Here is a 57,671-nt window from a genome sequence, read left to right on the forward strand (position 1 = left end):
TGAGTGGTAAGGCGGGTTCTAACCCGCCTTACCACTCACGACAGCCGCGGCAGACTGCTCAGCCCGCGCAGCACACGTGTTCCGACCACTCCGGAACGTGCCACCAGTGCTGTTTCTCCGCCGATCGGGCCGCGGGCACCACTTCGGTGGCCGCCCGTGCGCCCGGTTTGTCCCGGTAGGGCGCCAGCAGCTCGCCGACCGTCCGCAGCACCCCGCCGACCAGCACGCTGCGGACGTTCGCGGCCGCCTTGATGTCCTGCAACGGGTTGCCGCCGACGAGCGAGAAATCGGCGTACGCGCCTGGCTTGAGCACCCCGATCCGGTCCTCGAGCCCGAGCCACCGGGCCGGGTTGCGGGTGGCGGTGGTGAGCGCCTCGTACGGCGTGAACCCGAACTCGACCATGGCCCGCAGGTTCTGGTGGGTGGAGACGGCCACGTTGTCCAGCGGGGAATCCGTGCCGGTGACCACGAACCCGCCCGCCCGGTGGATCCGCAGCACCATGTCGACGTTCCCGGCGAGGACCTGGCGGAGGTAGGCGTTCTCCGGGTTGCCCGCGGTGTCCGCTGTGGTCTTGAGCTGCTGGTATTCCCACGGCGGGAAGAGGACCTCGGTGCGCTCGTCGGTCACGAGTGACTTGTCGTCCGCGTACAGCGCCCTGGAGGTGAACAACGTCGGCGTGATCGACATCCCCGAGCGGACGAACAAGGAGACCGCGTCCTGGTACGACCGGCCGATCCGGCTGACGGTGTGCGAGTACCCGAGCCGGTTGGTGGCCCCGGTGTGCTCCATGGCGTCCATGCCGATGTTCGCCGCCGGGTACAGGTAGTGCGACGACAGCGGGATGCCCGCCCGGTGCGCGGCCCGGACCACGGCCTGCTGGTAAGCCACGGGGAGCCGGACGTACGTCTTGATCATGTCGTACTCCAGCTCGACCGCGCGGGACAGCTCCAGGTCCAGCTGCTCGGGCGAAAGCGTCGGCCGCATGAAGTTGTAGTAGATCCGGGAGCCGTCGATGGCTTCCCCGGTACCGAAGTACCTCGGCCCGACCCGGTTTCCGGATTCCAGCGCCTCGCGCGTCTCCAGCATCTGGTACACCGGGTCGCCGGGCGAGCGGGTCGTGGTGATGCCGTAGGACAGCCACAGCCTGCCCTGCCGGTCACCCCACTGCCGGCCGCGCAGGTGCCAGTGGTTGTGGATGTCGATGAGCCCGGGCATGGCGGTCAGGTCGTGCGCATCGACGGTCCCGGGTGCGTTCCGGTGCGGCCGGATGCCGGCGATCCGGCCGCCGTCGACGACGATGTCGACGTCCCGCCGCAGCGTCCGGGCGACGCCGTCCCAAGCCGCGCCGACGTGGATGACGGTCCGGTGCGGGGGCCGCGGCCGGGCCCACGTGAAGTCGAGCCGGATCGTGCGGGGCTCGCCGCCGGTGATCTTCTGCGCCTTGAGCCGTCCCTTGGACAGGTACACGAGCGTGTCGTTCCCTTGCCAGGCCAGTGAATCGGTGACGTCGTGGGTGACCTGCCTCGGCGCACCGACGAGCTGCCCGGAGCCGTCGACCGGGGCGATCCAGGCGACGCTCTCGACCGTGAACGCGAGGTACCGGCCGTCGGGTGACCACAGTGGACCGTCGTCGCCGCGGGTGGCGAGCGAACGGAACGGCATGGGCTCGGCGTAGCGGAGTTCGTGGGTCTTCAGGTCGACCGTGAGGATCTGGCTCGTGCCTTCGCGGTACCGCCGCGAGTACGGCTTGACCGCGGCCAGCGCGAGGACCGATCCGTCGGGTGACCAGGTCGGCCGGCCCGGCATGAACAGCGGCGGCGTCACCTGCTGGGCCGTGGCCGTGGCGACGTCGTGGATCCACGTGGCGCCGTCCTGGTCGGAGTAGGCCACCCGGCCGCCGTCCGGCGACCACCGCGGCGCGACCTGGGCGCCCGCCAGCTGGGTCAGGACGGTGTCCTCGCCGGTGCCGAGGTCACGCAGCCACAGGTCGGCGGTGCCGAGCCGGTCGCTCGTGTAGAGCAGCTTCGTCCCGTCCGGGTGGAAGTCCGGGTCGGAGTTGAAGTAGCCGTCGTCGATCAGCCGCTGCGGCCGGCCCCCGCCCGCCGCGACGACGTAGATCGCGTTGAGGGCCCGGAACGCGATCCGCTTGCCGTCGGAGGACACCACCGGACCGGCGATGCCCCGGACGGGCTTCGGCGCGGCCGAGTCCAGGTCGCGGACCCGCCTCCGGTAGCCGCGCGCGGCCGTGGCCACGCCGCCTTCGAACGGGATGTCCTTGACGGCGCCGGACCGCGCACGCCGCCGGATGTGCCCGTCGGCGGTGTAGAGCACGTCGGACCCGGACCAGTTCGCGGCGAAGCCGAAGACGTCCTCGCCCCGGGTCAGCTGCTCCTCGCCGAGCATGAGGTCCGCTTCGGCGCCGCGCAGCCGCAGGTAGCTGGGCTGCCCGCCGGGACCGAACGCGGGGCCGTAGACCTTGTCGGTGCCGGTCGCGGTGACCAGGCGCGTGCGGGCGCCGGTGGCCACGGTGACGACGTCGATGGCGGTGTCGTTCACGGTGAAGACGATCTTCGTGCCGTCGGCCGACCACCGCGGAGACGCCTCTTCGTCCGCGGTGGACACCACCGTGCCGATCGCTCCGGAGGCGACGTCCAGCAGGTGGATGCCGTAGCTGCCGTCCCGGTCGCTGCTGAAGGCGATCTTGGTGCCGTCCGGCGAAAACACGGGTTCCCGGTGGTCGAACTGCCCGCTGGTCAGCTTGCGGGGCGCACCGCCGGCGACATCGATGACGTACAGGTGGAAGTGGCCGTCGCGGTACGACTGGAACACGATCCGCCGTCCGTCCGGCGACCAGCTGGGGAGCGTGGCGTCCTGCAGGTCGTCGGTGAGCCGCCGGGCGCGGCCGCCACCGGCGGGCAGCACCCAGATCGCGGTGACCAGGTCGAGCGCGATCCACCGGCCGTCCGGGGACAGCGCGGCGGACATGTTCGTGCCCTCCCGCAGCACGACGTCGCCTTGTCCGGCGTCCGGTTCGGCCTCGGCTACCCCCGCCCCGGCCACGGCCAGCACGGCGGCGGCTGCACCACCTCGCACGAGAACTTCACGACGGGAGAGGCCTTCTGGCGCCATACGGCCAACTATGCCCACCCGCCGGATCGGCCGTCCAGCGGCCGAGCGGGTTTTTCACCGGATATCCGGTGAAGGCGGGAAGAGCTGCCGGGGGCGGCGCGCTCGCGCCGCCCCCGGAGTCCGTCAGCCGTGGTCTTCCAGCATCTCGGTGACCAGGGCGGCGATCGGCGACCGCTCCGAGCGCGTCAGCGTGACGTGCGCGAACAGCGGGTGGCCCTTGAGCTTCTCGATCACCGCCGAGACGCCGTCGTGCCGCCCGACGCGCAGGTTGTCCCGCTGGGCGACGTCGTGCGTGAGCACCACCCGGGACGCCGTGCCGAGCCGCGAAAGCACCGTGAGCAGGACGTTCCGCTCCAGTGACTGGGCCTCGTCGACGATCACGAACGTGTCGTGCAGCGACCGGCCGCGGATGTGCGTCAGCGGGAGCACCTCGAGCATGCCGCGGTCGAAGACCTCGTCGAGGACGTCCTGGCTGACCAGCGCGCCGAGCGTGTCGAACACCGCCTGCGCCCACGGCTGCATCTTCTCGCTCTCGGACCCGGGCAGGTAGCCGAGGTCCTGGCCGCCGACGGCGTAGACCGGCCGGAACACCACGACCTTGCGGTGCTGGCGGCGTTCCATCACGGCCTCGAGCCCCGCGCACAGCGCGAGCGCCGACTTGCCGGTGCCGGCCCGGCCGCCCAGCGACACGATGCCGACGTCGGAGTCGAGCAGCAGGTCGAGGGCGACGCGCTGCTCGGCGCTGCGGCCGTGCAGGCCGAACGCCTCGCGGTCGCCGCGGACCAGCCGGATCCGCTTGTCCGCCGTGATCCGCCCCAGCGCGCTGGAGCTGCCCGCGAGCAGCCGCAGCCCGGTGTGGCAGGGCAGCTCGGCGAGCTCGTCCATGCCGTACTCGACGGGGTCGACGGTGCCGCCGCCGAACAGCGTGTCGAGCACGTCCTGTTCGACGTCGACGTCCGCCATGCCCGTCCAGCCGGACGGCGTCACTTCCTGCGCGCGGTACTCGTCCGCCTCGAGACCGACGGCCCCGGCCTTGACCCGCAGCGGGATGTCCTTCGTCACCAGCGTGACCGCCGCGTTCTCCGCCGCCAGGTTGAGCGCGCAGGCGAGGATGCGGTGGTCGTTGGAGTCGGTCCGGAACCCGGACGGGAGCACCGACGGGTCCGAGTGGTTCAGCTCCACCTGCAGCGTGCCGCCGTGGTCCCCGATGGGGAGCGGCGCGTCGAGCCTGCCGTACTGCCGGCGCAGGTCGTCGAGCATGCGCAGGGATTCCCGGGCGAACCAGCCGAGCTCCGGGTGGTGGCGCTTCGCCTCCAGTTCACTGATGACGACCAGCGGAAGCACAACCGCGTGCTCGGCGAACCGAGTGACCGCCCACGGGTCCGAAAGGAGGACCGACGTGTCGAGCACGTACATGTGCTGCTGGGATTCAGGCGCTTTCTCCGGGCCAGGAACGGCACCGGTCGAAGAGTGGCCAGAGGCCTTGCGGGGCAAACGCTGCGCAGTCACGACGGCATCTCCCTCGAGGGCGTGTGCACCGCACGCCCGCACTCGCTGGGCCGGGCACCTCCCTGGCTGGACCACTCCTCCTGACCTCAGGTCAGGTGGCGCGGCCACGAGGGCCGGGTGCCGGCCCCCTCGAGCGTCTCGTGGGCGGCTGAGCCGCCCCCTCGATCACCGCCACGACCAGGGCCTCCCGTGAGGACCCGCACGGAACGCGCGCCCTCACCTCGGAAGGTACCCACGAATGCGGGATCGCGCAGGGAGCCAACACGGTGATTCGCCAGATCGTCATCTCACCGTCGGTCGCCCGAAATCAACTCTGAGTGCGCTTCAGGGCTCGTGACCAGCGGTTTTCCGGGGCGCTAGGAGCCGAACCGGCGGTGCCGCCAGGCGTAGTCGCGGATGGCACGCAGGAAGTCCACGCGGCGGAAGGCGGGCCAGTACGCCTCGGTGAACCAGAACTCCGAGTGCGCGGACTGCCACAGCAGGAACCCGGAAAGCCGTTGCTCGCCCGAGGTGCGGATGATGAGGTCCGGGTCCGGCTGGCCCGAGGTGTAGAGGTGCTCGGAGATGTGGTCGACGTCGAGGATCTTCGCCAGCTCGTGAATGGACGTTCCCTCGTCGGCGTGCTGGCGCAGCAGCTTCCGCACGGCGTCGGCGATTTCCTGCCGCCCGCCGTAGCCGACCGCGATGTTGACCTCCATCCCGGTCCGCCCCTCGGTCCGGATCGCGGCTTCGCTGAGTCGCTTTGCGACATCGGCGGGGAGCAGGTCGAGCGCGCCGACGATCCGCAGCCGCCACGGCGTCCCGGGGCCGGCGAGCTCGTCGGTGACGTCGGTGATGATCTTCAGCAGCGGCGTGAGCTCGTCCGGGTCCCGGTTGAGGTTGTCGGTGGACAGCAGCCACATGGTGACGACCTCGACATCGGCCTCCTGGCACCAGCTCAGGAAGTCCGCGATCTTCTTCGCCCCGGCCCGGTGACCGTCCGAAACGTCCGTGAAGCCCGCTTCACGAGCCCAGCGGCGGTTGCCGTCGAGCATGATGGCGATGTGCCGGGGATGCCGGCCCGCGGCCTGCTGGATGAGGCGCCTGCCGTAGGCGCTGTACACGACGTCGGACAAGAAGGAGCGAACACTCACGTCGAGTCAGCGTACGCACCCGTTGTGAGGCGTGTGACTTGAGCACTGCTGGAGAACCTACGCTGTCGTAGCCTGGATAGGTGAGCCTTACGACGGATCCCCCGCCCGCGGTGGACGCGCGCCCGCGCTTGCGCGGCCACATCCACTTCTGGACGTTCTTCGGCGCCGTCGCCGCAGTGGCGACGCTGATCAGCTTCGCCGCGTCCACAGTGTCCCCGTTAGCAGCTTTGGCGACGTCGGTGTACGGCCTGACGGTGCTGGGGCTGTTCGGCGTGAGTGCGTTGTACCACCGCCGGTTCTGGAGCCGGCGGGCGTACAAGTGGATGAAGCGCGCGGACCACTCGATGATCTTTTTGTTCATCGCGGGGACTTACACGCCGTTCACGCTCCTGGCGATGTCGAAGCCGACCGGCTACGTGATCTTGTCGATCGTGTGGGGCGGGGCGGTTGCCGGTGTGGCGCTGAAGATGCTTTGGCCGAATGCTCCGCGGTGGCTCGGGGTGCCGATCTACCTCGCTTTGGGCTGGGTCGCGGTGTTCGTGTTCCCCGAACTGGCGACGCACGCCGGTGTCGGGGCCCTCGTGCTGCTGTGCGTCGGTGGGTTGTTTTATACACTCGGGGCGGTTTTTTACGCCGTGAAGTGGCCCAATCACTGGCCTGAGACTTTTGGGTACCACGAGTTCTTTCACGCTTGTACTGTGCTGGCCGCTGTTTCGCATTATATTGCGATTTGGCTGGCCATGTACGCCTAGCTGCGTTTTGGGGGACCTGCAGCCCGAAGCCTGATTGTGACTACGGTCGGAGCCGGTCCCCCGCCTCACGGCAGGACAGCCGTCAGCCGAACATCCCCGGCTGGTACTCCCCCGCCGGGTTCCGGACGATCACGTTCAGGCGGTTCCACGCGTTGATCGTCGCCACCAGGGCGATCAGCGCCCCGATCTGCTCGTCGTCGTAGTGCTTGCGCACCGCGGCCCACGTCTCGTCGCTGACGCCGGTGTGCGTGTCCGCCAGCCGGGTGCCCTCCTCCGCCAGCGCCAGTGCCGCGCGCTCCGCTTCGGTGAACACCACCGCTTCGCGCCACGCCGCCACCATCGCCAGGCGGACCGCCGTCTCGCCGGCCGCCGCCGCGTCCTTCGTGTGCATGTCCAGGCACATCCCGCAGCCGTTGATCTGGCTGGCGCGGATCTTCACCAGCTCCTGCGCCGCCTTCGGGAGCGACGACTCCTCGACCGGGCGGGACGCCGCGATCAGGCGCTTGACGAACTTGCCGGTGATCTCGTTCTCGAACATGTTGAGCCGGGCTTCCATGGTGGTTCCCTTCCATCGTCTGCTTCACCCCCTTGACGAGGTGGGCGACGGCGTTGTGACAGCGCCGTGCGTGACGCCGGTCACGCCGATTTCAGTTCCACACCTTCGCGCCATCCCGGCGGGGCCGGTCACGCCCGGAACACGCGCTCCACCAGCGGCCGCCACCTGCGCTTGGCCAGCCGGAAGACGCTTCAAACCGCCACGTTCAGGGGTCACCCACGGGAACACCACGACGGTTGCCGTGCCCTCCGAGGAGGCCGACCGTGGGTTCACCAAGAGATCAACGCAGAGAGGAGCACGACCGCGATGGCCAAGACCATGCAGCCCGAGGAACTCATCGACAGCGCCGTGGTCGACTCGGACGGCAACAAGCTGGGGAAGGTCGGCAACGTCTACCTCGCCGACGCGACGCACCAGCCCGAGTGGATCACCGTCAAGACCGGCCTGTTCGGCACCAAGGAGAGCTTCGTCCCGCTCTCCGGCGCGCACACGGACAAGGACGGTGTCCACGTGCAGGTCGACAAGGACAGCGTCTCCGACGCGCCGCGCATCGACGCCGACGGGCACCTTTCGCCCGAAGAGAGCACGCAGCTCTACCAGCACTACGGCATGCCGGTGCCGCGCACCTCGCCCGACGGGCGGATGGACCGGGGCAAGGCCGCCATGAGCGGGCGCGGGAAGCGGGACGACCGCGCCATGACGCGCTCCGAGGAGCGGCTGAACGTCGGGACCGAGCAGGTCGAGACCGGGCACGTGCGGCTGCGCAAGTACGTCGTCACCGAAGAGCAGCAGGTCACCGTGCCCGTGCGGCACGAGGAGGTGCGCATCGAGCGGGAGCCGATCACCCGCGGCGACGGCACGGCGGAGATCGGCGAGGCCGAACAGGACGTCATCCTGCACGCCGAGAAACCCGTGGTGCGCAAGGAAACCGTGCCGGTCGAACGGGCGCGGCTGCGGACCGAGACGGTCAGCGACGAGCAGACCGTGTCCGGCAAGGTCCGCAAGGAGCAGTTCGAGGTCACCGACGACGACCGCAAGCACCGCCGGCCCTGACGGTCCTCACGGCCCCAAGGCTCCCGGACGGGTGGCCGGTCCCCGATACCGGCCACCCGTCTGGGCACCACCGCGGCCGGGTGGTCAGGACGTGAGCATCGGCGCCGCGAGGAACTGCTCCGGGATCGCGAACGCGTCGACCAGCGTGCGGGCGTGCGGACGCAGCTCCGAGCACAGCCGGTTCACCGCCGCCGTGACGGCCTTCCCGCGCGATGCCGTCAGGCGGCCGTGACCCAGGAACCACGCCAGGTCGTCTTCGATCGCCGACAGCGCGTACAGGTCGCAGACACGCTCGAGCAGCGTGCGGGCGTCCGGGTCTTCGCAGCGCTCGACGGCTGCCGAGAACGCCTCCAGCACCAGCCGTTCGACGTGGACGCGACCGGCGCGCAGCACGTGGTCCTGTGCGGAGTTGAAGACGCCGAACGGGTCGGCAGCCGCCTTGCGCAGGCGCCTCGCCACCCCTTCGACGACGTGGTCCTCGCGGTCCTCGAACAGCCGCAGCTGCCACTCGCGGCGGAAGAAGACCTCCGAGTCCGACCCCACGGTGAGCGACTCGACCGCTTTCCGCGCCGACGTCCGCTCCAGCACCGCGCTGACCACCTGCTCGGCGAAGAAGCGGGCCGTCGCCAGCGGCGAAAGGTCCTCGAAGTCCTGCTTGTAGCTGGTCAGCAGGCCCTTCGCGACCAGCTGCAGCAGGACCGTGTTGTCCCCCTCGAACGTCGTGAAGACGTCGGTGTCGGCCTTCAGGCCCGGCAGCACGTTCTCCGCCAGGTAGCCCGCCCCGCCGCACGCCTCGCGCGCCGTCTGGATCGCCGAGGTCGCGTGCCACGTCGCGAGCGCCTTCAGCCCGGCGGCGCGCGCCTCCAGCTCGCGCTGTTCCTCCTCGGGCGCCGACGAATCGATGTCGTTCAGCTTCGAGACCAGTTCTTCCTGCGCGAAGTGCAGCGCGTACGTCTTCGCCAGTGCCGGCAGCAGCTTCCGCTGGTGGGCCAGGTAGTCGAGGACGACGACCTCGTCGCCGTCCGGCTTCGCGAACTGGCGGCGGACCTCGCCGTAGCGGATCGCCAGCGCCAGCGCGCGTTTCGTGGCGCTGCCCGCGCTGCCCGCGACGCTCACCCGGCCGCGGATCAGCGTGCCCAGCATCGTGAAGAACCGGCGGCTGTCGCTTTCGATCGGGCTCGAGTACGTCCCGTCTTCGGCGACGTCACCGAAGCGGTTCAGCAACGCCTCGCGCGGGATCCGGACGTTGTCGAAACCCAGCCGTCCGTTGTCGACACCGTTGAGGCCCGCCTTCGGGCCGCAGTCCTCGATGGACACTCCCGGCATCGGCTTGCCGTCTTCGTCCCGGATCGGCACGAGGAACGCGTGCACCCCCCGCGACTCCGAACCCGTGATCAGCTGCGCGAAGACCACCGCCAGCCGGCCGTCGCGGGCCGCGTTGCCGATGTATTCCTTGCGCGCCATCGTGTCCGGCGTGTGCACCACGAACCCACCGTCCACGAAGGTCGCCGTGGTGCGCAGGTGCTGGACGTCGGAGCCGTGGCCGTGCTCGGTCATCGCGAAGCAGCCCAGCAGCTCGAGGTCCATGATCGCGCGCAGGTACCGCTCGTGGTGGCGCGCCGTGCCGAGCAGCTGGACGGCACCGCCGAACAGGCCCCACTGGACACCGGCCTTCACCATCAGCGACAGGTCGCCGTAGCCGAGCATCTCGAACGACGTCACCGAGCCGCCGACGTCACCACCGCCGCCGTACGCCGGGTCGAAGCCCAGGCCGGGCCGGTCGGTTTCGGCGAGCGCGCGCAGCTGGTCGAGCACCTGGGCGCGATGCGCCTCGATGCCGAGGTCCACCGGGTCCCGGAACTCCGCTTCGGCCATCTGCGCCCGCACCCCGCGGCGCAGCTCGGCCCAGCGACCGTCGAGGACGGCGGTCAGCGCGTCCGGATCCACCTTCGAGGGCACTTCGGGGACGTCCACGGCTACCTCCGGCAGGCTTCCTACTCGTTGGTAGTAAGCCTGCCGCAGCGCCACCGATCCCGCAGGGTCAGATCGGCTTGCCGTTGATCGTCACATTCGAAAACCGGGCGTTGTCCACGTACTTCAGCGTGTTCGAGGTGTCGGACACTCCCTCAAACGTGGAGTTCGCCACGCCGAACCCGTGCACGTGGGCGTCGGAAAGCCCGCTGACGTCGAACGCCTTGCCCGCGATCTTCGTGCTCGAACAGTGGCCGATCGCGAACGGTCCTAACGACGGGAGGTCACTGCCGGTCTGGCTGTTGTAGGTCGACGTCACGTACACGAAGTTGCGCGCGAACGTGCCGGAAACGCTGTCGAGGTTGATGTTCTCGGTGAATCCGCCACGCAGCGTGTTGGACTTCACGTAGAGCGCGAACTTCGTGTCACCCTGCACGGTGAGCCGGTGGGCGTAGACGTTGCGGATCCCGCCGGTCTGCTCGCTGCCGCAAGTGATCGCGCCCCAGTTGCCGTTCATCACGCAGTTCACCACGACGAGGTTCTGGCACGGCACGTTCACCCGGCGCCCGTCGGCGTCGCGACCGGACTTGATCGCGATGTTGTCGTCGTGCGCACCGAGGGTGCAGCTGGCGATGACGACGTGGTCGCACGACTCGGGGTCGCAGCCGTCGGTGTTGCTGTGGGCGGTGCTGGGGTCGGTGCTGACGCCGTCGACCGTGACGTTGCGGCACAGCGTCGGGTGCAGCTGCCAGAACATGGAGTTCTTCAAGGTGACGCCCTGGATCAGCACGTTCTCGCAGGCGTACGGCTCGACGAACGCCGACCGCGTGGTGTGCCCGGAGCCCGGCACCACCCGTTTCTCCGGCGCGATTCCGTCGGCCACCAGCGATTCCAGGTACGCGCGGTCGCTGCCCTTGTTCCACGACGACGTCGCCGCCGCGTCGAGCGTGCCGCGGCCGGTGAGGCCGATGTTCTTTTCCCCGTAGGCGTAGATCATCGGCGAGCGGTTGACGCACTCGATGCCTTCGTAGCGCGTCAAGACGTTCGGGAACTTCGAGGCGTCGCCGCTGAACTTGAGCACCGAGCCGGGTTCGAGGTGCAGGTCGACGTTGCTCCTGAGCCGGATGGCCCCGGTCAGGAAACTGCCGCCGCCCGGCACGACCACGTGGCCGCCACCGGCCGCGGCGCAGGCTTCGATCGCCTTCTTGATCGCCGCGGTGTTGTCGGTCTTGCCGTCGTTCTTCGCGCCGTAACCGGTGATCGGGAACCGGCGGTCCGGGAACACCGGGACCGTCGTGTTCGCGACGATGTCGTTCGCCGCCGGCCACGGGAGCGGGGGAACGTCGATGCGGGGTGCCGCCGAGGCAACCGCGGGCAGCAGCGGCACCGCCGCCACCGCGAGCCCGCCTTTGATCAGCTGCCGCCGGGTGAACCTGCCGTCCATGGACACTTCCTTCACGGGAAGACCTGGTGCGACGGCGGAACCGCGGCACGGACCGCGGGCACGACGAACTGTAGGCCGCCGATCGGGTCCGGGTCCAGGCTTGCGCGACCGGTGAAGATCGCAGCATGTCGATTCGAAAGGGCGTGCGCGCCCTCGCGCGTTGAGCGCCCCGCGGCGGCCAGGCCACGAAGCGGGCAACAACCCGCACACGCTGGTGGCGGACCGCGGAACGTGCCGCATGACCACGTGGCTCGACGACCCCGAACGGCTGGCGATCGCGGCCTTCGAGAACACGGCGCCGGTCTATTTTGATCCACCCGGAGCACGGGGGGACCGGGATCGCGCCGGGGGCTTGGTTCGGGCGGCGGCAGCGGGAGCCGGGAGCCGGGTTCCGGAAGCCGGCGCTGATCGCGGACTAAGGCGGTCGTGAGTGGTAAAGAGGGTTCTAACCCTCTTTACCACTCACGACCAGCCGCGGCAGAGCGTTCAGGCCAGGTCGGGGCCCTTGGAGCGCAGGTCGTCGACCTTGCTCATCGCTTCCCGCAGCTCGCCCAGCCAGCTGTCCGCGTGCTGGCCGACCAAGCGCACCGCCCAGGCCAGCGCGTCCGAGCGCGAACGCGCCACGCCCGCGTCGACCAGGGTGTCCAGCACCAGGCGTTCCGGCTGGCGCAGGCGCGTCATCACCGGGGCCGAGTGCGTCGTGAACAACGCCGTCGTGCCGCCCAGGCGTGCACCCCAGGCCACCTTGCGCTGGTAGCGGTGTTCGGCCTGGCGGGCGATCTCGATGCGCTCGTCGCGCGTCTCCTCGCGGTACCGGCTGATCCGGCCCTCTTCAGCCGCCGCGCGGGCCGCGTCGTCGGCGTACTCCTCCGTCAACGCCGGGAGCTCGCCGACCACGATGATCTCTTCGCGGTCGACCGTGACCTCCGGTGCGCCCGTGAACCAGCCGTCGGGCAGGCGGCCGCCGAACCAGGCCGCCGCGTCGTCCGCCGGCGGGACCTCGGCCTGCTGCCAGCCCCGGCCTCCGCGCCATCCCCGTCCCATGTCGCACTCCGATTACATGATTACATCGCTACCCAAGCTACGCCGAATACCGGGCAATCAACACGGCGTTCACCCAGGGCGATCAGAGCTGGGCGGTCAGCTCCTCGGCGGACGTGACCGGACGGTCGCAGACGTAGCCCCGGCACACGTACGCCGCCGGAGCGCCGCCGACCAGGGGACGGTCGGCCAGCAACGGCACACCCGGGGCGTCCGGCTCGCCCGCGAGCACGATGCCGCCCCCGTGCACCCCCCGCGCCGCGGCCAGGCGCAGCGATGCGTCCGCGCCCACCACCGCGACCTGCACCGGGCCGGCCTGCAGCGCCTCGGCGACCGACAGCCAGTGCCCGGCGAACCGCGGCACCCGTCCGGCGAGCACCCCCGCCCGGCGCAGCGCCTGCTCGGCCGCGTCCCGGTAGCGGGCCGAATCGGCGTGGCCCGCCAGCGCGGACGCCGTCAGCAACGCCCCGGCCAGCGCGGACGCCCCGGCCGGGCTCGCGTTGTCACCGGGGTCGGCCGGGCGCTGGACCAGCGTCTCGGCGTCGTCGGCCGTGTCGAAGTACGCGCCGGGGACGTCCGAGGACGCGAAGTGCGCCAGCGCCAGGTCGAGCAGCCGGGTCGCTTCGGTGAGCCACTTCGCCTCGCCCGTGGCCTGGTGCAGGGCCAGGAACCCGTCGGCGACACAGGCGTAGTCCTCCAGCACGCCGGCGGATTCGCCGACGACGCCGTCGCGCGAGCTGCGCCGCAGCCGTCCGTCCACCACGTGCACCCGCAACAGCAAACCGGCCGCGGCCGTGGCCCATTCGATCCACTGTGGACGATCCAGGGCGACGCCCGCCTCGGCCAGCGCCGTGATCGCCAAGCCGTTCCAGGACGCGATCACCTTGTCGTCCCGGCCCGGCTGGGGCCGCTTCGCGCGCGCGTCCAGGAGCTTGACGCGCATCGGCTCCGGCAGGTCGCCGAACAGGCGCAACGTCGAGGCGCCGTCCTCGAAGGTGCCTTCCTCGGTGACGCCGAACAGCTCGGCCGCGGCCGGAGCGTCGTCACCGAGCACTTCGCGCAGCTGCGCAGGCGTCCAGACGTACGTCAGGCCTTCGACGCCTTCGGTGTCCGCGTCCAGCGAAGACGCGAAGCCGCCTTCAGGCGTGCGCAGGCTCTCGAAGAGGAATTCCGCCGTTCCGGTGGCGACCCGCAACGCCGTGGCCGAGCCGGTGCGCCGCCAGAGGTGCGCGTAGAAGCGCAGGAGCAACGCGTTGTCGTACAGCATTTTCTCGAAGTGCGGCACGACCCACTCGGCGTCGACGGAGTAGCGTGCGAAGCCGCCGGCCAGCTGGTCGTAGAGGCCGCCACGGGCCATCGCCTCGGCCGTGGAGTCCACCAGGGACAGCGCCACCGCGGAACCCGTGCGCTCGTGGTGGCGCAGCAGGAACTCCAGGACCATCGACGGCGGGAACTTCGGCGCGCGGCCGAAGCCGCCGTTGACGCTGTCCGCTTCCTGCTCGAGCTTCCCGACCGCGCCGGCGAGCACGGCTTCGTCCACAACGGACTCCTCGAGCGGTCCGGTCTGCTCGGCCAGGTGCGCGACGATCTGCTTGGCGCCGTCGAGCAGCTCGTCCGGCCGTTCCTGCCACGCCTGGGTGACGGCGGCGAGCAGCTGCCGGAACGAGGGCATGCCCGGCCGCGGCGACGGCGGGTAGTACGTGCCGCAGTGGAACGGCTCGCCGTCCGGGGTGAGGAAGCAGGTCATCGGCCAGCCGCCCTGGCCGGTCATCGCCTGGGTGGCGGCCATGTAGACGGCGTCGATGTCGGGCCGCTCCTCGCGGTCGACCTTGATGTTGACGAAGTTGCCGTTCATCAGGGCGGCGGTCCCGGCGTCCTCGAACGACTCGTGCGCCATGACGTGGCACCAGTGGCAGGCGGCGTAACCCACGGACAGCAGGATGGGCACGTTCCGCCGCCGCGCCTCGGCGAGCGCATCCGGTCCCCACGGCCACCAGTCGACGGGGTTGTCGGCGTGCTGGAGCAGGTACGGGCTGGTCGCGCTGGCGAGGCGGTTCATGGTTCCAGGGTCGCACCCGGGAAAACCGGGCGCGCGGTCACCGGCTCCTCGGCCACACTGTGCCGGTGTTGCTGACCATCACCACGACCCGAAATCCGGCCACCGACCTGGGCTTTCTCCTGCACAAGCACCCGGAGAAGGCGCAGTCGGTCGCGCTGTCCGCCGGTACCGCGCACGTCTTCTACCCGGAAGCCGCGCCGGACCGGTGCACCGCCGCGCTGTTCGTCGAGATCGATCCCGTCGAGCTCGTCCGCGGGGGCGGGACGTCGCTGACCCAGTACGTCAACGACCGGCCGTACGCCGGGGGCTCGTACCTCGCGGTCGCGCTGCGGGCGGCGTTCACCACCGCGCTCGCCGGGCGCTGCGCCGCGCGTCCCGAACTGGTCGACGAGGCCTTTGACCTGGAGGTCCACGTGCCGTCGCTGTCCGCCCGCGGTGGCCCCGAGGTTGTGCACAAGCTGTTCGAGCCGCTCGGCTGGCGCGTTTCGGCGACGCCGATCGCGCTCGACCCGCAGTTCCCGCAGTGGGGCGACAGCCGCTATGTCGACTTGCGGCTCACCGGCACGCACCGCGTCGCCGACGCGCTGCGCCACCTGTACGTGCTGCTGCCGGCGCTCGACGGCGACAAGCACTACTGGGTCGGCCAGGACGAGGCCGACAAGCTGCTGCGCGCCGGCGACGGCTGGCTCGCCGCGCACCCCGAGCGGACGCTCATCACGAACCGCTACCTGGAGCGGCGCCGCCCGGTCGTCGCGTACGCGCTTTCGCGGCTGGCCGAGGCGGACGACGTCCCGGCGGAGGCCGAAGCGCTGGTCACGGAGGTGCCGGACAAGCCGGAGAGCCTCGCGTCGCAGCGCCACGGCAGTGTGCTCGCCGCGTTGCGGGCCGCGGGCGCCCGGCGCGTGCTGGACCTCGGCTGCGGCTCCGGCGCGCTGCTGCGCGTCCTCGAGAAGGAACGGTCGTTCACCGAGATCGTCGGCGTCGACGTGTCGAGCAGTGCCTTGACCATCGCGGAGAAGCGGCTGAAGGACAATTCCCGCGTCACGCTGCGCCAATCCGCGCTCACCTACGCCGACCCGGCGCTGGCCGGGTTCGACGCCGCCGTGCTGATGGAGGTCGTCGAGCACGTCGACGAGGAGCGGCTCCCGGCCCTGGAACACGCCGTGTTCGGGGTCGCGGCGCCGCGCACCGTGCTCGTCACGACGCCCAACGCGGAGTACAACCGGCTGTTCGAGTTCCTGCCGATGGGGCATTTCCGGCACGCCGACCACCGGTTCGAATGGACGCGAGCCGAGTTCCGCGCCTGGGCGGACGGCGTCGCGACCCGGCGTGGCTACGACGTCCGATACGTGCCGATCGGACCGGAAGACCAGGAATCGGGACCGCCGACCCAACTGGCGGTCTTCACCACCCAAAAGGAGGTGGCCGCGTGAAGCTGACCGTTCCCGACATGTCGCTCGTCGTGCTCGTCGGCGCTTCCGGCTCCGGCAAGTCGACGTTCGCACGCACGCACTTCGCGCCGACGCAGGTGCTCTCCAGTGACTTCTTCCGCGGGCTCGTCGCCGACGACGAGAACGACCAGTCGGCGTCGGCCGACGCCTTCGAGGCGCTGCACTACATCGCGGGCAAGCGGCTCGCGGCCGGGCGGACGACCGTCATCGACGCGACGAACGTCCAACGCGCTTCGCGGGCGAGCCTGGTGAAGCTCGCGAAGGAGCACGACGTCCTGCCGACGGCGATCGTGCTCGACCTGCCGTTGCCGGTCTGCGTCGCGCGCAACGCCGGGCGGCCGGACCGCGACTTCGGCGACCACGTCGTCCGACGGCAGCGCGGTGAGCTGCAGCGGTCGCTGAAGTCGTTGGAGCGCGAAGGTTTCCGGCGCGTGCACGTGCTGCGCAGCGAGGCCGAAGTGGCCGAAGCGGAGATCGTCGTCGAGCCGCTGCGCAACGACAAGCGCGAGCTGACCGGGCCGTTCGACGTGATCGGCGACGTCCACGGCTGCGCGGCCGAGCTCGAGGAGCTGCTGGCCGAGCTGGGGTACGTCGACGGCGTGCACCCGGCCGGGCGGACGGCGGTGTTCGTCGGCGACCTCGTCGACCGCGGCCCGGACACCCCGGGTGTGCTGCGGCGCGTCATGGCGATGGCTTCGGCCGGCAACGCACTGGTCGTGTGCGGGAACCACGAGCAGAAGCTGGTGCGCGCGCTGCACGGCCGGAAGGTCAACGCCGCCCACGGGCTCGCCGAGTCGCTGGAGCAGCTCGCCGCGGAAACCGAAGACTTCCGGCGGAAGGCGCACGAATTCTGCGACGGGCTGATCGCGCACTACGTCCTCGACGGCGGGAAGCTCGTCGTCGCGCACGCCGGGCTGCCCGAGCGCTACCACGGGCGCGCGTCCGGGCGGGTGCGCAGCATGGCGCTCTACGGCGACACGACCGGCGAGACCGACGAGTACGGCCTGCCGGTGCGGCTGCCGTGGGCGCGCGACTACCGCGGGTCGGCGATGGTGCTCTACGGGCACACGCCGACGCTCGAGCCGGAGTGGGTCAACAACACGATGTGCCTCGACACCGGCGCCGTGTTCGGCGGGAAGCTGACGGCGTTGCGCTACCCGGAGCGCGAAGTCGTCTCGGTGAAGGCGCACCGGGTCTGGTACGAGCCGGTACGCCCGCTGGATTCCGCTCGGCCGCTGGGCGGGCGCGAGCCGGCGGTGCTGGAACTGACCGACGTCACCGGGAAGCGGATCGTGCAGACCGCGTACCACGGCCGGGTCGGCGTCTCGGCGGAGCAGTCGGCGGCGGCGTTGGAGGTGATGAGCCGGTTCGCGGTCGACCCGCGGTGGCTCGCCTACCTGCCGCCGACGATGGCGCCGTGCTCGACGTCGTCGCGTCCCGACTACCTGGAGCACCCCGAAGAGGCGTTCGCCGAGTACCGGGCCGCGGGCGTGCAGTCGGTGCTGTGCGAGGAGAAGCACATGGGCTCGCGGGCCGTCGTGCTCGTCTGCCGGGACGACGAGGTGGCGTACCACCGCTTCGGGATCCGCGGCGGCGGCGCGGTGTACACGCGGACCGGGCGGCCGTTCTTCCCGGCGGCGCAGAACGACGAGCTGCTGGCGGACGTGCGGGCGGCGGCCGCCGGGCTGTTCGACGAGCTGGGTTCGGGTTGGTTGCTGCTCGACGCCGAGCTGCTGCCGTGGAGCGCGAAGGCCGGCTCGCTCATCGCGGATCAGTACGCTTCGGTGGGCGCGGCGGCCCAGGCGGTGCTGCCGGCGGCGGTTTCGGCGTTGACGACGGCGGCGGCCCGCGGCATCGACGTCTCGGACCTGTTGTCGCGGACGGCTTCGCGTTCGTCCACAGTGGATTCCTACCGGACGGCGTACCGGCGCTACTGCTGGCCGACGTCCGGGCTGGACGGCGTGCGGCTGGCGCCGTTCCAGCTGCTGGCGTCGGAGGGGAAGGCCTACCACGACCGGCCGCATTCGTGGCACCTGTCGCTGCTCGACGGCCTCGCCGGGCCCCGGTTCCAGCGCACCCGGACGCTCGAGGTGGACCTGCTGGACGAGGCGTCGGTCGCGCGGGGCGTCTCGTGGTGGGCGGAGCTGACGGCCGCCGGCGGCGAGGGCATGGTCGTCAAGCCGGCGGCGAACCTGACCCACGGGACGCGCGGGCTGGTCCAACCGGGGGTGAAGGTGCGCGGGCGCGAGTACCTGCGGATCATCTACGGGCCGGACTACACGCTGCCGGAGAACCTGGAGCGGCTGCGCAAGCGCGGGCTCAACCGCAAGCGCACGCTGGCGCTGCGCGAGTACGCCCTGGGCCTCGAGGCCCTGGAGCGCGTCGCGCGGAGCGAGCCGCTGTGGCGCGTGCACGAGTGCGTGTTCGCCGTGCTCGCGCTGGAGTCGGACCCGGTGGACCCGCGGCTCTAGCTAACCGTCGGCCTTGGTGGTCGAGGAGTCCTTCACGGGCTCCTCGGCCACCACCGGCTCCCCGGCTTTGGCCTCGGGCTGTTCCGGTGCGGCGGGCTCCGGCGCGGGCGGGTCGTCGAAGCTGGCCGGGACGCGCTTGAGGTGCTTGGTCATCGAGCGGACCAGGAAGGCCACCGCGACGAGGAACAGGATCAGCACCAGGAAGCCGACCGGGGACGACTTGCCGAAGTCCTCCCCCTGCCCGCCGTTGTCGCCGTTGCCCGGCTGCTGCGTCAAGACCAGGGCCGACGCGGTCACCGGAAGGGCCACGCCGGCCGGCAGCGTCAGACTCATGTGTTCACCTTCTCCTCGGCGCCGGCGATGCCGGCGAACAGGTCGTCCTCCGGCAACGTGCTGTCGACCAGCGACTTCACCAGCTCGTACTCCTCGGTCGGCCAGACCTCGCGCTGCATCTCCCGGGGCACGGCGAACCAGCGGCTGGTCGGGTCGATCTGCGTGGCGTGCGCCTTCAGCGCCTCGTCCCGCACCTCGAAGTATTCACTGCACTCGACGCGGGTCGTCACCCGCTCCATCACATCGCCCCGGTTCGGGTCCCAGTTCGCCAGCCACTCGGTGTACGGCGACTCCAGGCCGGCCTCCTTGAGCGCCTCGTCGAACAGCACCATGCGGGCGCGCGAGAAGCCGTGCATGTAGTACAGCTTCAGCGGCTGCCACGGCTCGCCGGCGTCGGGGAAGCGATCCGGGTCCGGCGCCGCGTCCCACGCCGCCATCGACACCTCGTGGGTGCGGATGTGGTCGGGGTGCGGGTAGCCGCCGTTTTCGTCGTAGGTGGTGATCACGTGCGGGCGGAATTCCCGGATCACGCGCACCAGCGCCTCGGTGGACTCCTCCAGCGGCACGACCGCGAACGACCCCTCGGGCACCGGCGGCAGCGGGTCGCCCTCCGGCAGGCCGGAGTCGACGAAGCCCAGCCAGTGCTGGCTCACGCCGAGGATCTTGGCCGCCCGGGCCATCTCCTCCCGGCGGATTTCGCTCATGTTGGCCAGCACCTCGGGCCGGTCCATGGCCGGGTTCAGGATGCTGCCTGCTTCGCCCCCGGTGCACGTGACGACCAGCACCTCGTGCCCTTCGGCGGCGTAGCGCGCCATCGTGGCGGCACCCTTGCTGGACTCGTCGTCCGGGTGCGCGTGCACGGCCATCAGGCGCAGGCGCGGGTTGGCGGTCTTGATCAGCTCGTCGGCGTCCACCATGCTCCGAACGACTCCCCTTCTGCCCTTATTCCGCGACCCACCTGCGGGCCGCCCACCCAGCGGGCGGATACTCGAGACGTACCCGCGTCACCATTGTCCCCACGGGTACGACAAGAACGAGCAGGAGGCCCGGGTTGGCAGGCGGACCGGCGGAAACGGCCGTCGGCGGCAGTGCGCCCGCGCTGCCCGAGGGCCGGTACGGCACCGGGCGCGCGAAGACGTCCCGGCGCTGGCGGCGCTGGCTCTTCCTGGCCATCGCCCTGCTGGTCAGCGGCGTGATCGCCTGGGTCGCGTACCTCAACCTCGGCTCCGCGCCCATCGACGCCGAACGCATCGCGTTCAGCGAACAACCGGGCAACGCGATGGAGATCACTGTCAACGTCACCCGCGACGACGACAACCGGCCGGGCGTGTGCGTCGTCCGCGTCCGCGACAAGACCGGCGCCGAGAGCGGCCGCAAAGAGCTCCTGATCCCCGCCGGCGCGAAGTACAGCAGGATGACCACGACGATCAAGAGCATCGGGGAACCGGTGACCGCCGATGTGTTCGGCTGCTCGTACGACATACCACGCTATCTGTCAACCCCATAGCGGCCAACGGGGTGAACCGCGCGCTCAACGCCCGGAGCGCGGGGAAATAACGGGCGTCGGCCTCTCGCGCCGTGATAGTCTGACCCATCAGCACGGCCCGCGACGGGCCGTGTTTTTCCTTTATTCCAGCCACGCGGGCACCTAGGCCCGCGTGGGCCGGCTTGAACACGCAAGCCTGGCAGGCCCGACGAGGAGATGGTGACCGTGAGCGACACCAAGGTGACCTGGCTCACCCAGGATGCCTACGACCGGCTCAAGCACGAGCTCGACGAAATGATCGAGAATCGGCCGGTCATCGCCGCGCGCATCAACGACAGCCGCGAAGAGGGTGACCTCAAGGAGAACGGCGGTTACCACGCCGCTCGCGAGGAACAGGGCCAGGCCGAGGCACGCATCCGGCACCTGCAGGAGCTGCTGCGCTCGGCGAAGGTCGGCGAGGCACCCGCGAACGACGGCACCGCCGGCCCCGGCAAGGTGCTCACCGTCCGGTACGAGGGTGACGACGAGGACGAGAAGTTCCTGCTCGCCACCCGCGAGGAGGGCGCCGAGGGCGAACTGGACGTGTACTCCCCGGAGTCGCCGCTGGGCAAGGCCCTGCTCGGCGCCAAGGAGGGCGAGTCCCGCGAGTACGAGCTGCCCAACGGCAAGGTCCAGAAGGTGACGCTCGTGAAAGCGGTTCCGTACACCGAAGCCAAATAGCCGCGGCTAGCGTGTCCTCCCAGGATCCACGTTCTGGGAGGACACCGCTGTGAGCACCGAACCGATGTGCCAGGCCTGCGGCATGCAGTACGCCGTGGCCCGTGACGACTGCCCGGTCTGCGAGGACGAGCGCCAATACGTCCCGCAGTCCGGGCAGCAGTGGACGAACCTTTCTTCGCTCCGCGAGAGCGGCACCTACACGCCGCGGATCGAGGAGCAGGGTCTCGGCATCGTCGGTGTCGGTTCGAACCCGGGGTTCGCGATCGGCCAGCGCGCGCTGCTGGTCCGGGCCCGCTCGGGAAACTTCCTCTGGGACTGCGCCGCCTACCTCGACGACGCGCTGGTGGCCCAGGTGCGCGACCTGGGCGGGATCACCGGCATCGCGATCAGCCACCCGCACTACTACACGACGATGGTGGAGTGGGCGCGCGCCTTCGACGTGCCGGTCTACCTGCACGAAGCCGACCAGCGGTGGATCGGCAGGCCCGACCCGGCGGTGAAGCTGTGGTCCGGCACCACCCTGGACGTCGCTGCGGACCTGCGGCTGATCAACCTCGGCGTGCACTTCGACGGCGGCACGGTGCTGCACTGGCCGGACGGCGAGGAGGGCCGCGGCGCGCTGCTGTCCGGTGACATCGTGCAGGTCATCCCCGACCGCACCCACGTCGGTTTCATGTACAGCTACCCGAACCTGATCCCCGAACGCCCGAGCGTCGTCCGCCGGGCGGCCGAGCTTCTCGCGGGTTACCGCTTCGAGGCGATCTACGGCGCCTGGTGGGACGCGATCGTGCGGTCCGACGGCTTCGACGTCGTCCAGCGCTCCGCCGAGCGGTACCTGGCCCACGTCGCCGACGGCCGAGCTTTCACGTGAAAGCTCGGCCCCCAGGTCGGAGCTTTCACGTGAAAGCTCCGCTTGGTCAGCCCCGCGCGGTCCGCTCCAGCAACGGGCGGACCCGCGGCGGCACCGGCGTCGACAACGCGATCGACGTCGACGTCCGCAGCACGTCCGGGACGCCGACGACCTCGTCGATCACCCGCTGCAGGTCGTCGTTGCCGCGCGCCACCATGCGGACGAACAGGTCGCCCTGGCCGGTCGTCGCGTGGACCTCGCAGACCTCGTCGATCGCCGCCAGGGCCTCCGCGACCTCCGCGCGACGGCCCTGCGCGATCTCGAGCACCGCGAACGCCGTCAGGCCGTAACCCATCGCCGCCAGGTCCAGCTCCGGCGGGAAGCCGCCGAGGATGCCGCGCTCGGTCAGGCGGTCGAGCCGGGCCTGGACGGTGCCGCGGGCGACGCCCAGCCGGCGCGCGCACTCCAGGACCCCCAGCCGCGGCGAGTCGGTGAGCAACAGCAGCAGCCGCGCATCCAGCGCATCCAGGTTCTCCGGCATGCACAGATTGTCCACGATGACAGTGGATGTCCGGCAGCCACTCGACAGATTGTCCAGAAAAAACCAAGACCATTGCACATCTTGCCGCACAGGGCTGATCCTTCGGGGTATGACCCAGACTGCCGAACCCCAGGGTGCCCTCGACGACGTCAGCTACGACCAGCTGCGTCAGCTGGTCGGGCTCGTCGACCACGACGCCTCGACCGACCCGTTCCCGGTCAAGGCCATGGACGCGGTGGTGTTCATCGCCGGCAACGCCACCCAGACCGCCTGGTACTACCAGATCGCGTTCGGGATGCAGCTCATCGCCTACTCCGGTCCCGAGACCGGCGACTACGAGCGCAAGTCCTACGTGCTGAAGTCCGGCTCGGCCCGGTTCGTCATCACCGGCGGCGTGAAGCCGGATTCGCCGCTGCTGGACCACCACCGCAAGCACGGCGACGGCGTCATCGACCTGGCGCTGGAGACCACCGACGTCGACAAGTGCATCGAGCACGCCCGCGCGCAGGGCGCGACCGTCCTCGAGGAGCCGCACGACGTCTCCGACGAGCACGGCACGGTCCGCGTCGCGGCGATCGCGACCTACGGCGAAACCCGCCACTCGCTGGTCGACCGGTCGCGCTACAACGGCGTCTACCTGCCCGGCTACGAGCCGCGCGAGAGCACGATCAAGCGGCCCGAGGGCGCGCCGAAGCGGCTGTTCCAAGCCGTCGACCACTGCGTCGGCAACGTCGAGCTCGGCAAGATGGACTACTGGGTCGACTGGTACCACCGCGTCATGGGCTTCGTGAACATGGCGGAGTTCGTCGGCGACGACATCGCGACCGAGTACTCGGCGCTGATGAGCAAGGTCGTCTCGAACGGCAACCACCGGGTCAAGTTCCCCCTGAACGAGCCGGCCGTGGCGAAGAAGAAGTCGCAGATCGACGAGTACCTCGAGTTCTACGGCGGCGCCGGCTGCCAGCACATCGCGCTGGCCACCAACGACATCATCGCCACGGTGACGGCGATGCGCGCCGCCGGCGTCGAGTTCCTCGACACGCCGGACTCCTACTACGACGACCCGGAGCTGCGGGCCCGGATCGGCAACGTCCGCGTGTCGATCGAGACGCTCAAGGAGCACAGCATCCTGGTCGACCGCGACGAGGACGGCTACCTGCTGCAGATCTTCACGAAGCCGATCGGCGACCGCCCGACCGTGTTCTACGAGCTGATCGAGCGCCACGGCTCGCTGGGCTTCGGCAAGGGCAACTTCAAGGCGCTGTTCGAGGCCATCGAGCGGGAGCAGGAGCGCCGAGGCAATCTTTAACGCCGAGGCGCCATCGGCGCAGCGCCGAGGCAACCTCTGACACATCTCGGCGAAGGCCACCGTAGGAGACCTCCGGGTCGCCTATGGTGGCCTTTGGCGTTTCCGGGAACCGGCAGGACCCGGAATCCGTCAGTGTGGAGAAGCTCAAGAGAAGGGGCCGTGATGCCGGACAGCATCGACGCCAGCGACGCGATGATCGACAACTGGACCCAGCGGCTCGAGGAGAACGCCGCCCGGTACCAGGCGCTGGCCGATCGCATGCAGGGCCAGACGGTCACCGAGCGGTCGAAGGACGGCACCGTCCAGGTGACCGTCGATTCGCGCGGGCTGCTGAAGAACCTCGTCATCGCGGAAACCGCGGCGAGCAAGCGGATGGCCGAGGTGTCGGCACAGGTGATGCAGCTGGTGCAGCTGGCGCAGGCACGGATCCCGGAGCTGCTGCAGCAGGCCATGACCGAGACGACCGGCACCGGCGACCAGGCCGCGGCCGAGATCGTCCGCGAGGCGCAGAGCACGTTCCCGGAGCCGCCGGCCGAGGCCGAGCCGGCGTTCCCGGAACCCGACCGCGTCCGCCGGTTCCTGCCGGAGGACACCGAGGAGCCGCCGCGCACGCCGCCTGCACCACCGCAGCAGCCGCGTCGACGCCGTCCGGCCGACGACGATGACGACGATTTCGGCGGATCGATCCTGTCCTGAGGGGGAAACCGTGGCAGACGTGGAACTCAGCACCGACCTGACGGCGCACGCGAAGCAGCTCGACGCCATCGGTGACGGGCTGCAGCAGGCCGTCGACGCGGCGAACCAGGTGAGCATGCCGACCGACGCGTACGGCATCCTCTGCCAGCCGTTCCGGATGATGCTCGACCCGGTGGAGCAGTACGGGATCGACGCGCTCAAGGACGCCGTGCAGGCGATGACCGCCGTCTCCGGCAAGGTGCGCGAGGCCGCGGCGGCCTACCGCAGGTACGAATCCGGTGTCGCCGACGACCTGGACAAGTCCGCGGGCGGTGCGTGATGCCGGAGGGGAACCCGCTCGTCGTCGACGCCGAGAAGGACCCGGACGGACCGGGCGCGTTCACGGCGGGCAACGGCGACTACGGCTGGGCGGGCGGCATCGGCATCGCCGAGTCGTCGATGGACGCGTTCAACGGCATCAAGGACGGCGACTGGGTTTCCGGCGGGCTCGGCATGTTGTCGCTGGCCGGCGAAATCGCCGGGGCGGCGATCGACCCGTTCGGATACCTGATGTCGTCGGTGGCGTCGTTCCTGATGGAGCACGTGCAGCCGTTGAAGGACATGCTGGACTCCGTCGCGGGCAACCCGCCGGTGATCCAGTCCTATGCGGACACCTGGGGCAACGTCTCGAAGGCGCTCGGCGAGCGCAAAACCGACTTCGACAACGCGGTCAAGAACGGAACGACGGGCTGGACCGGCGCGGGCGCGGACGCGTACCGCAAGTTCGCGGCCGAGCACAGCGACGCCCTGTCGGGCGCGGCGACGGTGGCCGGCGCGATCAGCACGGTCACGATGATCATGGGCCAGGTCGTGTCGTTCGTCCGCGAAACGGTGCGGCAGCTGATCGCGGATCTCGTCGGCAAGCTTGTCGCGTGGGTGATGGAGGAGGTCTTTTCCCTCGGCTTCGGCACCCCGGTGGTGGTGGCCCAGGCATCGGCGGCGATCGCCAAGTGGGGCAAGAAGATCGGCGAGCTGCTCAAGAAGCTGACCGACACGATCCGCCGGGTTTCGCCGCTGCTGTCGAAGCTGGTGGACCTGTTCGAGAAGATCGCGAAGGTCTTCGGGAAGGTGCTGGGCAAGGTCAGCGGGCTGGACGGGCTGAAGGTCAAGGAGGGTGGCTTCGTCCGGAAGATTCCCCGGGACGGGGGTGGGGTGCACGCCCGCGCCCATGGGGACGGTCCGGACGGCTCAGATGGTCCAGACGGCTCAGACGGTCCGGACGGCTCGCGCGGCGATGGCCCGGAGGGTGACTCTCCCGACGGCTCTCGCCGGAGTCCGGGGCGGGACGAGTCCGGTTCGACGTCCCGCACGGGCGAGGAGGGCGCGCCGTCGCACGCGGGCGACGGGTCACCGGACGGCTCGGCCGACGGCAGCCCGTCGGCGGTTCGTTCGGGGGAGAGTGCGCCGGGCAGTCGTGCTGGGGACGGCACACCGTCCCGCGCTGGGGACGGCACACCGTCGCATGCCGGCGACAGCAATCCGTCGCCGCCCCGGGGCGGGGACAACGGGCCGTCGCACGGCGGCGACAGCAGTCCCTCGCCGACTCGCTCGCCTTCGCACGCCGGGGAGAGCGCGCCGTCGCACGGCGGCGACAGCAGTCCCTCGCCGACTCGTTCTCCGTCGCATGCCGGCGACAGCAGCCCCTCACCCACCCGCGCGGGCGACAACGGGCCGTCGCACGCAGGCGACACCAGCCCCTCGCCCACCCGCGCCGGGGACAACGGGCCGTCGCACGGGGGCGACGGCAGCCCCTCGCCGACCCGCTCGCCTTCGGCTGGGGGTGACTCGAGCCCGTCGCCGGTCAGGGGCGGTGACTCCAGTCCCGCCCCTGCGCACTCCGGCTCGTCGCCTGCTGGGCGGGCCGATGGTCCGCACGCCGGGAGCGATACCCCGAGCAGTGCCCCGCCGCCGCGGGTCGAGGGGACCACCTCGGCCAGCGGGACCGCGCCGGTTGCTCCGCGGACCGGTGAGGCCGGCTCCGCGGTGCCGTCGCCGCGCGGTGGCGGGGACGGGATCCCGCCCCAGGGCGGTCAGCCCGCGATGGGTGGCATGCCGCCCGGCGGTGGGACTCCCGGCGGTGGCAGTCCCAGCGGCAGCGGTTCCCCGCGGACCGGCGGCGGTGGCGGCTGGACCGGCACCCCGGGCAGCCCCGGCGCCCACGTCGACGCGCCCGGACGGCCCCGCCCCGGCGGCGACCTGCCCGGGGGACGCCCCCGGACACCCGACGCTCCCGCCCCCGCCGCCCGCGGCTTCGGCCCCGGCAGCACGCACGGCCCCGACACCCGGCCGAGCGGCTCCACGCCCACCCGCCCCGGCACGCACGGCTCGGACACCCGGCCCGCCGGTCCCCACAGCCCGGACGGCACCCCCGGCCACGGTCCCGACACCCGGCCGAACGGCCCCAGCCCCGACACCCGGCCGAGCAGCTCCGGCCGCCCGCACACCCCCGACAGCGGCACCCCCGGCACCCGGCCCGCCGCTCCCCACACCCCCGACGGCACCCCCGCCCACACCCCGGACACCCCCCACACCCCGGACACCCCCCACAGCCCGGACAGCAATTCCCCCGGCCACGGCCCGCACGACAACCCACCCCCGGACCCCGACCTCCCCCACCACGCCGACCCCGACCGGCTCACCCCCGACGAGGTCAACGCGCGGCACTCCGAAAGCACGCCCTCGGGCAGCTCCTACCACGCCGGTGATCCCGACATGGGCGACCTGCCCCACCGCGTGCAGCCCGATCCCGATGGCCGCTACACCGTCGACGTGCACGTCACCCCCGATGGGCACGCCCGGATCGGCGATCGGCTCTACACCCCCGAAGAATTCGCCGACATCCTGCGCCGCAACGGGGACTACGACGGGCGGCCCGTGCGGCTGATCGGGTGTGATGCCGGCTCGAACGACTTCGCCCACCGGCTGTCGCGGGAGCTCGACACCGAGGTGCTCGCGCCCAGCAAGCCCGCCTGGACCGACTCGCACGGGCGCGTCTTCTCCTCCGACTACGAGATCGGGCCGGACGGGAGGATGCGCCCGCGCATCCCGCCGGACGGCGAATGGAGCGTGCACCGCCCCGACGGCAGCACGCACGCCGCCGGCGACTCCGGCTTCGCTCCGGACACCCGGCACCACGACCCGCACGACGCCGACGCCGACAGCTCGCGCCACCGCGGTGACGACGACACCCGGCAGCGTCAGGCTCCCGGTGCGGACCGGGAAGCGCCGCAGGTCCCGGAGGACCGGAATCCGCGGTCGCAGCGGCAGGAACACGATCTCACCGACCCGCAGCGGCAGGCCGAGGTGCGGCGGAACCCGCAGCACGGCACGGACTGGGACCCGCCCGGCGGGGACTCCGTGCCGGTCGGGCCGGGCAGCACGCACCCGGACGCGCCCCGGCCGCCGCACGCCGGTGAGCGCTTCCCCGGCGACCAGCCGCTGCAGCCCGACCGGTCGTACCGGGTGGTCGACGCCGACGGGAACCCGCGCGGCACCTACCACACCGATGGCACGGGCCGCGTCACGCACATCGACACGGCGCACCCGAACGTGCCGCCGCGGCTGGCCGACGGCAGCCCGAACCCGGCGTACCACCCGAACCCGGACGTCGCCCACCCGCACCCGGACACCACCTACCGGGTGGACATCGACGGGCACCACCAGACGTTCCACACCGACGCGGACGGCGTGCCGCACCCGTCGGTGCAGTACCACCAGCCCGACTTCGAGGGTCCGCCGGTCGAGATCGACCGGAACCACGCCAACGCACCGGGGCCGAGGCAGTCCTTCGCCGAGGGCGGCCCGTACGAGCCGCACCGCCGGTACGACGTCACCGACTCCAGCGGCGTCCACCGCGGCACGTTCCACACCGACGCGCAGGGCCACGTCCGCTGGGCCGAGGTCGACTCGGGCCGGATCGCCCGGACCAACCCGGACTGGCGGGGCATCGACAACCTCCCGAACAACCCCGAGGTCCACCTGCGGCAGCGGTTCGAGCCGGACGCCGAGGTGCCGCAGGGCGTCCGGGACCCCGAGCGGTTCCGCGGCGCGCAGCAGCACGACGTCCGGCTGCCCAGCAACAGGTCCTTTTTGGACAGCAACCCGGACCTGCAGCCGAACTCCCGGTACGTCGTGCACAGCAGCTACCGGGAGGGCGACAGCCGGATCGACCAGATCCGGTCGGTGTACTGGACCGACGGGCAGGGCAACGTCGCGGTGGTCGAGACCTTCCGGCCGCACCACCCGGACCTCAACAACCCGGCGCCGAACATGGTCTACCACGTCGACGAAGGCCGGTTCACCTACCAGACCGGTCCCGATGTCGACGGCGGCCCGGCCCAGACCGTGCACGGCCACTCGCACCGGCCGGAGCGCGCGGACGAGCTGGAGCTCTCCCGGCGGGACGGCACCGCGCAGGGCGAGTCGGGTCGCTTGGGCGCGGGCATGGGGCTGTACGACGGCGGGCACATCGCCGGCAACCAGTTCCGCGGCCCCGGCGAGCTGATCAACATGATGTCCCAGTGGCGGCCGCAGAACCAGGGCTGGCCCAAGCAGGCCGGGCCCGACCACTGGTACGCGTTCGAGACCGACCTGGCCAACCACCTCAAGGCGGGTGGCAAGATCGACGGCATCGACGTGTTCCCGCTGCGGCACGACGGCGATCTGGTGCCGCACACGGTCCAGGTGCGGTGGGTCGAGGTGGACGCGGCGGGCCACCGGACCGTCCACATGCGCAGCTTCCCCAACACGCCGGCCGGAGCGTCCTGATGCGACCGGCCGCGGCCCCAGAAAGGACCGGCACTCATGCCTCGTGACGCCTCGCAGTGGCGGGAGCAGTCGCACGAAGTGGGCAACGCCCTCGTCGACGCCGCGCCGGCGGGATGGCGGCGGATCGACCTGGTGAGCCGGGTCAACGTCGACGTCCAGGACTTCGTGCTGACCGTCCTGATGGACGACGGCAGGCAGGCGACCGTCCCGGTGCCGGACCGGGTCGTGCCCGCCGTGCGCAGCATGCGCGACGCGTACTACGTGCCCGGCGAGGGCACGTGGTTTTCGATGCGGTACCTGATCGACCCGCCGGGGAGCGTCAAGACGCTGTTCAACCTGGACTGGGACCCGCACTGGTCGCCGTCGATCGACCCGGCGGGCTGGGTGCGCGACCTCGAGGCCTACCCGCGCGACCCGGCCAACATCCAGCCGTGGCTGCGCGCGCGGCTCGCCGAGGCGGGCCGCCCGGTGCCCGGGGAGGTCCCGGTCGCGCGACCGCAGCCGCCGCTGGACCCGGTGGGGCAGAACTGGTACTGGGACGAGATCGCGAACATCGTCGCGCTGTCCGCGCCGCCGGACCGGGCCCAGGTGATGCTCACCTACCGGGCGATCGGCAGGTACACCGAGCTGCCGGTGATGGTGCGCCGGGCCACCGACGGCGGCCTGACCCTGTGGGAGCCGCCGCGGGAGGTCGCCGAATTGCTGGCCGAGCTGCGGGCCGCCATGTACACCGAAGGCCGGGGGACCTGGTTCCAGGCCGTCGCGCACGTCGCGCTCAACTCCAGCATCGAGTACACGTACACGTGGGACGACGAGCCGGCCTGGGACGGGCCGCGGCCGGTGGCCGAGTTCCCCCGTGAACTCGCGCAGTTCCCGCGGACCGGGGCGGCGCTGCCCGGCTGGCTCGCCGAAGCGGCCGGCGACGCGGCGACGCCGCCGGGTCCGGCGGACCCCGAAGCCGCGGACGAGGAAGCCTTGCGCGCGGCCGAAGACGCCGCGGCCGAGCTCGAAATCCCCGCCGCCCGCTACCGGATCGGCGAGGCCGCCGACGGTGCCTGGTGCCTGGTGCGCGAGGACGACGGCTGGGCGGTCTTCCGCGCCCAAGGCGGCGAACGGCTGGAGGCGGCGACCTTCCCGACGGCGGCAGCCGCCGCCCGCTACTTCGTCGGCCACCTCTACCTCGACCGCGTCGCGCTGCGCGGCGAACTCCCGCCGGACGCCAAGCGCCAGACCGACGAGTGGCCGATCCAGCCCGTCGGCGGCGACGCCCCGCTGTCGATGTACATCGGCAAGCGCCTGGTCACCCTGCCACCGGGCACCGAGATGGACCGCTACGGCGAGCCCACCGGCAACACGCTCTACGCCGCGCGGACCGAGTGGCCGCACCGTTCGGAACCGGCCGAGGTCCGGGACTGGGCTTACCACGTCTACCGCCTGCGCCGTCCGGTGCGGGCCCTCACCGGCACCGCCATCGACTGGTACGACCAGCCCGGCGGCGGGACGGCCTACGTGCTGGAGCGGTCCGTCGCCGACCTCCTCGCCGACGGGGCCGCCGAGGAGATCCCGCAGGCGACCACGCAGCCTCCGGCGCCGGACCAGGGCTGACAGGGGGACCGATGAGCACACCGCCGGTGCCGCTGGGCCCGGAGCAGCAACAGCAGCTCGTCAACCGGATCGGGCACGGGCTGGCGTTGATGGCGCCGCCCGGCACCTGGCGCCAGGTCCGGGCCGAGTACCGGGCGGCAGGCCGGCACATCGAGGCCGACGTCGTCGTCACGGGCCAGGACGGCGTCCCGCGCCCGGTGCCGCCGCCCGCCGACCTGCTCCAGCTCCTGGGCACGCTGCGCGCGGGCATGTACCGGCCGGGGATCGGCACCTGGCTGGGCGCGGTGCTGACCGTGGACGCCGTCCAAGGCGTCGGCGCCGACTTCGGGTTCGACCGGGAACCGCAGTGGCGGCGCACGCCGCCGCCGATCGGCTTCCAGGACGAGCTGCGGGCCTTCCCGCGCGCCGACCAGCACGTCCCGGAGTGGTTGCGCCGCCGCGCCGCCGGCACGCAGCCCGCACCGGCCGACGACGACGGCGTCCGGACCCCGAGGATCTACGACGGGCTGGACGCGGCCGGCCGCCCGCTCGTCCGGCGGCCGCCGCTGGCGCCGGCCGAGGCCGGGCCGGTGCTCGCGTACCTGGACGCGGCGCCGGTCATCCTGGCGTCCCGCAGCAACGGGCCGGACGCGTTCGCCCCGGAGCGCACGGACGCCGTCCCGCTGAACTTCCGCACCGACGGGGTGTGGGCCTGGCCCGGCGCGGTCGCGTACTACCTGCGCGAGCACGGCGTGCCGCCGGACCCGGAACTGGTGGCCCACATCCGGGCCCGGCGCTTCACCGCACCGGCCGAGGTCTCCGAGGCCGCGACGGACCTGGCCCTCGCGGCCATCACCGGCGAAGCGGGTCAAACCACCGTGTAGCCCGCGTTCGTCAGCGCGACCTCGACCTCCTTGCAGTGCTCGGGGCCGCGGGTCTCCAGCGAGAGCGCGACGTCGGCCTCGCCGAGGTCGAGGCTGCCGGAGATGCGCGAGTGCTCGACGTCGAGCACGTTCGCACCCAGTCCGCTGACGCACGAAAGCACGCCGACCAGCGAGCCGGGGCGGTCCGGGACCCGCAGCCTCAGGTGCAGGTAACGGCCGCCGGCGGTCATGCCGTGCTGGATGATCTGCAGCAGCAGCACCGGGTCGACGTTGCCGCCGGAGAGGATGGCCACCACCGGCGGCTCGAAGACGCCGGGGTGCTGCAGCAGCGCGGCGACCGTGGCCGCGCCGGCCGGCTCGACCACCAGCTTCCGCCGCTCCAGGCAGAGCAGCACGGCGCGGGACAGGAACTGCTCGGACACCGTCACGACGTCGTCGACCAGCGACCGGACGTGGGCGAAGCTGACCGCACCCGGCTCGCCGACCGCGATCCCGTCCGCCATGGTCGAGGTCTGGCTCAGCCGCACCGGCGCACCCGCGGCCAGCGACGGCGGGTACGCCGCGGCTTCTTCGGCCTGGACGCCGACGACGCGGACGTCCGGGCGCAGCGCCTTCACCGCCGCCGCGACCCCGCCGGCCAGCCCGCCGCCGCCGGTGGCGACCAGGACCGTCTTCACGCCCGGCACCTGCTCGAGGATTTCGAGGCCGACCGTGCCCTGGCCGGCGATGACGTCCGGGTGGTCGAAGGGGTGGATGAACACCGCCCCGGTCCGCTCGCCGAACTCGATCGCGGCGCGGAGCGTCTCTTCCAGGAGTGCGCCGTGGAGGTGCACCTCGGCGCCGTAACCGCGAGTGGCGGCGAGCTTCGGCAGCGGCGCCCGCAGCGGCATGAAGACGGTGGACTTGGCGCCGAGCAGCGACGACGCCAGCGCGACGCCCTGCGCGTGGTTGCCGGCGCTGGCCGCGACGACGCCCCGCTCGCGTTCGGCCTGGGTGAGGCCGTGGATGCGGGTGTAGGCGCCGCGGATCTTGAACGACCCCGTCCGCTGCAGGTTTTCGCACTTCAGGTGCACCGGACCGCCGTGGAGCCGGCGCAGGTCGCGCGCGTGCTCCATCGGCGTCACCCGGGTCACTCCTTTGAGGAGTTCCCGGGCGGCCTGGATCCGCTCGAGGGTGACGAGTTCCATGGGCCGGATGATGCCACTCAGGAACTCCACAGGTTGACCGGACCACGAGCCGGGTACCCTGGGTCGCGTCAACACGCGGTAAACAAGGAGCAACCATGGCAGCCGGGAACGACGCGAACACGGCCCGACGGGCTCGCGCCACCCGCTCCGCCGGCTTGCTCCCGCTCGTGATCGGGCTGGCGTCGGCCGCCGCGCTCACCGGCGCCGCCTACCTGACCGTGGACAACGCGAGCTGCGGCTCCCCGGCCCAGTACATCCGCCACGACAGCCACGTCGAGCTGGTCGGCGGCTGCGTGGACGGCTCGAAGCTGCCGGCAAGCGGCACCCCGGCGACCGGCGGTGTCGTGCACGGCAACTACAACCCCTGACCTGGTGGGTTATCCCGGTGTGCCCGGGGAACACAAAAGTGCCTTCTTCCGCGGGGTACGGCCGTCCCCGATGATCATCGGGTGACCACCGTTTACGAGCCGGGCCGCGGTCCCGGACCCGCCAAGCCCACCGAAGAAGCGTCGAGCCGGCTGCTGGGGGCCCACAGCCTGGGCGCGCTGGCCACGGTCAACCGCGGCGGCTTCCCGCACCTGTCCACGGTCGCCTACGCCTGGGACCCGGACGCGCGCGTGGTGCGGATCGGGTCCACGGCGGGGCGCGCGAAGGTCCGCCAGCTCGCCCGCGACCCGCACGCGTCGCTGTACGTCAGCAGCGACGACCACCTGGCCTTCGCCGTCGCGGAGGGCGTGGCCGAGGTGTCGCCGGTGAGCGCGGTGCCCGGGGACGAGACCGGCCGGGAGCTGCTCACGATGCAGGCGCCGTTCAGCGACCCCGAGGACGAGGCCGCGTTCCTGCGGAACATGGTCGAGGACCGCCGCGTGGTCATCCGGCTGCGGGTGGACCGGCTGTACGGCGGCGGCCTCGACGTGGGGTGACCCAAACGCCCCAATGTGGCGCGCTTGAGACTCAGCCCAGTGCGGCCAGCAGGTCGGCCACCAGGTCGCGGCCGTCCTCGATGCCGACCGAGAGGCGCAGCAGGTCGGACGGGACCTGGAGGGTGGAGCCCGCCGTGCTGGCGTGGGTCATCTTGCCCGGGTGCTCGATCAGCGACTCGATGCCGCCGAGCGACTCGGCGAGGATGAACAGCTTCGTGCGCGAAGCGACCTGCAGCGCGGCCTGCTCGCCGTCCGCGTGGCTGAACGACACCATTCCGCCGAAGCGGCGCATCTGCTTCGCCGCGGTCTCGTGGCCCGGGTGCTCCGGCAGGCCCGGGTAATAGACCTTCGCCACCTTCGGGTGCTTGACCAGCGCCTGCACGATGAGCTCGGCGTTGTCGCTGTGGCGCTCCATGCGCAGGGCGAGCGTCTTGATGCCGCGCAGCGTCAGCCACGCGTCGAACGGCCCCGGCACCGCGCCCGCGGAGTTGCGCAGGAAGAAGAACTGCTCGCGCAGCTCGTCCTCGTTCGTGACGACCGCGCCGCCGACGACGTCGGAGTGGCCGCCGAGGTACTTCGTCGTCGAGTGCAGGACGATGTCCGCGCCGAGCGCGAGCGGGTTCTGCAGGTACGGCGTGGCGAAGGTGTTGTCGACCACCAGCCGGGCGCCGGCGTCGTGGGCGACCCCGGCCAGCGCCGCGATGTCGGCGATGCCGAGCAGCGGGTTGGTCGGCGTCTCGCACCAGATCAGCTTCGTCTCGGGGCGGATGGCGGCCCGCACGTCGTCGAGGTCGGCGAGGTTCGCGACGGTGTGCTCGACGCCCCACAGGCTGAGCACCTTGTCGATCAGGCGGAACGTGCCGCCGTACGCGTCGTTGCCGAGCACGAGGTGGTCACCGGGGCGGAGGGTACTGCGCAGCACCACGTCGGAGGCGGCCATGCCGGACGCGAAGGCCAGCGCGTGCCGGCCGCCTTCCAGCGAGGCCAGCGCCTCCTCCAGCGCCGAACGGGTCGGGTTCGCGGTGCGCGAGTACTCGTAGTCGCCCTCGCGGGTCCCGCCCACGCCGTCCTGCGCGTAGGTCGAGGTCTGGTAGATCGGCACGATCACCGCGCCGGTGCGGGGGTCGGGCTTCTGACCGGCGTGGATCGCTCGGGTCTCGAAACCTAGTACGGAGTAGTCGTCCACCATCGGTTCAGCGTACGGGCCGGCCCTGACATTCCCGTCAGGTGGGACAGATCTCAATGGCGGGTGACCACTCACCAGCTCCGCGACGAATACGCGCCCTGGCCGGACAGGGCCGGCATCACCGATGCGCGGTAGCGCAGGTAGCGGAACGTCGGCGGCAGGAACGCCAGCACCAGCACGAGCACCGCCAGCGCGGCGAGGGCGACGCGGTCGATCATGGCCAGCCCGCCGTGGGTGAACATCGCGTCGGCGAAGCGGGCCGGGGGAACGCCCACCGACAGCGGCTCGGTGAGCAGGGCGCCGATCGCCAGCAGCGCGCCGAGGCCGAGCAGGATCGCACCCGCCGTCGCGCGGAACAGCGTCGCCAGCGATCCCAGCAGCAGCACGAGTCCCGCCACGAGGTAGCCGGCCAGGTCCACCAGCACCCAGCCCGGCAGCGCACCGAGGCTGAATTCGGCGGGCATGTCGAGGAAGATCTTGACCGGCACATATCCCGCGGCGACCGCGGCCGGAAATCCGAGCAGGCCGGCGAGGACTGCCGTTACGCCGGATGGCCGAGTCGATGAATACGAATGCGAATGCGACACCGGGTCTCCGGTCACAACTCCCCCATCAGCCGAGCACGGGACGACGGCGCTCACCTTAGTCCGAAATGGGGGAAGCAGTCCGGAAAAAGAACGGAATTCGGCCGGACGGCGGAACCCAAGATCATTTTTGTGCGGTAGCGGCAGAAATCCTGTCACGCGTTCACGGCGGAAGCGCTACTCACCATTTGTCCTCTTCGGACAATTGAGTATTCGGCCGCGAAATGCAGCGTGCCCCGGAGCCGAAACGGCTCCGGGGCACGAATGGCGACGGTCAGGTCACCACTGCTGCTGCTGCGGGGGCTGGCCCGGCTGGCCGAACCCGCCGTTCGGCGGGCCCTGCTGCCCGGGCGGCTGCCCCCAGCCCTGCGGCGGCTGGCCCGGCTGCTGCGGGTAGCCGTGCGGCGGCTGACCCGGCTGGCCGTACCCGCCCTGCTGCGGCGGCTGGCCCGGCTGCGGGAAACCGCCGCTCGACGGCTGCGGGAACCCGCCGCTGGCCGGGTTGGGCCCGCCCGGCTGGCCGTAGCCCGGCGGCGGGCCGTAACCCTGCGGCGGCTGGCCCGGCTGGCCATAACCGCCCGGCTGCTGCTGCTGCCCGAACCCTCCGGGCTGACCCGGCTGGCCGAACCCGCTCTGCTGCTGCGGGCCGCCGAAGCCCTGCGGCGGACCGCCGAAGCCCTGCGGCCCACCCGGTGCGGCACCGTCGCCACCGAGGCCGACGAACTGCTTGGTGGCCGGGACGAGCGCGAGGACACCGGCGATGAGGATGAGGATCCCGAGGATCAACGGCGGGAGCCCGAGGCCGAAAGTGTCCTTTTCGGACGCGGACGCCTGTGCGAGCGTCTCGGAGTTCGGCGTCATGCCGATCTTGAGCAGCAGGGCGAAGAGCGTGAGCAGCGCACCGCCCACGACGATCGCGATCGGGACGAACTTCCGGAGCCCGCCCAGCTTGCCCACCAGCGCCAGGCCGATACCGCCGGCCAGCGAGATCAGGGCGCCCAGCAGGATCATGATCACGTAGAACCAGACCGTGCCCGGTCCGACGATCCCGGCCTGGTCGAGCACCCGGTCGATCGCCGCCTGGTCCGGAGCGCGGTCGAAGATCGCCGAATAGTCGCTCGCGTCGCCGATGTAGACGAAGGCGTAGATCAGCGCGATCAGGCCCAGCAGGGCGACCACGCCACCGGCGATGTAGCCGAAGAGCTGCTTGCTGCCCCCGGACGGCGCGGCACCGAACGGCTGCTGCGGCTGACCGCCGAAGCCCGGCTGCTGCTGGCCGCCGAAACCGGGGCCGCCGAAGCCCTGCGGGGGCTGGCCCGGCTGGCCGAAGCCCGGCTGCTGGCCGAACCCGCCCTGCTGCTGACCGAACCCGCCCTGCTGCTGGCCGTAACCACCGGGCTGCTGGCCGAAGGCCGCGGCCGGGTTGTCGGCCGCGCTCGGCGGCGGGGTGTACGGGATCGCCGGCGGCTGGGAGCCCGGGGGCACCAGCTGCGTCGAGTCCGCGACCGGCGCGTCACCGGCCGGGTTCACCATCTGGGTCGCGTTCGCGTCGAACGGCGGCATCGCCTGGGTCGCGCCCGCGCCGCCGTCACCCGGCTGGACGACCTGGGTCGGCTCCGGCGTCTCCCCGAAGGGGGAACCGCCGTGGGGCTGAGCGGGCTGCACGACCTGGGTCGGCTCCGGACTGCCGAACGGGTTGTCCTGCTGCGGCTGGGGGCCACTCGGCGGACCCTGAGGTGGCTGGCCGCCACCCCACGGCTGGTTCGGTGGCTGCGGTGCACTCATGTGGGTCTTGAACCCCCTTGACGATGACGCGAAAGTGTTCTACTCGCGCTCACGCTATCGGATCGCCCGGCGGGGCGCTCGTAACGCCCCTGCCGGGTCCGCCGATCAAGACTCTCTCGGGGCCCGGTCAGCGACCGGCCAGGAAGCCCAGGAGGTCGTGCCGCGTGAGGACGCCGGCCGGCTTGCCGTCGACCAGCACGAGCGCGCCGTCGGCCCCTTCGAGCGCGGTCATCGCGGCCCCCACCTGCTCGCCGCCGCCGATCGTCGGCAGCGGCGGGGACATGTGCTGCTCGAGCCGGTCGGCCAGCTGCGCCTTGCCCGTGAACAGGGCGTCGAGCAGGTCACGCTCGTTGACGGCGCCGACGACCTCGGCCGCCATCACCGGCGGCTCCGCGCTCACCACGGGCATCTGGCTCACGCCGAATTCGGAGAGGATCGCGATGGCTTCCGCGACGGTCTCCTTCGGGTGAGAGTGCACCAGATCGGGCAGTGAACCGCTCTTCTTCGTGAGCACGTCGGCGACCGTCGCCCCGGAGGAGTCGGGCGGCAGGAAGCCGTAGGAAGACATCCACGTGTCGTTGAACACCTTCGTCAGGTAGCCGCGGCCGCCGTCGGGCAGCAGCACGACCACGACGTCGTCCTCGGTGAGCCGCTCGGCGAGCTTCAACGCGGCGGCGACGGCCATCCCGCAGGAGCCGCCGACGAGCAGGCCCTCTTCCAGCGCGAGGCGCCGGGTCACCTGGAACGAGTCGGCGTCGGAGACCGGGATGATCTCGTCGGCGACGGTGCGGTCGTAGGTGTCCGGCCAGAAGTCCTCGCCGACGCCTTCGACCAGGTACGGGCGCCCGCTGCCGCCGGAGTAGACCGAGCCCTCCGGGTCGGCGCCGACCACCTGCACGGCGCCGTCGCTGACCTCCTTGAGGTAGCGGCCGGTGCCGGAGATGGTGCCGCCGGTGCCGACGCCCGCGACGAAGTGGGTGATCTTGCCGTCGGTCTGCGTCCACAGCTCCGGGCCGGTCGAGCGGTAGTGGCTCTCCGGGTTCTGCGGGTTGGCGTACTGGTTGGGCTTCCAGGCGCCGTCGATCTCGCGGACCAGCCGGTCGGAGACGTTGTAGTAGGAGTCCGGGTGCTCGGGCGGCACCGCCGTCGGGCACACCACGACGCGGGCGCCGTACGCCTTGAGCACGTTGCGCTTGTCCTCGCTGACCTTGTCCGGGCAGACGAAGACGCACTGGTAGCCCTTGCGCTGGGCGACCATGGCCAGCCCGACGCCGGTGTTGCCGGACGTCGGCTCCACGATCGTGCCGCCGGGGCGCAGCTCGCCGGATGCTTCGGCGGCTTCGACCATGCGCAGCGCGATGCGGTCCTTGACCGAGCCACCCGGGTTCAGGTACTCGACCTTGGCCAGCACGAGCGGCTTGAGCCCCTTGGTCAACGAGTTCAGCTTGACCAGCGGGGTGTTGCCCACGAGGTCTGCGATGTGTTCTGCGTACTCCACGACCGCCAGCCTAAACGGCCGCCCCATGGCGTTGTCCACTCCGCGGGGGCGTAGCGCGGGCGGACTCCGGGTGCGCGTCGGTGGTGCCGGGCAGCGAGCGCGAGGCCGGGCCGCCCGGCGGGGACCTCAGGCGGCCACCAAGCCGCTCGTCCGCACCGGTACCGGCCCGGGGGCCGCTGCACGCTGAGCCGTCACCCCGTCCCGGAGGTCCCGCCCGGCGCAGCCGTGGCTGTCGGTGCGGCACCCCATCCGAAAGTCCGGAGACGCCCAGTAGGCGGCCCGTCCGATTGTCATCGCCAGTTCACCTCCTGCGGAATGGCGACCCGTTACGAGTGGGACGATCCTATCGGGCCGCCGGTTGCCCCGGTTCACCCTTTCGTGCCAATTCCACCCGGTCGGGCTGGTCGGCGATCGGCCGTTCTTCCCAGTCCCCCGGCCAGGTCCGGCGAAACCCCGGCTTCGCTTCCGCGCCCGCGAGCCGGGCGGCCGACTTCGTCCCGAAATCCACCGGACCTGCGAAAACGGCGCCGTTGAAACTTTCGCGTTCGCCGCCGAAAACGGTTCCGCGGAAATCCACGCGGTCCTTGAACACCGCCTGGTTGAAGTCCGCCTTGGTGCGGAATTCGGTGCCGCGGAACGACGCCAGTTCGAGAAACTCCGCGCCGTAGCAGGTGATCGACCGGATCGAGCAGTGCGTGAGGGTCAGCCCGACGAGTCTCGCGCCGGAGAAGTCGAGGTCGATGTCCGGCCAGAAGGCTTCGTTCGGCTTTTCCGCGGAGCCGGGGCGCAGGTGCAGCAGCAGGATGCGCTGGGCGGTCTTGCGCACCTGCAGTTCCTCGGCGCTCTTCGCACCGGGCTTGTACGGCATCCGCAGGTAGGCGCAGAGGACGTTGACGATGGTCTGCCGGTTCTCCGCATACCCGGCGGCCAGCCGTTCGAGGGCGTACAGGCCGGCGAGCCGGACCGGGGCCTTGTCGCTGCCGAGCTGGTCGGCGGCCTTGCCGTAGATCTCGGTGATCCGGCGCTCGGTGGCGTCGTGGTCCTTCTGCACGAGGTCCAGCTCGGCCGACCGCTGCCGCCGCGCGGCGAGCAGCAGGGCGGCGGCGCCGCCGGTGCCGATCACGATGTTGGCGGCGGTCTTCAGCGCGTCGAGCCGGGCGGTGTCCTCCGGACGGCCGCGGCCGAGGAGCGTCAGCAGCAGGGTGGCCGCCACCGCGGCGACCACCAGCAGCCCGGCTCCCCACAGGAGGATCGTCCTCGTCCGCAGCACCCGTTCGAGTTCGTTCCGCACGAGGGGCGATAGTGCCAGGAGTGGCGCAGGTCGCGTTCGGCTTTGACGAGGACGCCGCACGCGGCAGTATGGTGAGCGCACGCTTAGCTCGCGATACGAGGATGTGTCACGTCATGCCCGAAGCCGTCATCGTCTCCACCGCGCGTTCGCCGATCGGGCGCGCCAACAAGGGTTCGCTGGTCAGCATGCGGCCCGACGACCTGACCGTGCAGATGGTCCAGGCGGCGCTGGCCAAGGTGCCCCAGCTCGACCCCGCCGACATCGACGACCTGCTGCTGGGCTGCGGCCTGCCGGGCGGCGAGTCCGGGTTCAACATGGGCCGCGCGGTCGCCGTCGAACTGGGCTACGACCACCTGCCCGGCTGCACCATCACCCGGTACTGCTCCTCCAGCCTGCAGACCACCCGGATGGCGTTCCACGCGATCAAGGCCGGCGAGGGCGACGTCTTCATCTCGGCCGGCGTCGAGACCGTCTCGCGGTTCTCGAAGGGCAGCTCGGACTCCTGGCCCGACACGCACAACCCGCTGTTCGCCGACGCCGAGCAGCGCACCGCCGCGACCGCCGAGTCCGGCACCGACAGCTGGACGGACCCGCGCCAGGACGGGCTGCTGCCCGACGTCTACATCGCGATGGGCCAGACCGCGGAGAACCTGGCGCGGCTCAAGGGCGTCACGCGCGAGGAGATGGACGAGTTCGGCGTCCGCTCGCAGAACCTGGCCGAGAAGGCCATCGCGGACGGCTTCTGGGCCAAGGACATCACCCCGGTGACGTTGCCGGACGGCACGGTCGTCTCGAAGGACGACGGCCCGCGCGCCGGCGTCACCGTCGAGGGCGTTTCCGGGCTCAAGCCGGTGTTCCGCCCGGACGGCCGGGTCACGGCGGGCAACTGCTGCGCGCTCAACGACGGCGCGGCGGCCCTGGTCGTCATGTCCGACACGAAGGCGCGTGAGCTGGGCCTGACGCCGCTGGCGCGGATCGTCTCCACCGGCGTCACCGGGCTTTCGCCGGAGATCATGGGCTACGGCCCCGTCGAGGCGTCCAAGCAGGCGCTCTCCCGCGCCGGGCTGTCGATCGGCGACATCGACCTGGTCGAGATCAACGAGGCGTTCGCGGCGCAGGTCATCCCGTCGTACCGGGACCTGGGCATCGACCTGGACCGGCTGAACGTCAACGGCGGCGCGATCGCGGTCGGCCACCCGTTCGGCATGACCGGCGCCCGGATCACCTCGACGCTGATCAACTCGCTGCAGCACCACGACAAGCAGTTCGGCCTCGAGACGATGTGCGTCGGCGGCGGCATGGGCATGGCGATGATCATCGAGCGCCTTTCCTGACCCCACCGCCCCGATGGGGTTGGTTCCTCGTCCGGATGCGCCGAAGGCCCCCTCACCGATGGTGAGGGGGCCTTCGTGCAGCTACGGGGCTATTCGTTCGTCTTGACGCACATCGTCGTCGCCGGCTCCGGGTACACCGCGACGCGCGTGGCGTCGGTGCCCTCGCAGACGTTCTTGTCGGCCTGGCCCGTCACGACCTTGACGAGCTCGCCGTCCTTGCTCGGGTCGGTGCACGGGACCTTCAGGTAGCCCTTGGTCTGCGACGTGAAGTTCGTCAGGCAGTCGCCCTGCTTCGCGTTGATCATCAGGCACAGCTTGTACGAGCTGCGGCCGCTGACCGAGTAGGTGTCGTAGCCCGCGCTCGACCCGCCGGGGCAGTTCTCGGAGGCGGTCTCCAGCTTCTTGGCGATCTTGACGTTCGCCTTCGGGTCGGTGCAGTCGGCCTTCACCGGGTCGTCGCCGCCCTGGGTGAACTCGGTGATCGTGAGGCAGTCACCGGCGTTCGAGGTGGCCGGCGACTTCATGAACGTGGTGATCAGGAAGGCGGCCACCGCGATCACCACGACGAGGCCGATGCCGCCCAGGATCAGCTTCTTGGCCGTCGAGCGCTTCGGCGGAGCCGGCGGCGCGGGCGGGAACCCCTGCTGGCCGGGCGGGAACTGGCCGGGCGGCGGGCCGTACTGACCCGGCTGGCCCTGCGGCGGCGTGCCGAACTGGCCGGGCTGGCCGTGCGGCTGCTGCGGCTGGCCGCCCGGCGGCGGACCGTAGGGATCGGGCTGACCCACCGGCTGCTGGCCCCCGGGGGCCGGAGGGGGAACGCTCACTGTGAACCTCACACATGTGAAATTGAGAACCGACCCGGCCATCCAACACGCAGGGTGAGCGTGGCCCGCACCGGGGTCCCCAATGCACGAATTACCCACAGAAAAGGCGCCCCGTCGATTACGGAGCGCCTTCACTGCGGAACTGTGAGCCAGGTTACTCGCGGAAGTAAGAGAGCAACCGCAGGATCTCGAGGTACAGCCAGACCAGCGTCGTCATCAGGCCGAACGCGGTGTACCAGGCCCACTTCGACGGCATGCCCTCGCGGATCATCCGGTCGGCCTGGTCGAAGTCGAGCAGGAAGCTGAACGCCGCGATGCCGATGCAGACGAGGCTGAAGACGATGGCGAGCGGGCCGCCGTCGCGCAGCGGGTTGAAGCCGAAGACCAGCGAGCTGATCAGGTTGAACAGCATCAGGATCGCGACACCGACGACGGCGCCGACGATCCACTTGGTCAGCTTCGGCGTGACCTTCACCGCGCCGGTCTTGTAGACCACCAGCATGCCGATGAACACACCCGCGGTACCGATGATCGCCTGCAGCGCGATGCCGGGGTAGATCGCCTCGAACACGCCGCTCAGCGCACCGAGGAACAGGCCTTCGGCCGCCGAGTAGGTCAGCGTCAGCGCGCCGCTGGGCTTCTGGCGGAAGATGATCACCAGCGAGATGACCAGCCCGACGATCAGGCCGCCGATCATCGCGCCGACGAGCGCGCCGGACAGCCGGCCGGTCTCGGCCAGCTGGACCTGCGCCCAGATCGCCGTGACGACCCCGACGAGCAGCGCGACGCCGAGGGACATGCCCGTCTTGACGACGACGTCGTCGACGGTCATCGGACGATCGCCCTCGCCGGAGGCGGTCTGGCCGGGGCCGTACCCGGGCACGCCGCCCTGGGGTTGGTTGAAGCCCACCGGGGGCCCGTACTGCCCGTAAGTCTGGGTTCCGCCTTGGGGCAGGTTGCGGAACGCCGGGTTGCTACTGGAACGCACCTGATCCTCCTGGATCTGCTGCTTCGTTTTCGTCGCTGCATCCGGTTCAACGACCGCCGGGGACGTGCGGTTCCCGCCGAGTAAAGACGACTTTACTCGACGGCGGTCCGCCGTCCACGGAGGACACGGTAAGCGACAGGCGCCACGACCGTTCGGCGACAGCCACCCGAAGAGCGGTACACAGTTTTCGCCCTGAACGCAACGCTCACTTCGCGTGCTCGGACGTTCACCGAATGCGCGTCGGGGACCTGATCAGTCGTGTGACCTGCAGAGACGCCGGGCACTGCCGGGCGTCGAACTAAGGAGCATTGACACCATGGGGTGGTCCACACGCCCGCGCGCGGGAGCTCGCGCGCTCACCGGTCTTGTCGCCGCGGCCCTGCTCGGCACGCTTTCCGCGACCGTCGGCGCCTCTCCCGCCTCGGCCGCCAGCCAGGAAGGCATCGGGCACGACGTCGGGGGCCAGAAGGGCTTCGGCACGGTTTGGCTGGGGTCGTACGTCGTCGGCGGGCAGCAGGTGTTCTGCGTGAGCTTCCTGCTCAAGGCGCCGGACACCGACGAGCAGTACAAGCCCGGCGACGAGCTGCTCACGAAGTGGGGCACGAAGCTGCCCGCCGACGAGGCCGCGAACATCTCGTACCTGCTGCTGCGCTACGGCGACACCAAGAACGCGGACGAGGCGAGCGCGCTCGCGCACCTGCTGCACTCGTGGACGGCGGCGCCGCGCACCCCGGACGACCTCAAGACGGACCTGCCCAAGGACAAGATCGCCTACGACGCGCAGGCGCACCTCGACTTCATGCAGGAGAAGTTCCCCGCCGCGGCCGACGCCGTCGAGCGGCTCAAGACGGACGCGGAAACCAACCGCGGGCCGTGGACCGCGTCGATGACCACGCCGAAGGGCGAACAGCACCTCGGCGAAGCGGCCGAGTGGACCGCGACCGTGAAGAACGCCCAGGGCAACGGCGTGCCGGGCGTCGCGGTGAAGCTGACGGCGACCGCCGCCACCCTCGACGGCGAGAAGGCGGACAGCGCCGCGGGCAACGCGAGCCCGCAGGCCGCCGCGAAGGAGGTCACGCTGAAGACCGGCGCCGACGGCACCGTGAGCGTGAAGCTGACCCCGACCGGCGATAAGCCGAAGCTGGTGGCCTCGCTGACCGCGCCCGCGGACCGGCCCTACGTCCGGCTGCCGATCGACACCAGCGTGCAGCGCGTCGTCTCCACCGGCGGCGAGAAGGAACTGACCGCCCAGGGCGTCGTCAACGTCGCCAAGCCCGGCACGGTCCAGGTGACCAAGACGGACGCGAACACCGGCAAGGGCGTCGGCGGCGCCGTCCTGCGGATCACCGGCAAGGACAAGACGTCGGCCGCGCTCGGGCCGGACGGCAAGCCGCTCACCGGGGCCGACGGCAAGCCCGCCGTCGTCACCACCGACGGCAAGTCCGGGGGCGTGACGGTCGAGAACCTCCGCGCCCCGCAGGAGATCTGCGTCGTCGAGGCGAGCCCGCCGCCGGGCTACACGAACGCCTACGACCCGCAAAACCCGCCATCGGCCTGCGGCACCGTGAAACCCGGCGAGACGCTCGCCCTGACCGTGACGAACAAGCCCAACGAAGTCCCGCGCGCGATCCCGGCCGGCGACCAGCCGGTCGCGCGGGCACAGGGGGTCGTCGAAACGAGCTATTCCGTGCCGGGCCTGGCCGGGCTCGGCCTGCTCGTGCTGCTGGCGGCCGGGCTGGCCGGCGTCGCCGCGCGGCGGGCGTCCCGGAGGTAACGGCGTGGCGGACCACGGCGGCGACTGGCAGGGCGAGGACTGGTTCGTCGACGAATGGCACCGGCACACCGGCTGGGCAGCCGTCGACGACGAGCCGTCCGGCCACCGGGATCCACGCCCGCCGAAGCCCGGCCGGGGCCGGCTGCTCGCCGGCTTCGCACTCGGCGCGGCGACGGTGCTGGCGGTGCAGTTCGGCTCCGGCGTGGTCACCGCGCCGCCCGTGGCCGTCGTGGCCGGCACGGCGCTGCCCGCCGCGGGGGCGGCCGCCGCCGCGGCGCCGTCTTCGTCACCGGCCACCACGACCTCCGCGGCTCCCGCGGCCCCGGCTGCGCAGACGCCGTCGTCCCCGGCGCCACCACCGTCCCCGCCGCCGCAGCAGCCGGGCACCGTCCGGCTGCCCGACGGCGGGACGGCGACCCTGGTGCGCAAGGACCTCGGCCCGGGTGGCGAGCTGCCGGTGCCCACCGACCTCGGGCAGGCTACGTGGTGGGGCGCGGCACTCGACGCGGCCGGCGGGGCGAGCGTGTTCGCCGGCCACGTGAACTGGCGGGGCGCGACCGGGCCGTTCGCCGAGCTGTGGCACGCCAGGATCGGTGCCGAGCTGACCATTGTGGACAGTGCGGGCCGGACGTGGCGGTACCGGATCTCGCAGCTGGTCACCGTGCACAAGAGCGATCTGCCGGCCCGCGCGGACTACCTGTTCGGCCCGTCCGGCCCGCACCGCGTGGTGCTGGTGACCTGCGGCGGCCGCTGGGTCGGCGGTTCGGACGGCTACGAGGAGAACCGCGTCGTCACCGCGGACCCCGCCTAAGTTACTCGTGGGTAACATCACGTTTCGACACGGTGGTCACCGATCTCGGCATGCAGCAGAATGCCCAGGGTCAGGGCGGTGCGGCGAGAGGTGAGAAGACGATGGCGACGTTCTTGGTGACCGGGGCAACCGGACTGATCGGGCGTCACTTCACCCGGCTGCTCCTCTCCCGCCCCGACGACGACCGCATCGCACTCGTCGTGCGCGCGTCCTCGCGGGCCAAGCTGGCCGCGCTGGTCGACCAGTGGCCGCACTCCGACCGCGTCACGCTCGTCACCGGCGACCTCGGCGAGCCGCTGCTCGGCGTGTCCGAAGCCGACCGCGAGCAGCTGCGCGGGAGCGTCGACCACATCGTCCACCTCGCCGCGCTCTACGACCTCACCGCCGACGACGAAGCCAGCATCAAGGCCAACGTGGACGGCACCAGGGCCGTCGTCGACCTCGCCGCCGACCTGCGCGCGGGCTGCCTGCACCACGTGTCGTCGGTGGCCGTCGCGGGCGACCACGAAGGCGTGTTCACCGAGGAGATGTTCGACGCCGGGCAGCGGCTGGTCACGCCGTACCACCGGACCAAGTTCGAAGCCGAGAAGATCGTCCGCGAGCAGGACGAGGTGCCGTGGCGGGTGTACCGGCCCGCCGTCGTCGTCGGGCACTCCGAGACCGGCGAGATGGACAAGATCGACGGCCCGTACTACCTCTTCCCCGCGATCAACCGGCTCGCCGGGCTGCCCGACGTGCTGCCGGTCGTCGGCCCCGACCTCGGCGACACCAACATCGTGCCGGTCGACTACGTCGCCAAGGCGCTGCTGGAGCTCGTCGTCAAGCCGGGGCTCGACGGCCACGCCTTCCACCTGGTCAACCCCGAGCCGCAGCCGGTCGTCTCCGTGTACAACGCCTTCGCGCGGGCCGCGGGCGCGCCGACGATCACCGTGCAGCTGGGCGAAGGCATCTCCAAGCGGATCGTCGGGCTGGTCAAGCTGACCGAGCACATCCCCGGCGTTACCATCGCCCGCGACGCCGTCCTGGAGCGGTTCGGCATCCCGCCGGTGCTGCTGGACACGATGGCGTTCCCGTCGGTGTTCTCCTCGGCCGAGACGCGCAAGGCGCTGGCCGGCACCGTCGAGGTCCCGCGGCTGGAGGAGTACGCGCCGACGCTGTGGCGCTACTGGCGCGAGCACCTCGACCCGTTCCGCGCGCGCAAGCACGGCCCGCGCGGGGAGCTGGACGGCCGCCGCGTGGTCATCACCGGCGCGTCCTCGGGCATCGGCCGCGCGACCGCGCTGAAGGTCGCCGCCGCGGGCGGTGTCCCGCTGCTCGTCGCGCGCCGCCGGCACGAGCTGGAAGAGGTCCGCGACGAGATCGTCGCCGCCGGCGGCACGGCCTCGGTGTACCCGGCCGACCTGACCGACGAGGACTCGGTACGCAAGGCCGTCGACGCGATGCTGGCCGAGCACGGCCGGATCGACATGCTGGTCAACAACGCCGGCCGGTCGATCCGGCGGTCGATCAAGCTGTCGTACGACCGGATGCACGACTACGAGCGCGCGATGGCGATCAACTACTTCGGTGCGGTCCGGCTGATCCTCGCGGTGCTGCCGCACATGTCGGAGCGGAAGTTCGGGCACATCGTGAACGTGTCGTCGATCGGCGTCCAGGGCATCGCGCCGCGCTTCTCGGCGTACGCGGCGTCGAAGGCGGCGCTGGACTACTTCTCGCGCATCGCGGCGACCGAGACGCACGGCGACGGGATCACCTTCACCACCATCCACATGCCGCTGGTGCGCACCCCGATGATCCGCCCGACGAAGATCTACGACGCGTTCCCGACGAAGTCGCCGGAGCAGGCCGCGGACATGGTGCTGAAGGCGCTCGTCGAGCGGCCGAAGCACATCGGCACCCCGGCGGGGCAGGCGATCGGGCTGGCCTACACGCTCACGCCGGGCCTCACCGACGCGATCGCCTACCAGGGTTTCCGGATTTTCCCGGATTCCGCCGCGGCGGGCGGTTCGGGCGAACTCAAGATCGGACGTGGCGAGAAACACCTGTCGCGCGCGGCGATGGCGCTGGCCCGGCTTTCTCGTGGCTTCCACTGGTAACGCTGCGTTTTATGGGTGAGGCCATTCCGGCGACACGGCGACACGTGTTGGTGATTCGTTAAGCCGGACGGCGGAGGCGGCAGGTGCCCGGGTACGGTCGGGCCCATGGTTCCTGAGCGCGACCCCGCCGCAACCGCCCTCAACGGCCTTCTTCCCCTCCGTCGTGAGTACACCCAGGCCTGGCACGGTTTCGACCGCAACGAAGTCCGGCAGTACCTCGACCACGTCGAAGCGCAGCTGCGCCGGGTGCTCAGCGAACGCGACGCCGCCGCGGCGCAGGCCGCCGCCGCGGTCCGCGAGGTCGAGTCCGTCCGGCAGCAGGTCGCGGCGCTCGAAGCGCGCGTCGAGGAGCTGAAGAAGCCGCCGGAGCGGCTCGAGGACCTCGACGAGCGGATGCAGCGCACGGTGACGCTCGCGCAGGCGCGCGCGGACGAAATCATCAAGCGCGCCGAGGTGGCCGCGGAGAAGACGTGGGCGTCCTCGACGGAGGCATCGACGAAGCTGCGTGAGCGGTACACGAAGCTGGTCGCGGAGCTGGACAAGCAGGCCGACCTGCTGCACACCGAGCACGAGGCCGCGCTGGCGGAGACGCGCGCCGAGGTGCAGCGGCTGACGGTCGAGGCGGCCCAGCGGCGGGAGCTGCTGGACAACGAGGCGGAGCGGAAGCGGCGGAAGCTCGAGCGCGAGTTCGATTCGTCCCAGGCGGCCCAGAAGGCGGCGCTGGAGAAGCACGTCGCGGACCAGCGCACGGCGAGCAAGAACCAGGCCGAGCGCCGTCTCGCGGAGGCGACGGCCGAGGCGAAGCGCCGTCTCGACGAGGCCACGGCGGAGGCCAAGCGGCGCCTGGACGAGGCCACAACCCAGGCGGCCCAGCGCACGACGGCGGCCAACCGCAAGGTCGAGCGCCTGGCGGAGATCCGCGAGCAGGCGCGCAAGAGCCTGGCGATGGCGGAGGACATCCTCAACCGCAGCGAGACGCAGCTGGCGCCGCTGCCGGAGGAAGCGGTGATCCCGCAGGCGTCGAAGCTGGTCGGCGGCGACGCGGGCATGGACTCGGCCACGACGCCGGCCGCGCCGGTGGTCCCGGTGGTGCAGCCGTCGATCCCGAAGCCGGCGTCGAAGCCCGCTCCGAAGCCGGCGGTGGCCTCGAAGCCCGCGCCGCAGGCGGCGAAGCCGGGCAACACCCCGGCGAACTCGAACGGCCCGGCGACGAAGCCGGCGAACGGCAACGGGGCGAAGCCCCTGTCGCCGACGGGGAGCAAGCCGGGCAACTGAGCCCCGCGGCTCGGCGCACCCGACAGTTCCGGACCCGTCGGCCGCGACACTCAAGCGCCCCAATGTGGCGTTGGGTGCGCTCAACGCACCGAACGCCACATTGGGTGCGTTGGACGCACCGAACGCCACATTGGGGCGCTTCAGTTGCGAACGGTCCTCGGCCAGGGGTTCGCCGACTCCAGCTGGGCCGCCAAGCCCAGCAGCAGGGACTCCCCGCCCGGGCGGGCCACCAGCTGCACCGACGTCGGCAGGCCGGACACCTTCGACCGCCCCACCGGCACCGTGATCGCCGGGTAGCCCGCGAAGTTCCACTGGCCCGTGAAGCCCGCCAAGCGCGTCGACGGCAGGACGTTCGGCAGCCACCGGCGCTCGTGCCAGCGGCCCGCCTTCACCGGCCAGTGCGACAACGTCGGGGTCATCAGCACCTCGTGCGCGGCGAAGAACTCCTCCGCCCGGGACACCCACCGGTCACGCGTGCTGTCGCGGATCAGGCCCGTTCGCTGGACCAGCCGGCCCGCTCGGACGTGGGCGCGCGTCCGGCGTTGCAGCCGTGCGAAGTCGAAGCCGCGGGCCTGCTCCGCCGGGCCCGCCAGCCAGCGGGCCGTCATGCCCAGGACCATCGTCGCCGGGTACTTCGGTGCGCCCGGCGTGATCGTGTGGCCGGCCGCCGCCAAGAACCCCGCCGCCGTCGAGACCGCCGCCACCAGCTCCTTCGGGACCGGGGTGTGCAGCAGCGGCACCGTCGTCGACAAGCCGATGCGGACCGGCGACGGCGGAACCACCGTCGCCAGCGAGGGCGAGTCGGCCAGCACCGACAGCAGCACCGCCGTGTCGGCGACCGTCGTGGCGATCGGGCCGTGCACCGACATGCCGAACCAGCCGCCTTCGGTCAGCAGGTTCGCGCCCGGCTTCAGGCCCACCAGGCCGCACATCGCCGCCGGCAGGCGGACCGAGCCCATGCCGTCGGTGCCGTGCGCCAGCGGGACCAGCCCGGCCGCCACCGCCGCCGCGCTGCCGCCGGACGAGCCGCCCGAGGCGTACGCCGGGTCCCAGGGGTTGCGGGCGATGCCGTCCGGGGTGTCGCTCATCGGCCAGATGCACAGCTCCGGCACCCGCGTCAGCCCGACGAGGACCGCGCCCGCGGCCCGCAGCCGCGCCGCGATCACGCCGTCCTCGCCCGCCTGGGCGGCCGGACCCGCCAGCGAACCGTGGGAAGCGGACTCGCCCGCGATCTCCGTGACGTCCTTGACCGCCACGGGCACCCCGGCCAGCGGCAGCGACGCGAGATCGGACCGCGCGGCGACCTGCGCGGCTTCCTGCAACGCCTGCTCGGCGCGCACCCGGCGGAAGGCGCCGACCACGCCGTCCGCCGCGGTGATCCGGTCCAGCGCCTCCTTGGTGACCTGCACCGGGTCGAGCTCCCCGGCCCGGACGGACGCCGCGATCTCCACTGCCGTGAGCACCATGAGCGGACCCTAACCCACAAAAAGGTGACAGCGGCAGCGAAAACGTCTCAGATGGCGCCCGCCCGCAGCGCGTAAGCCACCGCGTGGGCGCGGTTGTTCAGGCCGCAGCGGGTCATCAGGCCGTACAGGACGTTCTTCACGGTCCGCTCGGAGTAGCACAGCTTCGCCGCGATCTCCTCGGTCCCGAACCCCTCGGCGACCAGCCGCAGCACGTCGCACTCGCGCGCCGCGAGTCCCGACAGCGTGAGCCCGTTCGGCTCCAGGACGTCCTTGCGCATCCGCTGCACCTGCGCGAGCAGCGCGCCCTGCAGCCGCGGCGGCAGGTTGGCCGTGCCGTCACCCGCGGCGAGCACCGCCGTCACCAGCTCGGCGCCGCCCGTTTCGCGGCGCGGCAGGATCGCCACGACGCCGCTCTCCAGCACCGACATCAGGTCGCTTTCGCGGAAGTGCTCGACGACCAGCACGACATGGGACGCCTTGGCCGCGCGGATCTCGCCCAGCACGGTCTCGTTGACGTGGTCCTCCATCACCAGCAGCACGTCCGGCACGAGGTCGGTCAGCCGGACGTCCGGGTGCCCGTCCAGGAGGCTCACCGCGCCGGCGTGCGTGATCGGGTCCGAGGCGAGGACGCTCACTTCGACGGGCTTCATGGACGCAGTCTGGACGGCGGGTCTTCACGCCGTCCCTATTCCGTCTTCACGCCCGTGAAGACAGCTCGCCGAACGCCGCCCGCGCCCGCTCGAGGCACCCGGGCATCCGCTCGGCCGCGCGGGCCCACTCGCGCTTGGCGCGCAGGTACTCCTCGCGTGCCTCGGGCGTCCAGCCGGCCAGTTCCGGCTCCACCCGGGACTCCAGGTCGGCCAGCAGCTCGCCGAGCTCCCCGGTGATGGCACCCATCCGGTCCAGCACCAGGTCGGCGAAGCTGAAGTCGAGCCGCGTCACGGCAGCCGCGGCCGCGGCATCGGGCCGCCGGTCGCCTCCAGCAGCTCCGCCAGCCGCGACAGGATCACGTCGAACTCCTGCTCCCAGTCGCTCATCGCCTGGCCGAACCGCACCGACGCCTCGCCGCGCCACGACGCCTGCACCATCGCCATCTCGCTGTTGACGTCGCGAAGGCGGGAACGGGCACCTTCGAGGGCGTACGCGAAGCAGGCGGCGGCTCGCTGCATGTCTTCGGTCGGCATCCGCGGCTCCTCTCGGGCTCCCCGAGCGTGGCGCACGCCGTGGCGGCGCGAAACCCCGGCCGGGTGCCGTTGCCCGAATGTCCGCCATCCTTGCCTGCCGGTTCACGGCGCCCGCGTATGCTCACGGCAGGCATCCGGCGCGTGACGATTCGTCGCGCACGAAGGGAGACCGATGTCGGCCGCGGACGGCTCCGCACCGAGACTCCGGCTGCTGGGCCCCGTGAAGGCCTGGCAGGGCGAGACGGAGCTCGACCTCGGCTCCGCGCACCGGAGGACGGTCCTCGCCGCGCTGGCGATGCACCCGAACCGCACGGTTTCGCGCGAGGAGCTGATCGACGCCGTCTGGGGTGAGGCGCCGCCGCAGAGCGCGCAGGGTTCCATCTACACCTACGTCTCCGGGTTGCGGCGCGCGCTCGAGCCGGGCCGCGCCAAGGGCGAAGGGCCGCAGCTGCTCGCGTCGATCGGGTCCGGCTATTCGCTCCGCCTGGACGCCGAAGCGATCGACGTCCACCGGTTCGAAGCCCTGCGCGAGCAGGCGCAACGCCGGCAGGCGGCGGGCGATCTCCGCGGTGCGCGCGAAGCCTTCGACGCAGCGCTGGGACTCTGGCACGGCGTTCCGCTGTCCGGCTTGCCCGGGCCGTTCGCCGCCGCCCAGCGCGCCCGGCTCACCGAGGTGCGGCTGACGACCGTCGAGCGGCGCGCCGAGGTCCTGCTGGACTCGGGCGGGCACGCCGAACTCGTCGCCGAGCTGACCGCGCTGACCCGCGAGCACCCGTTCCGCGAGACGTTGCGCGGGCTGCTCATGCGGGCCCTGGTCCGGGCGGGACGGCGGACCGAGGCGATCGCGGTGTACGCCGACGTCCGCGACCGGCTCGTCGAGGCCTCGGGCACCGAGCCCGGGCCGGCCCTGCGACGGCTGCACGACGAGCTGCTGGAGAAACCCGCACCGGCACCGAAACCGCCGCCACCCCCGCGCCCGGCGCGGTTCCCGGCCGCGGCCCTGCCGGAGCGGGCGGAGATCTTCGTCGGCCGCGAAGCCGAACTGGACCGGCTGCGCGACGCCGTCGCCGGCCTTCGGGCCGGAGCGGGCCGCTCGGTGTGGCTCGAAGGCGAGCCGGGCAGCGGGCGGACGGCGCTGCTCGCCGAAGTCCTCACCCTGGCGCGGGACCTCGATCCCGCCTTCGCCGCCGCGGACGCGCTCGACCAGCGGTTTTCCCTGCGCCCGCTGCTCGACGCGCTGGGCGTGCACTCGCGCGCGACCGACGAACGCCGGGCCGCGCTGGCCGTGCGGCTCGCCGGGCCGTCCGGTGAAGACCCCGTCGACGGCGTGCTGGGCCTGGTCCGCGAGCTGTGCGCGGAGGCCCCGCTGGTGCTCGTGGTCGACGACCTGCAGTGGGCCGACGACACCACGCTGCGGGTCTGGCGCTACCTGAGCCGGGAGACGCGGGAGCTGCCGTTGCTGCTGGTCGGCGCCTGCCGTCCGGTGCCGCGACCGGCCGCGCTCGACGACCTGCGGGCCGAACTTGACAACGATGACATCGCGGTGCTCCAGCTGACCCCGTTGACCGAAGACGCGACGCGGGAGCTGGCCACCGAGCTGGTCGGCGCGCCACCCGGGCCGGGGCTGCAGCTGCTGGTGTCCTACGCGGCCGGAAATCCGCGCTACACCAGGGAAATCGTCGAGACGCTGCTGACGCAGTCGATGATCGTGCTCGACGGCGTCCACGCGCACCTGGACGGCAACGCGTGCCAGACGATCCCGCCGCCGCTGGGCTCGCGGATCACGCTGTACCTGAGCTTCCTGTCCAGCGGGGCCCGCGACACCCTGCGCTGGGCCGCGATGCTGGGCCGGGAGTTCTCGCTCGCGGACATCGCCGTCGCCACCGAACGGCCGCCGACGGCGCTGGTCGGCGCGGTCGACGAAGCGATCACGTCCGGGGTGCTCGTCGAATCGGGCGATCGGCTGGCGTTCCGGCACCCGCTGGTGCGCCGCGTGCTCTACGAAAAGACGCCCGCCGCGATGCGGGTCGCGCTGCACCGGCAGCTGGCCGAAGCGTTCGCCGCCGCGGGCGCGCCCGCCGAACGCGTCGCCGAGCAGCTCGCCGCCGCCCCTGCGCAGGTGGACCCGTGGGTCACCGCGTGGCTGCTGGAGCACATCGGCGCCGTGGCCACCGAGACCCCGCGGATCGCGGTCGACCTGCTGCGCCACGCCGTCACCCAAGGCGCGTTGCCGCCGGACGCGCGGGAGACGCTGACCGCGACCCTGGCCCGGCTGCTGTTCTGGCTCGGCCGGGAGCCCGAAGCCGAGGCGCGCTCGGTCGTCGCGCGGACGTCCGACAGCAGGCGCGCGGCCGAGATGCGCTGGATCCTCGCCTACGTCTACTACCGCCGCGGCGACTTCTCCGAGGCGACCGCCGAGCTGAAGCGGACCCTCGACGACGCCGACGTCCCGGAGATGTGGCGCGGGCGGCACGAGGCCCTGCTGGCCACGCTGGAGAAGCTCGGCGAAGAGACCGCGCTGGCCCCGGCGGGGCTGCACCCGCTGGACGACGCGGCGCTGGCCGTGCCGAACCTCGACAGCCTCGACGACGCCGCCGAGCCGCTCGACGCCGCCCGGCGGATCGCCGCAACCCGCGCGGTGCCGGGCGAGATGCACCTGGCCGGCGCGGTGCACTACTACTGGCTGGGCCGCTGGCCCGAGGCGCTGGCCGAGCTCGACGCGGTGATCCGCGACGGCGCCGAAACCGCGTCATACGTTCTGCGCAGTCCCGGCTCGGCGTTGCTGGTCCACGGCGTCGGCGCGTTGATCGCCGGCCACCGCGGCGAACCGGCCCAGGCCAGGACGCACCTGGACGCGGCCGACCGGCAGCAGTGGCCCCCGGGCCTCGAGCCCGACGGCGGGGACTTCCTCCTCGCGGCGCGGGCGCTGCTGGCCGAGCAGGAGGGCAGGCCGGAGGCGGCCCTGGCGGCCCTGTCCCCGCTGCTGGAGGACAACCACCCCCCGGCGGCCCGCCACCAGTGGCTGCCCGACCTGGTGCGGCTGGCTTTGGCGCTCGACGATCGCCAGCGGGTCCAGGAGGCGCTGCGCCTGCTGGAATCCGACGCCGGCATCCCCCCGGCCCACGCCGCGGCGGCCGCCCACTGCCGCGGCTTGGTGGTAGGCGACCCCGAGCCGGTGCTGACGGCGGCCGGGCACTACCGGGCAGCCGGGCGGTTGCTGAAGCAGGCCAAGGCCACGGAGGACGCGGCGATCCTGCTGGCGGAGTCGGGCGAGCTGGCCGGGGCGCGGACGGCGTTCCGGACCGCGCTGACGGCGTACACCGGAATGGGCGCGGTGTGGGACGTCCGCCGCGCGGAGGCCCGGATGGGGCCCTTCGGCATCCGGCGGGCGCCGGCGGTGCGGCCGCGGGCGGTTGCCGGGGAGTGAGGGGCCGGGTCGGGTCGCGGGATTGTCGGCGGGTTCGGAGGCTTAGGCACGGCTCGTGAGCAGGCCGCGGGTTGCCGGCGCCGGAAGGCCGGGCATGCGCTCGCTAGCAACTCGCGGGGCTGCAGGCGGGGGCTGGAGGCCTAGGCACGGGTTTGTGAGCAGGCCGCGGGCTGCCGGTGGCGCCGGAGGGCCGGCCACGCGCTCGCAAGCAAGCCGCGGGCGTTTACTCCGGAACGCGCGAGCCCACCACTCCCCTCCACCGGCCTGAGCCGCAGCTCAGCCGCGCTGCGGGGCAGGCGCGACCAACCCGCACCCCAGCACCAGGGCCCGAACCCGGCCGAGGACATCTCCGGCGAGTGACATCCGGCGCCGCGATGTCTTGTCTGAGTTGAACGCGCAACCTTGTGCGGGGCCGCCGCGTCGGTAAGGTCACCGGAGTAGTCGGTACCGATGTCCCTGGGGGATGGGGTCTGGGGCTGGAGCCCCAGAGGGGACGGCAGTGACATGCCAGCGGATGCGGACACCGGCCTGCGGGTGGGCGTGCTCGGCCCGCTGCGGGCCTGGCGCGGGGCGGCCGAAATCGGGCTCGGCCCCGCTCGTCAGCGTGCCGTCTTCGCGGTGCTCGCGGTCAACGCCGGCCGGTCCGTTCCCCGGGCCGAACTGATCGCCGGCGTGTGGGGTGACTCCGCGCCGGCGAGTGTCGAAGGCAGCGTGCACACCTACGTCTCCGGGCTGCGCCGGGCCCTCGAACCGGACCGGTCGCGGTGGTCGGCGGCCAGCGTCCTCGTCTCCGATCCGGCCGGGTACTCGCTGCTGCTCGGTGAAGACGCGCTCGACGCGGCCCTGTTCGAACGGCACCGCGAATGCGCGCAACGGCACCTCGACCTGGGCGATCCGCGGGCGGCGGTCACCGAACTGGACGCCGCTCTTGCGCTCTGGCAGGGGGAAGCGCTCTCCGGCGTGCCCGGCGGGTTTGCCGAGCGGCACCGCGAATACCTCGCCGAACTGCGGCTGAACACCCTCGAACGGCGGGCCGAAGCCGTGCTGGCGCTCGGTGGCCACCTCGATCTCGCGCCGGAGCTGACGGTGCTGGCCGGCGAACACCCGCTGCGGGAGTCGCTGCGGGAGTCGCTCATGCTCGCCCTCTACCGCAGCGGACGGCCCGCCGACGCCCTCGACGTCTTCCGCGACGCCCGCGCCACCCTCGTCGCCGAACTCGGCGTCGAACCCGGTCCGGCGCTGCAGCGGCTCCAGCGGCAGATCCTGGCCCAGGACCCGGCCCTCGACGCCCCCTCGGCGCCGGTCGTGGTCACCGGGCACCGGCTGTTCGGCCGGGAAGCCGAAATGACGAAACTCGCCGAGCTCGTCGCCGGTGTCCGCGCCGGGCGGGGCCGGGCCGTCTGGATCGAAGGCGACGCCGGGATCGGCAAGTCCGAGCTGCTCGCCAGCTCACTGCCGGACGGCCCCGGCTTCCAGCGGCTCTGGGCGGCCGCGGACGAGCTGAGCACCCGGTTCCCGCTGCAGGTGGTGCTGGAATGCCTGGCGATCGACGCGCATTCGCCCGACCCGCGGCGTGCGCGGGTGGCGAAGGAACTCGCGGGCGAGGGCCCGGCGCGGCGCAGCTGGGGCCCGGCCGACCCGGTGCTCGGCGCCGTCGACCGGCTGCTCGCCCTGGTCGACGAGCTGTGCGCCGAGTCGCCGCAGGTGCTGGTGCTGGACGACCTGCAGTGGGCCGACGAGGCGTCCGTGCTGGTCTGGCACCGGCTCTGCGCGGCGACCCGGCAGCTGCCGCTGCTGCTGGTGGCCGCGACCCGCCCGGCGCCGGACCGCGCCGAACTCGCCCAGCTGCGCCGCGGCGTCCAGGCGCGCGACGGCGTCGTCCTCGACCTCGCGCCGCTGACCGAAGAGAACGTCGGCAGGCTGATCGAAGACCAGCTCGGGGCGCCGCCCGGGCCCGGATTGCGCGAACTGGCCGCCCGTGGCGCCGGAAACCCCTTGTACGTCAAGGAAATGGTCGACGTCCTGCGCCGCGCCGGCGCGGTGGAGGTGAGCGGCGGCCAAGCCGACGTCGACGACCCGGCGGAGTTCGAGGCGCCGCGATCGCTGGTCGCCGCCGTCGACCGGCGGCTGGACTTCCTGACCGCGCGGACGCAGGAAGTGCTGCGCTGGGGCGCGCTGCTGGGCATGGAGTTCGCCGTCGGCGACGTCGCCGCGGTGGTCGGCACCCGGCCGTCGGACCTGCTGGCGCCGCTGGAAGAA

Annotated in this window: 45 protein-coding genes (1 of these 45 running past the window's edge); 22 read left to right on the forward strand and 23 right to left on the reverse strand. The window is 71.8% G+C overall.

Going from position 1 to position 57,671, the window contains the following annotated elements; translation table 11 throughout:
- Nucleotides 1-58 precede the first annotated feature (58 nt).
- The 3 genes from Q5425_RS25655 to Q5425_RS25665 all read right to left on the reverse strand — a co-directional run bounded on the left by Q5425_RS25655 (nucleotide 59) and on the right by Q5425_RS25665 (nucleotide 5,772).
- Complete coding sequence (locus Q5425_RS25655) at nucleotides 59-3,094, reverse strand: amidohydrolase family protein (RefSeq protein ID WP_308674860.1); 3,036 nt, start codon at nucleotides 3,092-3,094, stop codon at nucleotides 59-61.
- 159 nt (nucleotides 3,095-3,253) lie between these two features.
- Nucleotides 3,254-4,546 carry a PhoH family protein gene (locus tag Q5425_RS25660; protein WP_308674861.1) on the reverse strand — a complete coding sequence of 431 codons (1,293 nt, stop codon included), beginning with the start codon at nucleotides 4,544-4,546 and terminating at the stop codon, nucleotides 3,254-3,256.
- Nucleotides 4,547-4,995: 449 nt separating this feature from the next.
- Nucleotides 4,996-5,772, reverse strand: coding sequence for an isoprenyl transferase (locus Q5425_RS25665; protein WP_308674862.1), 777 nt, complete (start codon nucleotides 5,770-5,772; stop codon nucleotides 4,996-4,998).
- A gap of 80 nt (nucleotides 5,773-5,852) precedes the next feature.
- Between Q5425_RS25665 and Q5425_RS25670 the strand changes: the two genes are divergently transcribed.
- Nucleotides 5,853-6,524, forward strand: coding sequence for a hemolysin III family protein (locus tag Q5425_RS25670; protein ID WP_308674863.1), 672 nt, complete (start codon nucleotides 5,853-5,855; stop codon nucleotides 6,522-6,524).
- Between the two features lie 82 nt (nucleotides 6,525-6,606).
- Here the strand turns inward: Q5425_RS25670 and Q5425_RS25675 are convergent, their stop codons facing one another.
- Nucleotides 6,607-7,080, reverse strand: a complete 474-nt coding sequence (locus Q5425_RS25675; protein WP_308674864.1) for a carboxymuconolactone decarboxylase family protein — start codon at nucleotides 7,078-7,080, stop codon at nucleotides 6,607-6,609.
- A 306-nt stretch (nucleotides 7,081-7,386) separates the two neighbouring features.
- On the opposite strand from Q5425_RS25675, the gene Q5425_RS25680 reads away from it, so the two are divergent.
- Nucleotides 7,387-8,133: a PRC and DUF2382 domain-containing protein gene (locus Q5425_RS25680; RefSeq protein ID WP_308674865.1), complete on the forward strand. Its 747-nt coding sequence runs from the start codon at nucleotides 7,387-7,389 to the stop codon at nucleotides 8,131-8,133.
- Between the two features lie 84 nt (nucleotides 8,134-8,217).
- On the opposite strand, the gene Q5425_RS25685 is transcribed toward Q5425_RS25680, so the two are convergent.
- The 4 genes from Q5425_RS25685 to Q5425_RS25700 all read right to left on the reverse strand — a co-directional run bounded on the left by Q5425_RS25685 (nucleotide 8,218) and on the right by Q5425_RS25700 (nucleotide 14,648).
- Complete coding sequence (locus Q5425_RS25685; protein WP_308674866.1) at nucleotides 8,218-10,107, reverse strand: acyl-CoA dehydrogenase; 1,890 nt, start codon at nucleotides 10,105-10,107, stop codon at nucleotides 8,218-8,220.
- Nucleotides 10,108-10,174: 67 nt separating this feature from the next.
- Nucleotides 10,175-11,548, reverse strand: a complete 1,374-nt coding sequence (locus Q5425_RS25690; protein ID WP_308674867.1) for a glycosyl hydrolase family 28 protein — start codon at nucleotides 11,546-11,548, stop codon at nucleotides 10,175-10,177.
- A gap of 486 nt (nucleotides 11,549-12,034) precedes the next feature.
- Nucleotides 12,035-12,592, reverse strand: a complete 558-nt coding sequence (locus Q5425_RS25695) for a hypothetical protein (protein WP_308674868.1) — start codon at nucleotides 12,590-12,592, stop codon at nucleotides 12,035-12,037.
- An 82-nt stretch (nucleotides 12,593-12,674) separates the two neighbouring features.
- Complete coding sequence (locus tag Q5425_RS25700; RefSeq protein ID WP_308674869.1) at nucleotides 12,675-14,648, reverse strand: thioredoxin domain-containing protein; 1,974 nt, start codon at nucleotides 14,646-14,648, stop codon at nucleotides 12,675-12,677.
- A gap of 65 nt (nucleotides 14,649-14,713) precedes the next feature.
- On the opposite strand from Q5425_RS25700, the gene Q5425_RS25705 reads away from it, so the two are divergent.
- Together Q5425_RS25705 and Q5425_RS25710 are read left to right on the forward strand one after the other, a co-directional pair.
- Nucleotides 14,714-16,081, forward strand: a complete 1,368-nt coding sequence (locus Q5425_RS25705) for a 3' terminal RNA ribose 2'-O-methyltransferase Hen1 (RefSeq protein WP_308674870.1) — start codon at nucleotides 14,714-14,716, stop codon at nucleotides 16,079-16,081.
- A complete protein-coding gene (locus Q5425_RS25710) occupies nucleotides 16,078-18,570 on the forward strand; it encodes a polynucleotide kinase-phosphatase (protein ID WP_308674871.1) in 2,493 nt (830 codons plus the stop codon). Before Q5425_RS25705 ends, Q5425_RS25710 begins: the two co-directional genes overlap by 4 nt.
- On the opposite strand, the gene Q5425_RS25715 is transcribed toward Q5425_RS25710, so the two are convergent.
- Both Q5425_RS25715 and mca read right to left on the reverse strand, forming a co-directional pair.
- Nucleotides 18,571-18,903, reverse strand: a complete 333-nt coding sequence (locus tag Q5425_RS25715; RefSeq protein ID WP_308674872.1) for a hypothetical protein — start codon at nucleotides 18,901-18,903, stop codon at nucleotides 18,571-18,573.
- Nucleotides 18,900-19,820, reverse strand: a complete 921-nt coding sequence (gene mca, locus Q5425_RS25720; protein ID WP_308674873.1) for a mycothiol conjugate amidase Mca — start codon at nucleotides 19,818-19,820, stop codon at nucleotides 18,900-18,902. Before mca ends, Q5425_RS25715 begins: the two co-directional genes overlap by 4 nt.
- 134 nt (nucleotides 19,821-19,954) lie before the next feature.
- On the opposite strand from mca, the gene Q5425_RS25725 reads away from it, so the two are divergent.
- From Q5425_RS25725 to Q5425_RS25735, 3 genes are all read left to right on the forward strand, one after another.
- Nucleotides 19,955-20,410, forward strand: a complete 456-nt coding sequence (locus Q5425_RS25725; RefSeq protein ID WP_308674874.1) for a DUF4307 domain-containing protein — start codon at nucleotides 19,955-19,957, stop codon at nucleotides 20,408-20,410.
- Nucleotides 20,411-20,605: 195 nt separating this feature from the next.
- On the forward strand, nucleotides 20,606-21,109 hold the full coding sequence (gene greA / locus Q5425_RS25730; protein WP_308674875.1) for a transcription elongation factor GreA: 504 nt from the start codon (nucleotides 20,606-20,608) through the stop codon (nucleotides 21,107-21,109).
- Nucleotides 21,110-21,158: 49 nt separating this feature from the next.
- Entirely contained in the window at nucleotides 21,159-21,980 is an 822-nt protein-coding gene (locus tag Q5425_RS25735; protein ID WP_308674876.1) for an MBL fold metallo-hydrolase, read from the forward strand.
- Nucleotides 21,981-22,026: 46 nt separating this feature from the next.
- On the opposite strand, the gene Q5425_RS25740 is transcribed toward Q5425_RS25735, so the two are convergent.
- Entirely contained in the window at nucleotides 22,027-22,500 is a 474-nt protein-coding gene (locus Q5425_RS25740) for an Lrp/AsnC family transcriptional regulator (protein WP_206790021.1), read from the reverse strand.
- Between the two features lie 109 nt (nucleotides 22,501-22,609).
- Here Q5425_RS25740 and hppD point away from each other — a divergent pair, with 109 nt between their 5' ends.
- From hppD to Q5425_RS25770, 6 genes are all read left to right on the forward strand, one after another.
- Complete coding sequence (gene hppD / locus Q5425_RS25745; RefSeq protein WP_308674877.1) at nucleotides 22,610-23,809, forward strand: 4-hydroxyphenylpyruvate dioxygenase; 1,200 nt, start codon at nucleotides 22,610-22,612, stop codon at nucleotides 23,807-23,809.
- A gap of 162 nt (nucleotides 23,810-23,971) precedes the next feature.
- Nucleotides 23,972-24,505, forward strand: coding sequence for a YbaB/EbfC family nucleoid-associated protein (locus Q5425_RS25750; RefSeq protein ID WP_308674878.1), 534 nt, complete (start codon nucleotides 23,972-23,974; stop codon nucleotides 24,503-24,505).
- 10 nt (nucleotides 24,506-24,515) lie between these two features.
- Complete coding sequence (locus Q5425_RS25755) at nucleotides 24,516-24,824, forward strand: type VII secretion target (RefSeq protein WP_308674879.1); 309 nt, start codon at nucleotides 24,516-24,518, stop codon at nucleotides 24,822-24,824.
- Complete coding sequence (locus tag Q5425_RS25760; protein WP_308674880.1) at nucleotides 24,824-29,311, forward strand: DNA/RNA non-specific endonuclease; 4,488 nt, start codon at nucleotides 24,824-24,826, stop codon at nucleotides 29,309-29,311. Before Q5425_RS25755 ends, Q5425_RS25760 begins: the two co-directional genes overlap by 1 nt.
- Before the next feature lie 36 nt (nucleotides 29,312-29,347).
- Nucleotides 29,348-30,916 (forward strand): TNT domain-containing protein, encoded by a 1,569-nt coding sequence (locus tag Q5425_RS25765; protein ID WP_308674881.1) that lies wholly within the window; start codon nucleotides 29,348-29,350, stop codon nucleotides 30,914-30,916.
- A gap of 11 nt (nucleotides 30,917-30,927) precedes the next feature.
- Nucleotides 30,928-31,779 (forward strand): ferredoxin, encoded by an 852-nt coding sequence (locus Q5425_RS25770; RefSeq protein ID WP_308674882.1) that lies wholly within the window; start codon nucleotides 30,928-30,930, stop codon nucleotides 31,777-31,779.
- Here the strand turns inward: Q5425_RS25770 and ilvA are convergent.
- Nucleotides 31,764-32,966, reverse strand: coding sequence for a threonine ammonia-lyase (gene ilvA, locus Q5425_RS25775; protein ID WP_308674883.1), 1,203 nt, complete (start codon nucleotides 32,964-32,966; stop codon nucleotides 31,764-31,766). The genes Q5425_RS25770 and ilvA overlap by 16 nt on opposite strands.
- 95 nt (nucleotides 32,967-33,061) lie before the next feature.
- Here ilvA and Q5425_RS25780 point away from each other — a divergent pair, with 95 nt between their 5' ends.
- Both Q5425_RS25780 and Q5425_RS25785 read left to right on the forward strand, forming a co-directional pair.
- Nucleotides 33,062-33,334, forward strand: a complete 273-nt coding sequence (locus Q5425_RS25780; protein ID WP_308674884.1) for a hypothetical protein — start codon at nucleotides 33,062-33,064, stop codon at nucleotides 33,332-33,334.
- 81 nt (nucleotides 33,335-33,415) lie between these two features.
- Entirely contained in the window at nucleotides 33,416-33,889 is a 474-nt protein-coding gene (locus tag Q5425_RS25785) for a TIGR03618 family F420-dependent PPOX class oxidoreductase (RefSeq protein WP_308674885.1), read from the forward strand.
- A gap of 31 nt (nucleotides 33,890-33,920) precedes the next feature.
- Here the strand turns inward: Q5425_RS25785 and Q5425_RS25790 are convergent, their stop codons facing one another.
- The 5 genes from Q5425_RS25790 to Q5425_RS25810 form a co-directional block, all read right to left on the reverse strand.
- Nucleotides 33,921-35,078, reverse strand: coding sequence for a cystathionine gamma-synthase (locus Q5425_RS25790; RefSeq protein WP_308674886.1), 1,158 nt, complete (start codon nucleotides 35,076-35,078; stop codon nucleotides 33,921-33,923).
- Between the two features lie 68 nt (nucleotides 35,079-35,146).
- Complete coding sequence (locus tag Q5425_RS25795) at nucleotides 35,147-35,563, reverse strand: hypothetical protein (protein WP_308674887.1); 417 nt, start codon at nucleotides 35,561-35,563, stop codon at nucleotides 35,147-35,149.
- 375 nt (nucleotides 35,564-35,938) lie between these two features.
- Complete coding sequence (locus Q5425_RS25800) at nucleotides 35,939-37,444, reverse strand: hypothetical protein (protein ID WP_308674888.1); 1,506 nt, start codon at nucleotides 37,442-37,444, stop codon at nucleotides 35,939-35,941.
- A 127-nt stretch (nucleotides 37,445-37,571) separates the two neighbouring features.
- Nucleotides 37,572-38,942 carry a cystathionine beta-synthase gene (locus Q5425_RS25805; protein WP_308674889.1) on the reverse strand — a complete coding sequence of 457 codons (1,371 nt, stop codon included), beginning with the start codon at nucleotides 38,940-38,942 and terminating at the stop codon, nucleotides 37,572-37,574.
- Nucleotides 38,943-39,285: 343 nt separating this feature from the next.
- On the reverse strand, nucleotides 39,286-40,233 hold the full coding sequence (locus Q5425_RS25810) for a pentapeptide repeat-containing protein (protein WP_308674890.1): 948 nt from the start codon (nucleotides 40,231-40,233) through the stop codon (nucleotides 39,286-39,288).
- A gap of 113 nt (nucleotides 40,234-40,346) precedes the next feature.
- Here Q5425_RS25810 and Q5425_RS25815 point away from each other — a divergent pair, with 113 nt between their 5' ends.
- The gene (locus Q5425_RS25815) at nucleotides 40,347-41,567 is read left to right on the forward strand and encodes an acetyl-CoA C-acetyltransferase (RefSeq protein WP_308674891.1); all 1,221 of its coding nucleotides are present in this window, start codon (nucleotides 40,347-40,349) and stop codon (nucleotides 41,565-41,567) included.
- A gap of 89 nt (nucleotides 41,568-41,656) precedes the next feature.
- On the opposite strand, the gene Q5425_RS25820 is transcribed toward Q5425_RS25815, so the two are convergent.
- The gene (locus Q5425_RS25820) at nucleotides 41,657-42,352 is read right to left on the reverse strand and encodes a hypothetical protein (RefSeq protein WP_396135246.1); all 696 of its coding nucleotides are present in this window, start codon (nucleotides 42,350-42,352) and stop codon (nucleotides 41,657-41,659) included.
- A gap of 193 nt (nucleotides 42,353-42,545) precedes the next feature.
- Nucleotides 42,546-43,379, reverse strand: coding sequence for a Bax inhibitor-1/YccA family protein (locus tag Q5425_RS25825; protein ID WP_308674893.1), 834 nt, complete (start codon nucleotides 43,377-43,379; stop codon nucleotides 42,546-42,548).
- Between the two features lie 316 nt (nucleotides 43,380-43,695).
- Here Q5425_RS25825 and Q5425_RS25830 point away from each other — a divergent pair, with 316 nt between their 5' ends.
- The 4 genes from Q5425_RS25830 to Q5425_RS25845 all read left to right on the forward strand — a co-directional run bounded on the left by Q5425_RS25830 (nucleotide 43,696) and on the right by Q5425_RS25845 (nucleotide 49,335).
- The gene (locus Q5425_RS25830) at nucleotides 43,696-45,153 is read left to right on the forward strand and encodes a SpaA isopeptide-forming pilin-related protein (RefSeq protein WP_308674894.1); all 1,458 of its coding nucleotides are present in this window, start codon (nucleotides 43,696-43,698) and stop codon (nucleotides 45,151-45,153) included.
- 4 nt (nucleotides 45,154-45,157) lie between these two features.
- Entirely contained in the window at nucleotides 45,158-45,964 is an 807-nt protein-coding gene (locus tag Q5425_RS25835; protein WP_308674895.1) for a class F sortase, read from the forward strand.
- 101 nt (nucleotides 45,965-46,065) lie between these two features.
- Nucleotides 46,066-48,060 (forward strand): SDR family oxidoreductase, encoded by a 1,995-nt coding sequence (locus Q5425_RS25840; protein WP_308674896.1) that lies wholly within the window; start codon nucleotides 46,066-46,068, stop codon nucleotides 48,058-48,060.
- A 105-nt stretch (nucleotides 48,061-48,165) separates the two neighbouring features.
- Nucleotides 48,166-49,335 carry a cell division protein DivIVA gene (locus tag Q5425_RS25845; RefSeq protein ID WP_308674897.1) on the forward strand — a complete coding sequence of 390 codons (1,170 nt, stop codon included), beginning with the start codon at nucleotides 48,166-48,168 and terminating at the stop codon, nucleotides 49,333-49,335.
- Nucleotides 49,336-49,475: 140 nt separating this feature from the next.
- Here the strand turns inward: Q5425_RS25845 and Q5425_RS25850 are convergent, their stop codons facing one another.
- From Q5425_RS25850 to Q5425_RS25865, 4 genes are read right to left on the reverse strand one after another with little or no spacing between them, the layout of a single operon-like run.
- The gene (locus Q5425_RS25850; protein ID WP_308674898.1) at nucleotides 49,476-50,801 is read right to left on the reverse strand and encodes an amidase family protein; all 1,326 of its coding nucleotides are present in this window, start codon (nucleotides 50,799-50,801) and stop codon (nucleotides 49,476-49,478) included.
- Nucleotides 50,802-50,848: 47 nt separating this feature from the next.
- Entirely contained in the window at nucleotides 50,849-51,451 is a 603-nt protein-coding gene (locus Q5425_RS25855) for a response regulator transcription factor (RefSeq protein WP_308674899.1), read from the reverse strand.
- A gap of 46 nt (nucleotides 51,452-51,497) precedes the next feature.
- A complete protein-coding gene (locus Q5425_RS25860; RefSeq protein ID WP_308674900.1) occupies nucleotides 51,498-51,743 on the reverse strand; it encodes a hypothetical protein in 246 nt (81 codons plus the stop codon).
- The gene (locus tag Q5425_RS25865) at nucleotides 51,740-51,985 is read right to left on the reverse strand and encodes a WXG100 family type VII secretion target (protein ID WP_308674901.1); all 246 of its coding nucleotides are present in this window, start codon (nucleotides 51,983-51,985) and stop codon (nucleotides 51,740-51,742) included. The genes Q5425_RS25860 and Q5425_RS25865 overlap by 4 nt, the downstream gene beginning before the upstream one ends.
- Nucleotides 51,986-52,157: 172 nt before the next feature.
- Here Q5425_RS25865 and Q5425_RS25870 point away from each other — a divergent pair, with 172 nt between their 5' ends.
- On the forward strand, nucleotides 52,158-55,412 hold the full coding sequence (locus Q5425_RS25870; protein WP_308674902.1) for a BTAD domain-containing putative transcriptional regulator: 3,255 nt from the start codon (nucleotides 52,158-52,160) through the stop codon (nucleotides 55,410-55,412).
- Between the two features lie 504 nt (nucleotides 55,413-55,916).
- Nucleotides 55,917-57,671, forward strand: the beginning of a protein-coding gene (locus Q5425_RS25875; RefSeq protein ID WP_308674903.1) for a BTAD domain-containing putative transcriptional regulator. 1,932 nt of this gene lie beyond the right edge of the window; 1,755 of the gene's 3,687 nt are visible here — the first part of the coding sequence; its start codon is at nucleotides 55,917-55,919; the stop codon falls past the right edge of the window.

The sequence above is a fragment of the Amycolatopsis sp. A133 genome (genome assembly GCF_031082405.1).
Classification (GTDB): domain Bacteria; phylum Actinomycetota; class Actinomycetes; order Mycobacteriales; family Pseudonocardiaceae; genus Amycolatopsis.

Coding starts and splice junctions, on each gene's coding strand:
- Q5425_RS25660 (WP_308674861.1), bottom strand. CDS start 4,546: ATGTACGTGCTCGACACGTCGGTCCTCCTTTCGGACCCGTGGGCGGTC.
- Q5425_RS25675 (WP_308674864.1), bottom strand. CDS start 7,080: ATGGAAGCCCGGCTCAACATGTTCGAGAACGAGATCACCGGCAAGTTC.
- Q5425_RS25680 (WP_308674865.1), top strand. CDS start 7,387: ATGGCCAAGACCATGCAGCCCGAGGAACTCATCGACAGCGCCGTGGTC.
- Q5425_RS25690 (WP_308674867.1), bottom strand. CDS start 11,548: ATGGACGGCAGGTTCACCCGGCGGCAGCTGATCAAAGGCGGGCTCGCG.
- Q5425_RS25695 (WP_308674868.1), bottom strand. CDS start 12,592: ATGGGACGGGGATGGCGCGGAGGCCGGGGCTGGCAGCAGGCCGAGGTC.
- Q5425_RS25700 (WP_308674869.1), bottom strand. CDS start 14,648: ATGAACCGCCTCGCCAGCGCGACCAGCCCGTACCTGCTCCAGCACGCC.
- Q5425_RS25715 (WP_308674872.1), bottom strand. CDS start 18,903: ATGAGTCTGACGCTGCCGGCCGGCGTGGCCCTTCCGGTGACCGCGTCG.
- mca (WP_308674873.1), bottom strand. CDS start 19,820: ATGGTGGACGCCGACGAGCTGATCAAGACCGCCAACCCGCGCCTGCGC.
- greA (WP_308674875.1), top strand. CDS start 20,606: ATGGTGACCGTGAGCGACACCAAGGTGACCTGGCTCACCCAGGATGCC.
- Q5425_RS25740 (WP_206790021.1), bottom strand. CDS start 22,500: ATGCCGGAGAACCTGGATGCGCTGGATGCGCGGCTGCTGCTGTTGCTC.
- hppD (WP_308674877.1), top strand. CDS start 22,610: ATGACCCAGACTGCCGAACCCCAGGGTGCCCTCGACGACGTCAGCTAC.
- Q5425_RS25750 (WP_308674878.1), top strand. CDS start 23,972: ATGCCGGACAGCATCGACGCCAGCGACGCGATGATCGACAACTGGACC.
- Q5425_RS25760 (WP_308674880.1), top strand. CDS start 24,824: ATGCCGGAGGGGAACCCGCTCGTCGTCGACGCCGAGAAGGACCCGGAC.
- Q5425_RS25765 (WP_308674881.1), top strand. CDS start 29,348: ATGCCTCGTGACGCCTCGCAGTGGCGGGAGCAGTCGCACGAAGTGGGC.
- Q5425_RS25770 (WP_308674882.1), top strand. CDS start 30,928: ATGAGCACACCGCCGGTGCCGCTGGGCCCGGAGCAGCAACAGCAGCTC.
- ilvA (WP_308674883.1), bottom strand. CDS start 32,966: ATGGAACTCGTCACCCTCGAGCGGATCCAGGCCGCCCGGGAACTCCTC.
- Q5425_RS25780 (WP_308674884.1), top strand. CDS start 33,062: ATGGCAGCCGGGAACGACGCGAACACGGCCCGACGGGCTCGCGCCACC.
- Q5425_RS25790 (WP_308674886.1), bottom strand. CDS start 35,078: ATGGTGGACGACTACTCCGTACTAGGTTTCGAGACCCGAGCGATCCAC.
- Q5425_RS25800 (WP_308674888.1), bottom strand. CDS start 37,444: ATGAGTGCACCGCAGCCACCGAACCAGCCGTGGGGTGGCGGCCAGCCA.
- Q5425_RS25815 (WP_308674891.1), top strand. CDS start 40,347: ATGCCCGAAGCCGTCATCGTCTCCACCGCGCGTTCGCCGATCGGGCGC.
- Q5425_RS25830 (WP_308674894.1), top strand. CDS start 43,696: ATGGGGTGGTCCACACGCCCGCGCGCGGGAGCTCGCGCGCTCACCGGT.
- Q5425_RS25840 (WP_308674896.1), top strand. CDS start 46,066: ATGGCGACGTTCTTGGTGACCGGGGCAACCGGACTGATCGGGCGTCAC.
- Q5425_RS25845 (WP_308674897.1), top strand. CDS start 48,166: ATGGTTCCTGAGCGCGACCCCGCCGCAACCGCCCTCAACGGCCTTCTT.
- Q5425_RS25850 (WP_308674898.1), bottom strand. CDS start 50,801: ATGGTGCTCACGGCAGTGGAGATCGCGGCGTCCGTCCGGGCCGGGGAG.
- Q5425_RS25855 (WP_308674899.1), bottom strand. CDS start 51,451: ATGAAGCCCGTCGAAGTGAGCGTCCTCGCCTCGGACCCGATCACGCAC.
- Q5425_RS25865 (WP_308674901.1), bottom strand. CDS start 51,985: ATGCCGACCGAAGACATGCAGCGAGCCGCCGCCTGCTTCGCGTACGCC.
- Q5425_RS25870 (WP_308674902.1), top strand. CDS start 52,158: ATGTCGGCCGCGGACGGCTCCGCACCGAGACTCCGGCTGCTGGGCCCC.